Source organism: Pseudomonas sp. FW300-N2F2 (assembly GCF_017351655.1).
GTDB lineage: Bacteria > Pseudomonadota > Gammaproteobacteria > Pseudomonadales > Pseudomonadaceae > Aquipseudomonas > Aquipseudomonas fluorescens_AA.
Map to the genome: position 1 here is coordinate 511393 of NZ_JACNDQ010000001.1, position 55542 is coordinate 566934.

The following is a 55542-nucleotide window of genomic DNA, read 5'->3' on the forward strand; positions in this document are numbered from 1 at the left end:
CGCCTTGGCCAGGATCAAGCCGCCGCGGGGGCCGCGCAGGGTTTTGTGGGTGGTGGAGGTGATGAAGTCGGCGATGCCCACCGGCGAGGGGTACACGCCGGCAGCGATCAACCCGGCGTAGTGCGCCATGTCCACCATCAGGTAGGCGCCGACTTCATCGCAGATCTTGCGAAAGCGCTGGAAGTCGAGGGTCCGCGAATAGGCCGAGGCCCCGGCGATGATCATTTTCGGCCGGTGTTCCCGGGCCAGGGCTTCCATTTCTTCGTAGTCGAGGGTTTCGGTTTCCGTGTCCAGGCCATAGGAAAAGGCCCGGTAGAGCTTGCCGGAAAAATTGACCGAGGCGCCGTGGGTCAGGTGGCCGCCGTGGGCCAGGGACATGCCCAGGATCGTGTCGCCGGGTTCAAGTACTGCCAGGAAAACCGCCTGGTTGGCCTGGGAGCCGGAGTGCGGCTGCACATTGACGTATTCGCAGTTGAACAACTTGCGAGCGCGTTCGATGGCCAGGTTCTCGATTTCATCGACGACCTTGCAGCCGCCGTAGTAACGCTTGCCCGGATAGCCTTCGGCGTACTTGTTGGTGAGCACGGAGCCCTGGGCCTGGAGCACTTCTTCGCTGACGTAGTTTTCCGAAGCGATCAGCTCCAGGTGGGTTTCCTGGCGATTGCGCTCGCGGTCGATCAGGCGGGCAATGGCGGGATCGAAATTTTGCAGGCTCATGGTGTGGATTCCTTAGATAAGCGCTTCGGCCGGTGGCGCGGTCACGTGATGTGGCGACACCCGTGGCTGGCTTTTGGACGAATCGGATAGAAAAATGGAGGTGTCTTTCAAACCGCTGCCGGTGATCAGGATCACGGCGGTTTGCGGTGTGTCGGGGTGCGTTTCTGCGTACTTGAGCAGGCCGGCGAAGGCGCTGGCGGCGCCGGCTTCCGGAAACACACCGGTGCTGGCGGCCAATCGGGAGGCGGCGGCGACAATGCTCGGGTCGCTGACGCAAATGAACTCGCCGCCGCTGGCGGTCACCGCGCGCATGGCCTTGAGACGATCACGCGGCAGCGCCACGTTGATGCTGCTGGCCAGGCTGGTGGGCGGCAGGCGTTCGGTTTGCTGCATCGAGCGGTCGTAGCGCCAGGCGCGGTACATGAAATTGCTGTGCTCGGCCTGCACGCCGATCAGGCGTGGGATACGTTCGATCCAGCCCAATTGCAGCAAGTCGAAAAAGCCTTTGTAGACCGAGCCCAGGATGCAGCCGTTGCCGACGGGCACGAACACCAGGTCCGGCACCTGCCAGTTGAGTTGTTCGCACATCTCGAAGGCGACGGTCTTCTTGCCTTCGCTCATGTACGAGTTGATCCCGGTGGTGCGGTTGTACCAGCCATGTTTTTCGCAAGCGTTGAGGCATTGTTCGAAGGCTTCGTCGTATTGCCCGTCGACCAGCACGATCTCGGCGCCGTAGCCTTGCATCTGCGCGAGTTTTTCGCGGGGCGCGCTCTTGGGCAGGTAAATGACGTTGTGCAGGCCCAGGCTGGCGCTCATTCCGGCCAATGCCGAAGCGGCATTGCCGGTGCTGGCCACCGCCACGGTGCGTGCACCGGATTGCATGGCGTGGGCCACGGCCAGGGCGCTGGCGCGATCCTTCAATGACCCGGTCGGTTGCCGTGATTCGTCTTTTACGAAGACTTTGATCCGGGCACCTTTGCCGAGCAGTTCCGGGCGCGAGTACAGCGGCGTATTGCCCACCAGTAACGGTGGAATGAACTGCGTCGAGCTCAACGGCATCAAGCGGTCATAGCGCCACATGCCACGGGCGTGGTCATGGGCCAGGCTGTCCCGGGACCATTCGCGCTTGAGCGTCGGGTAATCGTAAAGCGCGTCCAGGGCACCATCGATGTTGCAATGAGGGCAGTAGTAGCTGACCTCATGGGGCTGGTAGCTTCGATCGCAAACCAGGCACTGCAATACATACTCTCTGTACGAATTTTTCATGGTCACCCTCTGAAAATACGCTGTGCTGGTGCTTTCCTTGCCAACGTCGATCCGGCTCACCGGACCGACGGGCACTCTGCTGACAGAAGGTGTTTCAGATCACCATGATGGCGTCGATGGCAACCAGGGTATTGCGTGCCAGCGCGCTGGCGCCGGCGGTGGTGCGGGCCGGATAGGGCTTGGTGAAGTACTCTTCCATGACGCGGTTGAGGGTCGGGAACTCACTCAAGTCAGTGATGAACGCCGTGACCTTGACCACGTTCGCCAGGGTGCCGCCCGCCGCTTCGGCCATTTGCACCAGGTTGTCGAGGGTCTGGCGCAGTTGGCCTTCGAAATCCTTGGCCAGTACTTCGTTGTTCAGCGCCGAGACCGGGGTCTGTGCCGACAGGTAGATGGTCTGCCCGTGGCTGACCTTGATGCCCTGGGAATAGGTGCCCAGTGGCAGTGGCGCCTTGTCGGTGAAAATGACGTTCTCTTCGCCCAGGAATGGTTTGGCGGCGGACTGGATTTGAGCGGTGGTTTGCATGGTGACGTTCCTTGTTAAGTGGATGGGTTAGTGCAAATCGGCAACCTGCTTGACGGCCAGGCTGGAAAATTCCTCGTCGCGGCAGCGGGCCGGGGAAAAGTGCTGGTAGTTGAGTTGCAGCGCCGCCAGGTCGGCCGGCATGGCGATGCCCAGCGCCGCGTGACTGCACAGGCGTGCAATGGCGGGCGCGGCCTGGATGCCGTAGCCACCAAGGGCGGCGAGCCAGATAAAACTCTCTTGTTGCGGGTCCTGGCCGAGCACTGGCGAGCGGTCGGCGACGAAGGTGCGCAGGCCCGCCCATTTATTGATGATCGAGCGGGGGCGCAGGCGCGTGGTGTTCTGCAGGCGATCCATGGTGATGGCCAGGTCAAGCTCTTCCGGCAATGCATCGCAGGGCAACGACGGGCTTTCATCGCAGGGGGAGACGATCAGTCGCCCGGCTTCAGGCTTGATGAAAATGTCCTCGTCCACCGTGCCCAGGTAGGGCGTGTGGTGCACGTCGCACTGTGGATCGACCGCCAGCACGGTGCGCCGCAACGGCCGGACACCGACCTTGGGCACGCCGCAGCGCTCAGCGATTTCATCGGCCCAGGCCCCCGCGGCGTTGACCACGATGGCGGCTTGCAGGGACTGGCCGTCCCGGGTGTGCAAGCGCCAGTGCCCATCACGATGTTCGCCACGCAGCACTTCGGTCTCGCGCTTGACCACGCCACCATGGGCACGCAGGCCACTCAGGTAAGCCCCATGAATGCCATGCACATCCAGGTCGAAGGCGCTGGGCTCGTAGATCCCTGCGCTCCAGGCGCCTTCGGCGAGGTAGGGGACCAGCTCTTGCACGTGCTTTTCGTCGAGCAGCTCGGCCGTGGGCACTTGCTCCAGCACGGCGTTGAAACGCGCTTTGAGCTTGTCCACCCGTGCCGCCTGGGCCACGATCAGTGCGCCCCGCGGCGCCCATAGCGGATGCTCGGCCAAACCCTCGGGCGGGTTCTCGAAAAAGCGTCGGGACGCACAGGTCAGCGAACGGATCTGCTGGTTGCCGTAGCTTTCCATCGAGATCGCGGCCGAACGCCCCGTGGTGTGATAAGCCAGTTGCTGTTCCTGTTCGAGCAGGCAGACGCTGCCATGGCCCGCCAGTTCATAAGCGGCTGAGACGCCGGCGATGCCGCCACCGACCACGATGAAGTCGTAACGAGCGATCATGGTCGGCTGCCCTCGGCGATAGCGGCGGCTTTGCTTTCCCGGGTGTAGGTCAGCACGAAGTGCGCCACGAGACCAAAGATCAGCCCCCAGAACGCGGCGGCCAGGCCGAGGAAGCTCATGCCCGAGGCCGTCACCAGGAAGGTGATCAGCGCAGCTTCCCGCTGCTTCTCATCGGCCATGGCCCCGGTCAGCCCGGCACTGATCGCGCCAAACAAGGCGAGGCCGGCGAGGGAGGCGATCAATTCCTTTGGCAGTGCGGAGAACACCGAGGCCAGGGTCGCGCCGAAGGTACCCATCAGGATGTAGAACACTGCGCAGGCAATCCCGGCGATGTAGCGTTTGTCGCGGTCCTCGTGGGCTTCTCGACCGGTGCAGATCGCTGCGGTAATGGCCGCCAGGTTAAGGCCGTGGGACCCGAACGGGGCCATCAGGGCCGAGCCGATCGCGGTGACCGAAATGATCGAGCGAGCTGGCGTGTTGTAGCCCGAGGTGCGCAATACGGCCATGCCGGGCACGTATTGGCCGGTCAAGGTCACCAGCGCCAGTGGCAGGCCGATGTTGATGATCGCGTGCCAGTTCCATTCCGGTGCGATGAAGACCGGATGGGCCACGGCGATGGTGATCGAGTTGCTGTTGAGTTCACCGAACGAGGCAGCCACCGCGCAGCCGATGATCAGCACCGACAGAATGGCGTAGCGTGGCGAAAAACGCTTGAAGACCAGGTAGGCCGCGATCATCGCCAGCACCATCGCCGGTTGCAGCTTGATCGACGTGAACAGCTCGGCACCGAAGCGGAACAGGATGCCGGCGAGCATGGCGGCGGCAATGGCCTTGGGCAGGCGGCTCATCAGTTTGTCGAATGCCCCGGACAAACCGACCACGGCGATGATCACCGACGCCACCACATAGGCACCGATGGCCTGGGGCAGGGTCACGGTGGGCAGCATCGATACCAGCAATGCCGCCCCCGGTGTCGACCACGCGGTGATGACGGGGACACGCAGGCGCCAGCTCAGGAGCAGGCCGGTAATTCCGCTGCCGATGGAAATGGCCCAGATCCAGGAAGACACCACGTCATCGGGCAGGTGGGCTTCCTTGGCTGCCTGGAACACGATGATGAGCGGGCCGGCGTAGGAAATGATCACGGCGATGAAACCCGCGATGATCGCTGACAGGGATAGATCCTTTCTGAATGTGTCCATGATGTCTCGACTTGGCGCGGCAGGAGCCCGCAGTGGATGATTGAGTCGATTGCTTCGATTCGAGATCAGTGTATTTGAATGAATTGAGTTGATTCAATAGGTGGCGGGATTGTTACGAGATATTTTTCTGTCATGGCGGGGGTTTTTTAGTGGTTTTTGTTGTTAATCATTTGATTTATATGAATATTATTTGCTGTAAAAATTTATTCATATCCCACTGATTAACGATTCAATAATCGTATCAATCGACTCAATTCGCCGGATGAGTCGAATTATTAGTTGCCTAACCTCCATGTGATATGCTCGGATATTCATCATTTCTACGATGGGCAGTGATCATTCATGTGGGTTCCCCAGCTAAGCGAGTTCAGCCAGCCGATGTATTTGTCGATTGCCGATGCGTTGGCGCGCGATATCAACAACGGCGTGCTGAACGAGGGTGATCGCTTGCCGACCTTGCGGGAGCTGGCGACCACCTTGAATGTCACGCCGGGCACCATCAGCCGGGCCTATAGCGAAGCCCATCGGCGTCGGCTGGTGCAGGGGGAAGTGGGGCGTGGCACTTATGTGCTCAACCAGAAGCAACTGGAACTGCCGGCCAGCAACAGCGCCGCCGCGCCGTTAAACCTGGGGCAATCCGAACTGCTTGATCTTTCGATCATCAAGCCCTACAGCGAGACCCTGGAGTACTGGTTGCGCGGCGCGCTGGTGGGCATGGCCAAAAGTACCGATTTCGCGCGCGCGCTGGATTACGCGCCGGACGGCGGTCACCCGGCGCATCGTGAGGCGGGGGCTCAATGGTTGCGTCATTCATTGCCCGACGCGCAATGGCAACAAGTAGTGATTACCGCCGGGGCCCAGCATGGCTTGATGGTTGCGATGAGCGCCCTGACCAACGCCGGTGACCTGGTGCTCTGCGAGGCGCTGTGCTATCCCGGCATCATTTCCCTGGCCCACGGCCTCGAACGTCGCCTGCGTGGCGTGCCGATGGATGACGAAGGCATCATCCCCGAAGCCTTGCGCGAACTGTGCCTGCGAGAGAAGCCGGCGATGCTGGTGTGCGTGGCGACCTGCCAGAACCCGACGGCGGCGATCATGTCGCAGAAACGTCGGGCCCAGATTGCCGCGCTGGCCGAGGAATTCGATTTCATCATCCTGGACGATGACATCTATGGCTTCCTGGCTACCGATCCGTCGATCAAGCCGTTGTCGGCCTTTGCGCCGGATCGTTCGGTGTACCTGACCAGCCTGTCGAAATCGGTCATGCCGGCGCTTCGCATCGGTTATATCTACAGCCCGCCGAAATTGCTGTCGCGCCTGACTTCGATGGTGCGCAGCAGTGTCTGGATGCCGTCGCCGTTGACGGCGCAGCTGGCCAGCAATGTGATTACCGAAGGCCTGGACAAGAAACTGATCCGCATCCAGCGCAACGAGGCGGCGGGGCGGCAAGCGATCGCCCGGGAAATCTTTGCCAATTTCGAACTCAAGACCCAGCCGTATTCCTATCACGTCTGGTTGACACTGCCCGAGCCATGGACCAGCGACGAGTTCACCATGCTTGCCCGGGCCAACGGTGTATTGGTGCTCAGCGGCACCCAGTTCCAGGCTGAGCGTTCAGGTACCACCCGGTGTGTGCGGTTGGTGTTGATGTCGCCCACCAGTCAGGACGAACTGCGCTTCGCCTTGACGAAGCTGGCGAGCCTGATCGATTCGGATCCGCGTCGTTATTACTAAAAAGATCGCAGCCTTCGGCAGCTCCTACACGGTTGTTCCATGTGGGAGCTGCCGAAGGCTGCGATCTTTTTTGGTTACTCGTCCGACGGGTTGAGCAGTTCGGACAAGGCGTCCGGCTGGCTCTTGAAAGCCTTGGCGAACACATCCCGATTCTTCGCCATGTAGATCCCGGCTTCTTCGACCTGTTGCTCGCTCAGCGATGGAACGGCTTTTTGCAACACTTCGGCCAGCAATTCGGCGAGCTCCAGCATTTTGTCATGACGGTCAGCTTCGGCTTTATCCATGAACAAGCGCTCCAGATCTCGGCTGCTGCGGTATACCACTTCGACGGCCATTCACCACCTCACATGCCTTCACATTGGTTTGTCTTTGCGACTACTGTATTTATATACAGGCAAAAGAATAAGCGAATCCTGTTGCTTTGGATAGTGGCTTTTTAATGTAGACCGATTTCGGCATGTGAGAGCGAAGCGTGTGGGAGCAAAGCTTGTGTGGGAGCAAAGCTCGCTCGTGACAAGGCCGAATGAAGCGCCCAAAAGTGCCGGATACCAGCCTATCGCCATCTCACCCTCAGTCGCTGGCCTTTTTTCTGCATGCAGAACAACCGTCACGTCCAACCCGCATCATCCGGTCGAACCGACCTAAGGAAACTACATCGTGAAAATAAACTGGGCCGAGAACCTGCGCCAGAACGTCCATCAACTGGCCGAGTCCCTGGGAAACCTGTTCGTCGAGACCTTCCACTACCTCGCGCTGTTCGCCATCGGTGCGGTCACCGCTTGGGCGGCGGTGATGGAGTTCTTGCAGATGCTCGAGGCGGGGCACATCAAGATCGACGACATCTTGCTGCTGTTCATCTACCTGGAATTGGGGGCGATGGTCGGGATCTACTTCAAGACCAACCATATGCCGGTACGGTTTCTGATCTACGTGGCGATCACCGCGCTGACGCGGTTGCTGATTTCCAACGTTTCCCACCACAGCCCGCCCGACGTGGGGATCATCTACCTGTGCGGCGGCATCCTGCTGCTGGCGTTTTCGATCCTGGTGGTGCGCTACGCTTCGTCGCAGTTCCCTTCGGTGAAGATCGAGCACCCGCACCGCAAGGTCGGCGCGGGTTCCAGCGAACATGCCGAAGTGGAGAAGGGTGAGATTTAAAGGCCAGCGGCAGAGGGGGCCGCACCCTGTGCATGCGGTGGTGGCAGCTTGATGTTGTCGCCGCCGGTCATGGCTTCGAGGATGGCCACGGCGCTGTGGCCCTGCTCGATGGCGATGCCGAACTGAATGCTTTGCACCAGGCGCTTGAGCCGCTCCGGGTCGTTGCGTTGCTGGGCGCTGATCATGCGTTTGGCGACGATGCGCCCGCTCTTGGACAGGGTCAGCATGATGCTGCCATCCAGGCCCTGGATACTCAGGTTGATTTGATAGTGCGGCGCAAAAGCGTCGGTAATGATCTGAAAAGGGTTGTCCATGATGCGTCACCGCCTGATTGAACGTGCAGTTGTTGACCGGCCGTGATCGGGATTAGTTCGCAACACTGGACCATCGGCCATTCCATGATCGTGTTCATCTCGAATTTTCCAGGGCTGGGCAGGCTTCAAACCGAAAGGTCGCAGTCTGCGGCAGCGCCTACAGAGAGTTAGCAAGTGGCATGCCGGAAAAACTGTCGGACAATGATCCCGGCGCCCAAGCGCCGAACGGTCTGGAATGCGGCTGCCCGTTTCGGGGCAATAACGTGCGGATGTTCGTTGACGGTGCAGGAAGGGAGGCGATTTGTGGCGGGTGGGCAGGGCGGGGCAACTCCCGACATTAACAGTGCCTTTGCCCGTTGTCCGGCTTTATTTGCAAATGGATATTTATATTTTTCCAGGGGTTGAATTGTTCTTCCGCCAGCCCGACTCTGTATTCAAGGGGCCGTTGCATTCACGTCGATGGCCCCCGGCGAGCTAGCTGAAATAAGGGATGAACTATGCAAATCCAAGTCAACAGCGATAACCATATTCAAAGCAGCATCCGACTGGAGGAGTGGGTACGTACTACCATCGAAAGCACGCTCGAACGTTATGAAGAAGACCTGACACGGGTCGAGGTTCATTTGCGGGACGAGAACGGCGACAAGCCCGGTCCCCATGACCTGCGTTGCCAGCTTGAAGCGCGGCCTAAAGGCCACCAGCCGATTTCCGTGACGCACAAGGCCGATACGCTGGAACTGGCGATCGAGGGGGCGGCCACCAAGCTTGAAAACGCCTTGGAGCACTTGTTCGGCAAACTGCGCGGCAAGCGCGCAACCATTGCGACACCGACCGAATCCGTTGCCTTGGCCGATGCGCTATTGGAAGAAGAATTCCTGGAGAACGAACGGGCCGCACTCAACGGCTGAGCCCGATCGCTTAAAGTCACCCACCGAACGGGCCTGCAATCGCAGGCCCGTCTTGTTTCAGCGGTTCACCGTAGCCCCGAATCAAAACGCCACGGACGTTTGCACATACAGCGTGCGCGGCTCCCCCACGTACTTGCCTCGGTTGTTGTCGTCGAACGAGCGGGTGAAATATTGGGTATTGAAGATGTTCTTCACACCCACCGCCACGTTCAGGTCCGACAGTTGCGGGCCGAAATCATAGGCAGCGCGGCTGCTGAACAGCATGTAGCCGGGGATATTGCCGGTACTGCCGTCGGCGCTTTCAGCCCGGGTGTTGGCGTTGTCGGCAAACTGCGCGCTCTGATAGGTGCTGTCCAGGTTCAGCTTCCACGGCCCGTCCGTATAACCCACGCCCAGTGTGCCTTTGTGCTTCGAAGAGAATGGCACGCGGTTGCCTTTGTTCGGTCCGTCTTCACGAATGGTGGCATCGACGAAGGCATACGTGGCGTACACGTCGAAACCGGCCAGTGCGGGGCTCAGGCCATCAAGGGCGTAATTGATGCTGGTTTCGATGCCTTGGTGGCGAGTCTCGCCGCGGGCGATTACTGAATCGTTGGTCTGGTTGCTTTCATACTGGTTGTCGAAGTTGATCAGGAATGCGCCGATCTCCGCCCGCAGGGTGCCATCGTCATAGCGGGTGCCCAGCTCCCAGGTGCGGGCCTTTTCCGGTTTCACTTCACCGCTGCTGACACGGTTGGGCATCTGGCTGTACTGCACACTGCCGAACGAGCCTTCGGTATTGGCATACAGATTCCACTCATCGGTCAGGTGATACAGCACGTTCAATGCCGGCAAGGCCGTGTTGTAGTCGCCCTTGTACTTCACATTCGTCAGGTTGTTGGTCTGCTGGGATTCGATCATTTCGTAGCGAACACCCGGCGTGATGGTCCATTTCCCGATGTCGATCCGGTCATCGATGAAAAACGCATTGGCCTCGGTGCCCCCACGCGTATCACGGTCGTTGCGACTGGAGGTGGTCGGCAATTCGTTGCTGGCGATGGGCGTGCGATAACGCAGCTCATGGCCCGCCTCGTTGATGTAGCGATAGCCGACGCCGACCTCATGGCTGGTGGGGCCGAGGTCGAAGCCTTGGGCGAAACGGGTTTCCAGGCCGCGGACCCAATATTCGCGAGGCGACAGGGACAGGAAGGTGCCCTGGTCCAGGTAGCCGCTGCGCAAGGTCTTGGTGAAGAACGTGCTGGCGGTGAATTCCCGGCGGTCCTGTTGGTAGCGGTAGCCGAAATTGACCAGGGTGCGACGGCCCCAGAAACGGTCGTTCGGACGTGTGGATTGATACGGGTTGGCATCGTAGTCGGCCACATTCAGGCCGCCGGGCATATCGGCCTCGCCTTCGTAATATTGGGCCATGGCATTGAAACTGTTGGCCTCGTCCAACTGGTAGTTACCCTTGAGGATCAGGTCATCGATTTGTGTGTCGCTGTGTTCGCGCCAGTCGCCGCCGCGGGTGCCGGAATACAGCAGGGCACCGCCCAAGCCGTTGTCGGCGGTGCCGCCCGCCAGCAGATTGGAGGACGTTTTGAAACCGTCGTGGCTGGAGGATGGGCTCGTCTCGGTCTGGAAGCCCCCCTTTACCGTGGGTGCATCGGGGATCGCCCGCGTCACGAAATTGACTACGCCGCCGACGTTTTGCGGGCCGTAGCGCACTGCGCCGCCGCCGCGCACGACATCCACCGCGTCCATGTTGCCCATGCTGACCGGCGCGAACGATAGCTGCGGTTGGCCGTAAGGTGCGAAAGGCACCGGGATACCGTCCATCAGCACCGTGGAGCGTGACGCCAGGCGTGGGTTGAGCCCGCGAATACCAAAGTTCAGCGCCATGTCATGGCTACCGGTGCCGTTGTTTTCCGGTGCATTGACGCCGGGAATGCGATTGAGCACATCCCGCGCCTGCGTCGCACCCTGGCGTTCGAACGCTTCACGGCGGATGACGTCACGGGCACCGGGGTGTTCGAAGACATTGGCTTGCGCGGCGTCGCCGAGCCAGTCGCCGACCACGGTGGTGGTGCCGATGTCCAGCGCGGTGGTGGTGGCCGGTTGCAGGCTGAAGGCGTTATCTCCCTCGGGCCGGGCTTGCAGGCCTGTGCCTTCGAGCAGCGCGCTCAGCCCTTGCTCCGGGCTGTAGCTGCCTTCCAGGCCGCGACTCTGCAGGCCAGCGGTTGTCTGTGAGCCAAAGGAAATCAACACCCCGGCCTCGCGTCCGAACTGATTGAGGGCGTTTTCCAGTGACGACGGCGCGATGTGATAGGCCTTGGCATCGGCAGCCTGTACGCAAGGCAGTGCGACGAAACTCAAGCTGGCCCCCAGGAGCCATTGACGCATGGTACGGGCGAGCGGGGTGAGACGGGTAGGTTGCTGCGGCATGGATGAGGATCCCGAGAAGGTTGTATCGAAGTGGCTTTCCTTCTCTGTCACCCGAGGCGGGGAAAACGGCTCACGGTTGCGTGTTTTTTTTCCAGCAGGACGGTCATGGTTCAAGCGCGAGCCTCGACCGAGACCCAATAGCGGGTAAAACGGCGTACTTTCACCGGCAGGCTGACCTCCAGCAGATCGAGGATTCGTTCGCTGTTGTCCAGCGGATAAGTTCCGGAGATCAGAAGGTTGGCGACCGCTTCGTCGCAATGCAATTGGCCGCGGCGGTACCGGCCGAGCTCGTCGAGAAAGTCCGCCAGGCGCATGTGCGCGGCTATCAGCATGCCTTCCGTCCAGGCGCCGCTGTTGGCATCCAGCGCCGTGGCGGGCCCGGCGCCGTTGATGCCAAGGCTCAGTTGCCGTGATGCGCCCAGTAACGAAGACGGGCCGTGTCGGCTGCGAATGTCCACCTCGCCTTCAAACACCGCCACCTGGGTGTGTTCCGGATATTCGCGTACGTTGAACCGGGCGTTGCGGCTTTCCAGCCGGCCATGGGCGGTCAGTACGTGCAGGGGCCTGGGGTCCCGGGCCGCCGTCAACAACAGTTCACCCTCCAGCAGGCGGATCAAGCGGCGTTGAGCGTCGAAGCGAACGTCGACCGCGCTGCCGCTGTTGAGCTGCAATTGGCTGCCGTCATCCAGCATCAGGCGACGCCGTTCGCCCACCGGGCTGCGGAAATCGGCCATCAAGGGAGGCAGCCACTGGCGTTCACGCAGGCCCCAGGCCAACGTTGAGCCGGCCCCCAGTACCAGCAACGTTTTGAGCGCCCGCCGCCGCATGGCGGACTTCGGTGCATTGAGGGTCGCATGGGCTAACGCAGGGGATACGCTGCGCAGCCGTTGATTGACCCGTTGGATATGTTCCCAGGCGCGGCGATGCTCGCTATGATCATCGAGCCATTGCTCCCAGGCTTGCTGTTGGCGGGTGTCGAGTGGGCCTTGCTGCATTTCCAGGAGCCAGTGCACGGCCTGCTCGGCGACTTGGGCGCTGACGTCAGGTGCGCCGTTGATCGACGGGGTCATAAGGCGAAGTAGCAGCGCATTGCTGCCTTGTTCAGATGGCGCTTGACCGTTGCCAGGGAAATCCCCAGTTCACGGGCGATTTCGTTGTAGGTCAGGCCATCGACCTGGGCCAGCAGAAACGCCTGCTTGACCGCTCGCGGCAAACCATCGAGCAGTTGGTCCAGTTCCGTCAGGGTTTGCAGGATGATTGCCCGTTCTTCCTCCGACGGCGCCACTTGCTCCGGCAGTTGGGCGAGGGTGTCGAGGTAGGCGCGCTCGAGGTCCTGGCGGCGGTAATGGTTGAACAGTACGCGCTTGGCAATGGTCGTAAGGAACGCGCGGGGTTCCAGGACAGGCTGCGGATCGCGCGTCGTCAGTACGCGCATGAACGTGTCCTGCGCCAGGTCGGCGGCACTGTCGGGGCACCCGAGTTTTCTTCGCAACCAGCTGTTGAGCCAACTGTGATGGGCGTTGTAGAGCACTTCGACGGTGTGTGCAGGCGGCAACGAGGAACATCCCGACAGCGCTGAGCTGTGCTAGAGAACAAGAATTGTTCGCATTGTAGAGGCGCGGCAGTGGCTACGGCAATCGGGATCAGTGCCGGGTTGTTTCATTTGGTCGGAGCGCGGTGGCGCCTAGCGCAAGAATGCCTGTCGATATTCCCCGGGGCTCGCCCCCAAGGTCTGGCGAAAACGGTTGGTGAAGTGGCTGGCGCTGGCGAATCCGCAGGCCAGTGCCACCTCGCCCAACGGTTGTGAGGTGGTACGCAGCAAGTGTTGCGCGCAAGCCAGGCGCCGGGCCAGTACATATTGATGGGGCGGCAGCCCGAAGCTTTCGCGGAACATCCGGGCGAAGTGGTATTCGGATAACGCGCACAACGTCGCCAATTGCCCGAGGCTGATGGGGTCGGCCAGGTGGCTGTCGACGTAATCCACCAGCAACCGCCGCTGGTGAGCCGCCAGGCCGCCCTTGAGGCGAAGCCCCTGGCGCTGGCCGACCTGGCTGAGCAGCAGGTGGTTGAGCAGGTCATGGGCCAGGCTGGTGGTCAACAGGCGTTCCCCGGGTTCGTCCCAGTTCAGCGCGATCAACTGGCGAAAGCGATGCGCCTGCTGCGGGTCGTCGAGGAATGTCTCCTCGTGCAATTGCACCTGCCGCGGTTCGCGGTCCAGTAGCGTGATGCACCCAAGGGCGAATTGTTCAGCGCTGAAATACAGATGGGCGAGGCGAATGTCGCCGTTGATGACCCAGGCCGATTCATGTCCGGCGGGCAGTACGCAGAGTTTGCCCGGCGCCCCTGTGGTATCGGGTCGTTCGCGGCGAAACGTACCGGTGCCACCGGCGATGTAGCAGGACAACGTATGGTGGGTCGGCGCCTCGTAGTCCTGGGCATCGTGATGGTTGCTCCACAAAGCGGCCGCCATGCCGTCTCCAAGCTCGGCGCTGTGCTCCAGGCGAGCATTGGGCGAGCTGTTGAGGGCTTGGAAGACTTGCAGGCTTTGCAGTGTGGGCATGATCGGTTCTCTCCAACGCCTTGCATCCTACTCCGTCGCCCCGTTCCTGCCAGCCCGCCAGCCGACAAAACCGCAAGTTTATGCAAGTGCCGCAGCGGCGGCGGCGTGACACTGAAGGTCATTGTCAGGAGCCGTCACCATGAACCTCTCGTTGTACCTGCTTACCGTGCTCATCTGGGGCACGACCTGGATCGCCCTGAAACTGCAGTTGGGCGTGGTCGCCATCCCCGTGTCGATTGTCTATCGCTTCGGTCTCGCGGCGCTGATCCTGTTTGCCATGCTCCTGCTCAGCCGACGCTTGCAGGTGATGAACCGGCGCGGCCATTTGATTTGCGTTGCCCAGGGCCTGTGCCTGTTCTGCATCAACTTCATGTGCTTCCTGACTGCCAGCCAGTGGATCCCCAGTGGCTTGGTCGCCGTGGTGTTTTCCACGGCCACCCTCTGGAACGCCCTCAATGCCCGGGTTTTCTTCGGTCAGCGGATTGCCCGTAACGTGCTGTTGGGGGGCGCCCTGGGGCTTTCGGGGCTGGCCTTGCTGTTCTGGCCGGAACTGGCCGGCCACAGCGCAAGCCCGCAAACGTTGCTCGGATTGGCACTGGCACTGCTGGGGACGTTGTGTTTCTCGGCGGGCAACATGCTCTCGAGCCTGCAACAGAAAGCCGGCCTCAAACCATTGACCACCAATGCCTGGGGCATGGCTTATGGCGCAGCGATGCTGGCGGTGTGGTGTGCGTTCAAAGGCATTCCGTTCGATATGGAATGGAACACGCGCTACATCGGCTCGTTGTTGTACCTGGTCATCCCGGGGTCGGTGATCGGCTTTACCGCCTACCTGACACTGGTCGGGCGCATGGGGCCGGAGCGGGCGGCCTATTGCACCGTGCTGTTCCCGGTGGTGGCGTTGAATGTCTCGGCGTTTGTCGAGGGTTACCAGTGGACAGTGCCGGCATTGGTGGGGTTGGTGCTGGTGATGCTGGGGAACGTGCTGGTGTTTCGTAAGCCACGGCCGGTGGCGACGAATGTCGCGCTGGGTGCACGCTGAGACAGAACGCCTGGCGATAATCCCGTGGCGAGGGAGCTTGCTCCCGCTGGGTTGCGAAGCAACCCCAAGGTCTATCTGCCACCGCAATGCGTCAGATAAACCGGCAGGGGGCTGCTGCGCAGCCCAACGGGGATAAATCCCCTCGCCACAGCAAGCTCCCTCGTCACGGTGTGTTCCCCCCGGGGGCTTTTGCGGAGGATTTATTTCCAGACTTGCGGGTTGACCAGGTTCTGCGGTCGCTCGCCCAACAAGGCACTGCGCAAGTTATCCACAGCCAGATTGGCCATGGCCTCACGGGTTTCGTGAGTCGCCGAGCCAATGTGGGGCAGGGTCACGGCGTTTTTCAGCTGGAACAGCGGCGATTCGGCCAATGGCTCTTTCTCGTAGACATCCAGCCCGGCACCGCGGATGCGGTTGTTCTGCAACGCTTCGATCAGTGCGGGTTCGTCTACCACAGGGCCACGGGAAATGTTGACCAGGATGGCACTCGGTTTCATCAGGCCCAGTTCACGCTGGCCGATCAGATGGCGGGTTTTCTCGCTCAACGGCACCACGAGGCAAACGAAATCGGCTTCGGCCAGCAGTTGGTCCAGTTCGCGAAATTGTGCGCCCAACTGGTTTTCCAGCTCGGTCTTGCGACTGTTGCCGCTGTAGATAATCGGCATGTTGAACCCCAGCCGGCCACGCCGGGCAATGGCTGCGCCGATGTTGCCCATGCCGACGATGCCCAGGGTCTTGCCATGTACGTCGCTGCCGAACAACTGCGGGCCGACCGTCGCTTGCCATTGCCCGGCCTTGGTCCAAGCGTCCAGTTCGGCCACGCGCCGGGCGCTGCTCATCAGCAGGGCGAAGGCCAGGTCGGCGGTGCTTTCGGTGAGCACGTCGGGGGTGTTGGTGAGCATGATCCCACGTTCATTGAAGTAGGCCAGGTCATAGTTGTCGTAGCCCACCGACACGCTGGAGACCACTTGCAGGTTCGTGGCGCTCTGCAGTTGCTCGCGGCCGAGCTTGCGACCGACACCGATCAGCCCATGGACGTGAGGCAAGGCTTCGTTGAACTGCGCGTTGATGTCGCCGTTCGACGGGTTGGGGACGATCACGTCGAAGTCCTGGCGCAGGCGTTCGATCATGGGGGGCGTGATACGGCTGAAGGCAAGTACGGTTTTTTTCATCGTGCAAGGCTCATCTGCAGGGAATACCAAGCACGCTAACATTCCTGGCGCGGGTTAGGCGAGAGGGGAGGGTGTAATCGCAGCGCCGCCAGTCCTCTGTGGGAGCGAGCTTGCTCGCGATAGCGGTCTGTCAGTCCATTGCGAGGGACTGGGCTGGCGCCATCGCGAGCAAGCTCGCTCCCACAGGGGATCTTTACAAACTCAGGCGGCTCGCAGGGAAATGAAGGCGTAGGTGACCGGTGCTTCAGTGACCACCCGCGCGCCGCTGGCCGAGACCTGGTTGGCCACGTCCTCGCCGGACAGGTGGAACTGCCATTCGCCAGCCGCTTGCTCCAACGGCTGCGAGCGGGCTTGATCGATAGCGGCGGCAAACGCAGCCATGTTCGGCAGGTAGGCCGTGAACCCATCGCCCTTCAACGCCGTCGTGTGGATGCCCAGCGACATGCAGATGCGTTCCTTGATCGCGATTTCCTCACGATCGGCCTGGCGTGAACGCTCGATCAAGCGGGCCAGTTCCTGGTCCACCAATTCACCGCCAAGTATCAACTGCGGCCCCGTTTCCCACGATTCCGGTGGGCAATCCTTGGCGGCGGGATTGAGCGGGATGTGTGGATTGATTTCCATGGGATAAATGCGGCATACCAAGGGTCTGCGCTCATAGATGCGGCACAGGTTTTCGTCGTCCAGATTATGGCAACGACCCACGTTATAAGCGGCGAACGTGATCGCCACCAGCGCGTCGCTCGTGCCGCTACGGACCACCGCCGAGCGTCGTTCGGCATGTTCACGTTGCGCCACCGGAAGGCCGAGGCCATTGGGCAGGAAGGCCTCGACCAGGACAATCACCTGGCCGCCGTCATTGGCCCACATCCTGGCTTCGTCGAGGGTCAGAGGAACGTGATGGCCGGTACAGCATTTACCGCACCCTACACAGGAAAACGTGGTGTTCATTGATCGACCGAAGGCAATAGGCTGAAAGCGGCGCCGGAAAAACGCCGCGATAAGCCCTGCGAAGCAAGTTATGCGCCATTCATCGAGGGGTGTCGGTCAGGCGGATCGAGTCCCATTCGGTGACGAAGGCGGTCCTGGTTTTCTTGCGGTAGAGGCACAACTCGGTGCCGGTTGCGCCTTTCATGTGTTTCTGTGGGTATTGGCCTTGCAGCAACACAGCGGTGTAGCCCACCCGGTCGTCGAATTGCGCGGCGGTGCCGACGGGTTCGGGGTCTTTAAGGCCGCTGGCCTTCAGGCAACTGGCGAGCACTTTTTTGTCGTAGGCGGCCCAGGCGTCGGGGCTGGAAGCCTGAGCCTCAAAGGCCATGGCGGCAGTGAGGCCGAGGAGCATCAGCGCAGGGGTTTTCATCAACAATGTCCTTGTTCAGGGGAACCAGGACAGGAGTATGCCTGAGGTCGGAGCTGCCTGAGGTTGGAGCAGTGTTCAGAGGCCGCGAGGATCGCAGCCTCCTGGCGTTCGGCCTGCCTTGCCGCGGGTGAGTGTCAGCGCCCTTGTTCGGTGACGGCCTTGGCCGCGGTGATCAGGCACTTGGTCAATTCAGGCGACGAGAACTTGGTGAGCACCCCGTTTGCGCCGGCCAGTCGGGCTTTCTCACTGTTCATGGCGCTGTCGAGCGAAGTGTGCAGCAACACGTAGAGGTGCGCGAAGTCCGGCGTTTCACGCAGGGTCCGGGTGAGGGCGTAGCCGTCCATTTCCGACATTTCGATATCGGAAACGATCAGGTTGATCTCCTGCGCAGTGCCCTGCAGTTCCAGCAGACAGTCGATGGCCTCCTTGGCGCTGCGGGCGGTGTGGCATTGCAGGCCCAGGTTGCGCAGGGTATGCACCGATTGCTGCAACGCCACCTGGCTGTCATCGACCACCAGGATCCGGGCGTTGCCCAGGACCTCGGCGTCTTCCATGCTCAGTTCGGTCGGCGCGGTTTCGATCTGCGCCGGTGCGATGCCGTGGATGACCTTTTCGATGTCCAGCACTTGCACCAGCGTGCCGTCCACCGAGGTCACGCCGGTGATGAACGCACGTACGCCGCCGGAGCCGTAGGGCGGCGGTTTGATGTCGGTGGTCAGGCAATGCACGATCTTGCTCACTGCCTGTACATGCAGGCCCTGTTTGGAGCGGCTCACGTCGGTGACGATCAGGCAACCGCCGTCCGGATCTTCCAGCGGCCGCTCGCCAATGGCGCGGCTCAGGTCGATCACCGACAACGACGTCCCGCGCAGGGTGGCGATGCCTTTGACGTGCGGATGGGACTCCGGCAGTTTGGTCAACGGTGGGCAGGGAATGATTTCACTGACTTTGAGCAGGTTGATCGCCATCAGCTTGCCGCTGCGCAAGGTAAACAGCAGAAGCGAAAGTGAATCTGCGCGGGCTTTGTTGGAAGACATAAAAACCTTCTGTGGAAAAAGGTGGGGCGAGCATAGCGATCGCCAGAACAGCTTGTGATATCGGGTTATCGACTTGTCGGGGGCAGGCTTTAGGACGAAAGCTGTCGACAACAGGGATCGTTGTAACAAGATCCCTGTGGTGGGGCGTTTTTGTGGCGAGGGAGCTTGCTCCCGCTCGAGCGCGCAGCGGTCGCCCGATCAACATCGCGCCGCAGCCGATAGGGAGTGCTTCGCACTCCAGCGGGAGCAAGCTCCCTCGCCACGGGAAGCGCACGGTCGATCACTTCAGCCCCAACCGCCGGGCCATCCGCCCCAGGTTCGCCCGATCCAGGCCCAGCTCCCGGGCGGCGCTGGCCCAGTTGTGCTGGTGCCGCTCCAGGCAGGCGGCGATCAGATTGCGTTGGAATTCGTCCACCGCTTCGCGCATGTCTCCCGTCACGCCCACCTGGGCCGGTGCCGGGCCGGTGGACAATGGGGCAGGGTTATCCACAGGGGCTTGGGGCAAATCCAGGTCCTGGGCGCTGAGGCTGAGGATTTTCGGGCGCGTCGGGCAGCGGCCCAAGGCCTTCAGGGCACTGCGGCCAATCAGGTGTTCCAGTTCGCGTACGTTGCCCGGCCAGTCGTAGGCCACCAGTGCGGCCTGGGCGTCGTTGGTCAGGCGCAGGCTGCCCAGGCCCATGCGTGAACGATTCTGTTCCAGGAAGAAGCCGCTGAGCAGCAGTACGTCCCGTCCGCGCTCACGCAGCGCCGGTACCTGCAATGGATACACACTCAAGCGGTGGTAGAAATCGGCCCGATAACGGCCGTTGCGCACTTCTTCGGCGAGGTCGCGATTGGTGGCCGCGATCAGGCGCACATCGACCCGGTGCTCCTTGTCCGAACCCAGGCGCTGCAGTTGGCCGCTTTGCAACACCCGCAGCAACTTGGCCTGGACAGTCAGGGACAACTCACCCACCTCATCGAGGAACAAGGTGCCGCCGTCGGCCAGTTCGAATTTGCCGCGCCGGTCGTTCGTCGCCCCGGTGAAGGCGCCCCGTACGTGGCCGAAGAGTTCACTTTCCACCAGCGTATCCGGCAGGGCGGCGCAGTTGAGGCTGATGAGCGGCTGCCCGGCGCGTTTCGACGCGGCATGGATGGCCTGGGCGACCAGTTCCTTGCCCACACCGGTTTCGCCCGTGATCAATACGGTCAGGTCGCTGCCGCCCACCAGCGCGATCTCTTCCACCAGGCGCTTGTGGGCCTTGCTCTGGCCGACCATGTCGCGATGTTGCTGGCCGCTGGCCTGGCGATAGACCTCGGCGCGGCGGTGCTCATCCTCGGCCTTCAAGGCCAGGCGCTCGATGCGTTCGGCGGCGCTGACCGTGGCGGCGGCGAGGCTGGCGAAGGCTTGCAGGGCGCTCAGGTCGATGGGTTCGAAGCGTTCCGGGTCCAGGGAATCCAGGGTGAGCAGGCCCCAGGGGCGCTCGTCGACGAACAGCGGACAACCCATGCAGTCATGAACTTCCAAGTGCTCGGCCAGCCCCTCGACCAGCCCGTCGTACGGATCGGGCAGGCCGCTGTCGGCGGCGAAGCGGGTGGGCTGCGGGTTCGCTAGCAGCGCTTCGAAGCGTGGGTGTTCGCTGACCCGGAAGCGTCGGCCCAGTGTATCGGTGCTCAAACCGTCCACCGCCAGGGGCACGAGGCAGTCTCCGTCCAGGCGTAGCAGCGCGGCTGCGTCACAGGGCAGCAGCGCGCGCAGGGCGCCCAGCAAGCGGCGATAGCGCTCGCCTTCAGGCAGTTCGCGGGACAGGTCTGCCACCAGGGGCAGCAAGGCTGTAAGTAGAGAGGTTGCAGTCATAAGGACTCCATGTAGTCCAAAAGACTCTAAATCGTTCTGTGTCTTTATGACTACTTTTTGTTTAACTGATTGAAAAATAAAGAAATAAATTATGGCACGGAAACTGATAGTAGAGCCGTAGTTGTTATTCAAGTCCTTGCATGGAGTCACCTTATGCTCAGCCAAGAAGAACGCGCCATCATTCGCTCCACCGTGCCATTGCTTGAAAGCGGTGGTGAAGCGCTGATCACTCACTTCTATCGCATGATGCTGTCCGAATACCCGCAAGTGCGCCCTCTGTTCAATCAGGCTCACCAGGCCAGTGGCGATCAACCCCGTGCGCTGGCCAACGGCGTGTTGATGTATGCGCGGCACATTGACCAGCTCGACCAGTTGGGCGACCTGGTGGCGAAAATCGTCAACAAGCACGTTGCCTTGCAGATCCTGCCGGAACATTACCCGGTTGTCGGTGCGTGCCTGCTGCGAGCCATTGCTGAGGTATTGGGCGCAGAGATCGCCACGCCCGAGGTGATTGCGGCGTGGGGCGCTGCCTATAACCAATTGGCCGATATCCTGATCGGTGCCGAAGCCGGCATGTACGACAAGAAGGCCGAGGCGCCGGGCGGCTGGCGTGGCGAGCGTGAGTTCATCCTGGCGGCCAAGGTCCAGGAAAGCTCGGAGATCACCTCGTTCTACTTCGAACCGGCGGACAAGGGCCCGATCCTGGTGGCCGAGCCGGGCCAGTACATCGGCATGAAGCTCATCCTCGATGGCGAGGAAGTGCGCCGTAACTATTCGCTGTCGGCCCTGGCGGACAATGGCCAGTATCGGATCAGCGTCAAGCGCGAGCCAGGTGGGCGAGTGTCCAACTACTTGCATCATCATTTCGACGTTGGCAGCCGTATCCAGTTGTTCCCGCCGTCCGGGGATTTCTACCTGACCGCCAGCGACAAGCCGCTGGTGCTGATCAGCGGCGGCGTCGGTATCACACCGACCCTGGCCATGTTGCAGGCGGTACTGCAAACCGAGCGGCCGGTGCATTTCATCCACTGTGCACGCAATGGCCGCGCCCATGCCTTCCGCGACTGGATCGACGACTTGGCCAGGCGGCATCCGCAACTCAAGCGCTTCTACTGCTACGACGAAGACGACGGCTTCAGTCCGGCGGCGGATAAGGTGGGGCTGCTGAGCCAGGAGCAATTGGCGCAATGGCTGCCGGAGCAGCGTGACCTGGACGCCTATTTCCTTGGGCCGAAGGGTTTCATGGGCGCCGTCAAGCGCCACCTCAAGGCCCTGGGCGTGCCGGACCGGCAGAGCCGCTACGAATTCTTCGGCCCGGCGGCGGCGCTGGAGTAAGGTCGCGGCGAACCGGGAGACCGGGTTGCCTTCATCGCGAGCAAGCTCGCTCCCACAAGGGATTAGCGGCGGACACAACGCCTGTGAGCACCGCAAAAAAACTGTGGGAGCGAGCTTGCTCGCGATGGCATTGGCACATTCAACATCAATGCAAGCTGACCCTCCGCTATCGCGAGCAAGCTCGCTCCCACAAGGGATTAGCGGCGGACACAACGCCTGTGAGCACCGCAAAAAAACTGTGGGAGCGAGCTTGCTCGCGATGGCATTGGCACATTCAACATCAATGCAAGCTGACCCTCCGCTATCGCGAGCAAGCTCGCTCCCACAAGGGATTAGCGGCGGACACAACGCCTGTGAGCACCGCAAAAAAACTGTGGGAGCGAGCTTGCTCGCGATGGCATTGGCACATTCAACATCAATGCAAGCTGACCCTCCGCTATCGCGAGCAAGCTCGCTCCCACAAGGGATTAGCGGCGGACACAACGCCTGTGAACACCGCAAAAAAACTGTGGGAGCGAGCTCGCTCGCGATGGCATTGGCACATTCAACAGCAATGCAAGCTGACCCTCCGCTATCGCGAGCAAGTTCGCTCCCACAAGGGATTAGCGCTGGACACAATTCCTGTGAACACCGCAAAAAACTGTGGGAGCGAGCCTGCTCGCGATGGCGGCAGCAGGCCCATCCCTGTCCAACTGCCAGAATTAATCCCCGCTTAACCTTCTTGCGGTCTATTCCCTCCAATGTCGACGCTCGCTGCTCGTTCACTGTCATGGTCAGCGTGTAGACTTCGATACATCCGATCGCGCGCCGGGTGTCGCGAGGCTGCGCGTCGATCCATGCAGACAAAGGGAAACGCAATGAGTGAGGAAATGATGCGGCTAGGCCGTGAGCGGCGCTATCTGGTGCTGCTGGGGCTGATCTGCCTGGCGCTGATCGGCGGTGCGCTGTACATGCAGGTGGCCCTCGGCGAGGCACCGTGCCCGCTGTGTATCTTGCAACGCTATGCGCTGTTGCTGATCGCGATCTTCGCTTTCATCGGCGCTGCCATGCGCACCCGCCGCAGCCTGACGATCTTCGAAGGCCTGGTGGTGCTCTGTGCCCTGGCCGGTGCCGGTGTGGCGGGGCATCACGTATATACCCAGTTCTTCCCCGCGGTCAGTTGCGGTATCGACGTATTGCAACCGATTGTCGATGACCTGCCGCTGGCGAAGATCTTCCCGCTGGGTTTCCAGGTCGATGGCTTTTGCTCCACCCCCTACCCGCCGATCCTGGGCCTGTCCCTGGCGCAATGGGCGCTGGTGGCCTTCGTGTTGACGGTGGTGCTGGTGCCGTTGCTGGTGTCGCGTAACCGCAAACCGCTTCGCTGAAACGCCTCGATGAAACGCCCCGGTTCTCTCCTGGAGAGCCGGGGCGTTTTACGTTTCACGCTCAAGACGGAGCGTCCTTGATCCGAGGCAAGAATGACCTGCGGCAATGTGCGACACGTTGTCACATATCTTGCGGCGCTCAGCCTTTGCGAGAGAGATAACGCACGCTTTCCTGTAACAAAAAAATGTCTGGTTTCGCAACTGGCGTATCGCCTGCAGCAGGCATTTTTAACAGCGACGCGTCAGGCGCCGTAGGCCCCAAAAACTGGGCGCTTGCCGGGCAAAAAACCTCTTGATGATCCTCTCGAGCTGTCTAAATCGGGCGTAGTAGACCTACGTTTTTTGGGGTTCTTGTTGAGAATGAATTTCGATAACATGCTGGCCCGTTGCAATATCGGCAAGAGATTGTTGCCGGATCGGATAAAAATTATTTCGGGATGAGACATGGTCTACAGCGCGTCACCTCACTACAATCGCCCGCACCGATTTTCCGACCCGGCTCAGGCTTGAGCACGAGAGTGGTCGAAGGGCGCCAGCGCCCCATGCGACCCCAGGTGTCGGTGCCTCCAACTACCCGCACCAAATGGAATTGGGCTTGAACTAGGCCTTTTGACCAACGAATAAGAACTCACTGCTGGCCCGGGATGTGTCGAACAGCCGCTGACGTTCGATGGGCAGCCCTTATTCAATCCAAGAAATGCCAACCCTTGGCAGGGTGAAGTGTTGGCGATCAAAACCCAACTGCATTGCGCAAGCTGCTTTAGAGGTCGTGAGATGAGTAAAAACAGGTACCCCCGATTACTAGGCTTGTTGCCGCTGCTCGGCACGTTGCTGCTGGGAGGCTGCAACATGACCTTGCTCGATCCCAAGGGCCAGGTCGGCCTGGATGAACGAAACCTGATCATCACCGCCACACTGCTGATGTTGCTGGTCGTCGTGCCGGTCATCGTCATGACCTTCCTGTTCGCCTGGAAGTACCGCGCAACCAACACCAAGGCCACGTACACGCCGAAATGGTCGCATTCGACCAAGATCGAAGTGGCGGTGTGGACGATTCCAGTGCTGATCATCATTGCCCTGGGTTACATCACCTACAAGTCGACCCACGCCCTGGACCCGTATCGTCCGCTGGATTCGGACGTCAAGCCGATCACCATTGAAGTGGTTTCGATGGACTGGAAATGGCTGTTCATCTATCCGGAACAAGGCATCGCCACCGTCAACAAGATCGTGTTCCCGGCCCACACGCCGATCAACTTCAAGGTCACCTCCGACACCGTGATGAACTCGTTCTTCATCCCGGGCCTGGGCGGCCAGATCTACGCGATGGCGGGCATGCAGACCAAGCTGCACCTGATCGCCAACCAGAACGCCGAACTCGACGGTATCTCCGCCAACTACAGCGGCGCGGGTTTCACCGGCATGAAGTTCAAAGCGACCGCCACCACCCAGGAAGAATTCGACGCCTGGGTCAACGAAGTGAAGAAGGCACCTAAACAGCTTGAAAAAGCTGAATACGAAGCCCTTTCCAAGCCGAGCCAGAACAACCCAGTCGAACTCTACTCGTCAGTCACGCCGAACCTGTTCCAGACCATCATCGACAAGTATGAAGGGATGAATCCGGGCAAGCCGATGCACCACGAGAAGAACGAGAAGGAAGTGGCTCACAACATGGAAGGGATGGACATGAGCTCGCATTCAGCTGCCGGGGCAGAGGAGTAAACGATGTTTGGTAAATTAAGTTGGGAAGCGATCCCGTTCCACGAGCCGATTGTCATGGTGACCCTCGCCATCATCGCGCTCGGTGGTCTGGCATTGTTTGCAGGCATCACTTACTTCAAGAAGTGGACCTACCTGTGGACCGAGTGGCTGACATCGGTCGACCACAAGAAAATCGGCGTGATGTACATCATCGTCGCCATGATCATGCTGCTGCGCGGTTTTGCCGACGCCATCATGATGCGTACCCAGTTGGCCATGGCCACCGAGGGTTCGCCTGGCTACCTGCCGCCTGAACACTATGACCAGATCTTCACCGCCCACGGTGTGATCATGATCATCTTCATGGCGATGCCGTTCTTCACCGGCCTGATGAACCTTGCAGTGCCGCTGCAGATCGGCGCCCGTGACGTGGCCTATCCGTTCCTGAACTCCCTGAGCTTCTGGCTGCTGGTGTCCGGCGTGGTGCTGATCAACCTGTCCCTGGGCGTTGGCGAATTCGCCAAGACCGGCTGGGTGGCCTATCCGCCGCTGTCGGGCTTGCAATACAGTCCGGGCGTGGGGATGGATTACTACATCTGGGCGCTACAGCTTTCCGGATTGGGGACAACGCTGACGGGGGTCAACTTCCTCGCCACCGTACTGAAGATGCGTACGCCAGGCATGAAGCTGATGGACATGCCGATCTTCACCTGGACCTGCACCTGGGCCAACGTCCTGATCGTCGCTTCCTTCCCGATCCTGACCGCTACCCTGGCTTTGCTGACGCTTGACCGCTACATGGATTTCCACATTTTCACCAATGAACTGGGTGGAAATCCGATGATGTACGTCAACCTGTTCTGGGCCTGGGGTCACCCCGAGGTGTACATCCTGATCCTGCCGGCGTTCGGGATTTTCTCCGAAGTCATCTCGACCTTCTCCGGCAAGAAGCTGTTTGGCCACCACTCGATGATCTACGCTTCCGGCGCGATCTCGGTACTGGGCTTCATGGTCTGGCTGCACCACTTCTTCACCATGGGTTCGGGTGCCAGCGTCAACGCCTTCTTCGGTCTGGCGACGATGCTGATCTCGATCCCGACGGGTGTGAAGCTGTTCAACTGGCTGTTCACCATCTACCAAGGCCGCCTGCGTTTCACCAGCCACGTGCTGTGGACACTGGGCTTCATGGTGACCTTCGCCATCGGCGGCATGACCGGTGTACTGCTGGCCATTCCGGGTGCTGACTTCGTCCTGCACAACAGCCTGTTCGTGATCGCGCATTTCCATAACGTGATCATCGGCGGCGCCGTGTTCGGCTACATCGCCGGCTTTGCGTTCTACTTCCCGAAAGCGTTCGGCTTCAAGCTGCACGAAGGTTGGGGCAAGGCTGCGTTCTGGTTCTGGATCTCCGGCTTCTTTGTCGCGTTCATGCCGCTCTATGCACTGGGCTTCATGGGTATGACCCGTCGCCTGAACGCCACCACCAACCCTGAGTGGGTGCCGTACCTGTACGTCGCCATGTTCGGTGCGGTGATGATTGCCGTCGGTATCGCCTGCCAACTGATCCAGTTGTATGTCAGCGTGCGCGATCGCAACAAGCCAGAGAACATGTGCGAACACGGTGATCCGTGGAATGCCCATACCCTGGAATGGTCGACTTCTTCGCCACCGCCGTTCTACAACTTTGCCGTGCTGCCGAAAGCCGACACCATCGACCCGTTCACCGAAGCCAAGGAAGCCGGCACCGCGTACCAGGCTCCGGCCAAGTACGAGCCGATCCACATGCCCAACAACACCGCCACTGGTGTGGTCATGGGCGCGCTGTTGACCGTGTTCGGTTTCGCGATGATCTGGCACATCTGGTGGCTGGCTATCGCCAGCCTGGTCGGCACCGTGGTGTATTTCGTGATCCATGCCGCCCGTGACGATCAGGGCTACATGGTGCCGGTGGATGTCATCGAACGCATCGAAGCCGAGCAGCACAAGCGCCTGGTAGCGGCCGGGAAAGTCCCCGCCACCGCCACCCGTGTTGAAACCTCGTTGGAACAGGCTTAAACCATGTCGAACTTAGTGACCAATGTTGGACACGCCCATGGTCATGACCATGGGCACGATGACCATCACCACGACTCGGGCGAGATGACCGTATTCGGTTTCTGGCTCTACCTGATGACCGACTGCATTCTGTTTGCGTCGATCTTCGCGGTATACGCGGTGCTGGTTAACAACGTCGCCGGTGGCCCGTCGGGCCACGACATCTTCGAACTGCCGTACGTACTGGGCGAAACCGCTCTGCTGCTGTTCAGCTCGATCACCTACGGCTTCGCCATGCTGGCGTTGTTCAAGGGCAAGAAAAACCAGGTCCTGGGCTGGCTGGCCATGACCTTCCTGTTCGGTGCCGGCTTTATTGCCATGGAGATCAACGAGTTCCACATCCTGATCGCCGAAGGCTACGGTCCTAGCCGCAGTGGCTTCCTGTCCGGGTTCTTCACCCTGGTCGGCACCCACGGTCTGCACGTGACCAGCGGCCTGATCTGGATGGCGATCATGATGTATCAGGTCCAGAAAAACGGCCTGACCGCCACCAACAAGACGCGCCTGAGCTGCCTGAGCCTGTTCTGGCACTTCCTGGACGTGGTGTGGATCTGCGTATTCACCGTTGTTTATCTGATGGGGACCCTGTAAATGGCTAACGCACATTCCCATGATGGCCATGACGCCGGCCACGGCAGCGTCAAGTCCTACGCCATCGGTTTCATCCTGTCGGTGATCCTGACCGTCATCCCGTTCGGCCTGGTGATGTACCCGACACTGCCCAAGAGCCTGACCCTGTGGATCATCCTGATCTTCGCCGTGGTCCAGGTATTGGTGCATCTGGTGTACTTCCTGCACCTGGACCGCTCCGCCGCCCAACGTAACAACGTGGTCGCGTTTGTCTTTGCCGCGATCGTGATTGTCCTGCTGGTTGGCCTGTCGTTGTGGATCATGTTCAGCATCCACACCAACATGATGGCGCACTGAGGAAAGTCCGGATGTCCCTGAAGCACTTTATCCAAATCACCAAGCCGGGGATCATTTTCGGTAACGTGCTTTCTGTGGCAGGCGGTTTTTTCCTGGCCTCGAAAGGGCATGTCGATCTGGCCATCTTCCTGGCGGCGATGATCGGCACTTCCCTGGTGGTGGCGTCCGGTTGCGTGTTCAACAACTGCATCGACCGCGACATCGACATCAAGATGGAACGCACCAAGAATCGCGCGCTGGTCCAAGGCCTGATTCCGGTGCAGCTGGCCCTGGCATTCGCCACGGTGCTGGGCGTGGCCGGCGTGGCGCTGTTGTACTGGGTCGCCAACCCGTTGGCGGCGCTGTTCGCGGTGATCGGTTTTGTCATCTACGTCGGCCTCTACAGCCTGTACCTCAAGCGCAAGTCGGTCCACGGCACGCTGGTGGGCAGCCTGTCGGGGGCGATGCCGCCGGTGATCGGTTACGTGGCGGTAAGCAACAGCTTCGACATGGCGGCGCTGACGCTGCTGGTGATGTTCAGCCTGTGGCAGATGCCGCACTCCTACGCCATCGCGATCTTCCGCTTCAACGACTACCTGGCGGCCTCGATTCCGGTGCTGCCGGTCAAGCGCGGCATCCGCGTGGCCAAGAAGCACATCCTGCTCTACATCCTGGCCTTCCTCGTGGCGACCTTGATGCTGACCTTCAGCGGCTACGCCGGCATGAGCTACCTCGCCGTCGCCGCCGCCATGGGCATGTACTGGCTGTACATGGCCTGGACCGGCTACAAGGCGGTGGATGACACGGTCTGGGCACGCAAGCTGTTCGTGTTCTCGATCTTCACCATCACCGCCCTGAGCGTCATGATGTCCCTGGACTTCAAAGTGCCGAGTGAGCTGTTGCTGACGTACGCGCCTTAAGCTTCAGATGCTGCAAAAAAAGCCCCGCCTTCGAGAGAAGCGCGGGGCTTTTTCATGGACGTTGCGGGCTGTCGATGTTCCTGTGGGAGCGAGCTTGCTCGCGATAGCGTGCCGGCTTCATCGCGAGCAAGCTCGCTCCCACAGCGGCCTCGGGTGAGGCTTATTGCTGGGCGATGCTGTAGCCGTCGAAGGCTTTCTGCTGTTGCAACGCAGTGACGATGCCTTTGCGGGTGGCCGGTTGTTCGGTGCCGTCATTGTCCAGGAAGGTTTCGCTTTCCAACTCGGCTTCGTCACCTTCGCCTACGAAGTTGAAGCCCAGGAACTCGAAGGCTTCGCGGTCGACGTTCGGCTTGGAGCGTGGTGTGCGCAGGGGCAGGGTGACGCTGATGCCGTCCTTGCTGATGACAAACACTTCGGCTTCCTTCTTGCGCGAGGCCTTGCCCTTGCTGCCGCTTGGATTGCTGATGGCCTGGTGGGTCTGGTTCAGTACTTTCAGGGCCAGGCCGTAGACCAGTTCCTGGAACGATGGGTCGTCCTTGTAGCTGGAGAGGATGCGGCTGATCGGGAAGCGGCTGCTCAGGTCTTCCAGGGCCGCGAAGTCGGCGGCTTCGGCGTCCTTGAGCTGTTTGAGCTGGCCCATCAGTTCGTAGGCCTTGTCGTCGTCGAAGGCATCGTGGGCCTGACGGATGGCGTTGCGCAGTTCGCGGATCTGGTCGCTTTCGCGGTTCGACTGGAACGCATCGAGGACCATTTCGCTGATGGTTTTGGCCTGGGGCAGATGCTGTGAAAGATTGATGGAGTTTTCGTATTCCGCTTTGGACGACAGGGTGACTACGGATTCAGCGGTGTTGGAATCGGACATTGAAATTTCACTACTTCTGTTAGCGGGATGAGGCGAGAAAGGCATTGAGCTTTTTTCCGGTCGCCTAATCTATTGGACCCGAGCGGTGTTGTCACGGTCGGACCGGCAGCAACTGACCATTTGTTGCCGGTGACGGCTTTGCGTCTTGCATCAGGCCCATCAAGCGCAACGCGTCGGCGGTCGCGGCGCCACTGGCGGTGTTGTCGAAGATGCACCAGGTCGGGGTACCGTTCATTCGCAAATCACATTCTTGCCCGCCATCTTGGAGCGATACAGCGCCTGGTCCGCCCGGTGCAGCAACGCCGAGTGCTGTTCATCCTCCAAGCGCTGCACTACGCCAAAACTCATGGTGATCTGGAAGTCGCCCACCGGCAGCAGGTCGGACAGGCCACGACGAATGCTTTCCGCCAGCAGGCGGGCGTCGGCCAGGGCGGTGTTGGGCAAGATCATGATGAATTCGTCGCCGCCCCAGCGCACCAGCAAGTCACTGCCGCGCTCGCAGCGCTTGACGCTCTGCACCACTTGCACCAGCGCTGCGTCACCGAAGGCGTGGCCGTAGCGATCGTTGATGTCCTTGAAGTCATCGACGTCCATGGCGATCAGCGACAACGGCTCGCGGAAACGCTGTGCGCGCTCACAGGCCAGCGGCAGTGCCTGGTCCAGGCGATAACGGTTGGCGACCCGCGTCAGGGCATCGGTTTCGGCAAGCCTGCGGTTCTCGTCGAGTTGGAGCTGCAACTGATGGTTGACCCTCGACAGCTCGCGGGTGCGTTCTTCGATGATGGCTTCCAAGGATTTGTTACGCCGTTCCAATTGTTCGAACAGGCGCTTCTTGTCGTCGATACTGCGATGGGCGCCGATCATGCGGGCCACCGTGCCGTCCGGGTTGCGGGCGATCACGTAGCCGCGATCCTCGATCCAGATGTAGGACCCATCGCACGTGCGGCAACGGTACTCGGCCTGGTAGCGGTGGGATCGTTGTTCCAGGTAGTCGTCGAACAACGCCATGACCCGTGGGTAATCCTCCGGGTGGATCACGCTTTCCCAGGTCAGCACGGTGTTATCCAGTGAATGAGGCAGGTAGCCAAGCATCGTGTACCAGCCGGGGTTGCGGTAGACGAAGCCGGTGTTGGCATTCCAGTCCCAGATGCCATCGCTGACCAGTTCCAGGATGGTGTGCAGTACGCCTTCGTCCAGATCGGACAGGTCGAACCGCAGCATGTCGATGTTCGAGGCGTCTCCCATCGTCGTTTCCTCGTCGGCCTTGATATCAAAATGCTCGTCCAAGGAGGAAGAGTAGCTGATGGGGCGCGGGGTCACTAGCGGGGGGCGATGTCCTGTAGGAGCTGCCGAAGGCTGCGATCTTTCGGGCTTTCGCTCGGGACTCAAGCGTCTGGGGAAAGATCGCAGCCTCGTTGCATTCGTCAGCTCCTGCGTCGTCATTCGGGTTGGGCTTGGGGTTTACCCCATTTCTCCAGCGCGAACTCGACAAAACTGCGCAGTTTCGGCAAGCGGTAGCGATCCTGCGCGTACATCAGGCTCATCGGCCGATGGGGCAATTGGTAGCCCTGCAGCAACGCCACCAAGTGCCCCTCCTTCAGGTCCTGGGCCACCAGGGCATCGGGCAGCATCACCACGCCCATCCCGGCCAGGGCGGCGCGATGCAGGCCCGAGGAGCTGTTGATCAGCATCGGTCCGTTCACCGGGACCTTGATCTCACCGTCCGGCCCGTTGATGGGCCAGTGATCCTGGGCGAAGCGCCATTCGTCTGCTGCCGAATAGGCAAACGACAGGCAGTCGTGTCGTTGCAGGTCCGCCGGTTGTTCCGGCGTGCCGCGCCGGGCCAGGTAAGCGGGGGAGGCACAGATGGTCAGGGTGTAGTCCAGCAACGGACGGGCAATCAGTTTCGGGTCGGGATGGCCGAGGCGGATGGCAACGTCGAAGCCATGGTCGAGCAGGTCCAGGCGCTGGTTGGTCAGCACCACGTCGAGCTTGACCTGGGCGAAGCGCTGGCTGAATTCGGCCAGCGCCGACGAAAGGCGTTCGGTACCGAAGGTCAGCGGTGCGGTGATGCGCAGGGTACCGGTGGGCTCGCCTTGGGTCTGTTCGGCCAGGCGTTCGGAGTCGGCCACCAGCCCCAGTACTTCCAGGCAGCGCTGGTAGTAGGCCGAGCCGAATTCTGTCAGGCGCTGGCGCCGCGTCGTACGGTTGATCAGGCGTACGCCGAGGCGTTGCTCCAAGGCACGAAGATGATTGCCCACCATGGTGGTGGACATTTCGCACGCCTGGGCCGCTGCCGTCAGGCTTCCGGTTTCTACCACCTTCACGTAAACGGTCATTGCCTGAAACAGGTCCATTATCAAGCTCAGCTTTTAAATGATTGAAGTAAAGCAGCGTTTATCCAGCCTTGGTGGCTAACCATACTGGAAAAAACCACCCGATGGAGCTTGATGCCATGACCGCTGCCTGCCTGATGACCACTTACCAACCCCTGGCGCTGAATTTCACCCATGGCTTGGGGACGCGCCTGTGGGACCAGGACGGTCGCGAATACCTCGATGCGGTGGCGGGCGTGGCGGTGACCAATGTCGGCCATTCCCACCCGCGGCTGGTGGCCGCCATCAGCGACCAGGCCGGCCTGCTGTTGCACACCTCCAATCTGTACAGCATCGATTGGCAGCAACGCCTGGCGCAAAAGCTCACCCAACTGTCGGGGATGGAGCGGGCGTTTTTCAATAACTCAGGCGCCGAGGCCAACGAAACCGCGCTGAAGCTGGCGCGCCTCTACGGCTGGCACAAGGGCATCGAGCAGCCCTTGGTGGTGGTCATGGACAACGCGTTCCATGGACGCACCTTGGGCACCATGTCAGCCAGTGATGGTCCGTCCGTACGGCTGGGCTACAACCGGTTGCCGGGGGACTTCCTCAAGGTACCGTTCGGCGATCTCGCGGCGCTGGAACAGATTCAACAGGCTCACGCCGAGCGCATCGTCGCGGTGCTGGTGGAGCCGATCCAGGGTGAGAGCGGTGTGCAACTCGCTCCACCGGGGTACCTCAAGGCCTTGCGGCAGTTGTGCAGTCGGCGCGCCTGGCTGTTGATGCTCGACGAGATCCAGACCGGCATCGGGCGCACCGGCCAATGGTTCGCGTTCCAGCACGAGGGCATCGTGCCGGATGTCATGACCCTGGCCAAAGGCCTGGGCAACGGTGTGCCCATCGGTGCCTGCCTGGCACGGGGCAAGGCTGCCGAGCTGTTTACCCCAGGCAGCCATGGCAGTACGTTCGGCGGCAATCCGCTGGCCTGCCGGGTCGGTTGCACGGTGTTGGACATCATCGAGGAACAAGCGCTGGTGGATAACGCCAGGCACCAGGGCGAACAATTGCTGAGTCGGCTGCGGACCGAGCTGGCGGACAACCCGAATGTCTTGGCGATTCGCGGCCAGGGCTTGATGATCGGCATCGAACTCAAGCAACCGGTCCGCGACCTGACCCTTCGCGCCGCCCGGGACCACGGCCTGCTGATCAATGTCACCCGGGGCCAGACCATCCGCCTGCTGCCGCCGCTGACGATCGATGGGCGGGAAGTGGAAATGATCGTCAGGGGCGTGAGCCGCTGCCTGGCGCAGGGCTGAGGCAACCGGCCCAGACGACGGTTTTTTCTGAAGCGGCCGGGCGAAGCGCAACGCAGCGGGACGGAATTTTTAACGATTGCCGCGTTCCAACGCCTGCCAGAGTCGATTGCCTACGCCCTGGCACTCAGACTGAAAAACCAGGAGCATTCCATGTTCACCTCGCGTCGCTTGATCGTTGTCGCTACTGCTGTGGCCTTGTTGTCCGGCTGTGCGTCGCCTAACCCCTATGACAACCAGGGCCAGGCCTCTACCGAATCGTCGGGCATGAGCAAAACCGCCAAGTACGGCGGCCTCGGTGCACTGGCGGGGGCGTTGGCCGGTGCGGCCATCGGTCACGATAACCGGGGCAAGGGTGCGTTGATCGGTGCGGCGGTGGTGGGGGCTTCCGCGGCCGGCTACGGTTACTACGCCGACCAGCAGGAAAAGAAACTGCGCGCCAGCATGGCCAATACCGGTGTTGAAGTGCAGCGCCAGGGCGACCAGATCAAGCTGATCATGCCGGGCAACATCACCTTCGCCACCGACTCGGCGAATATCGCGTCCAGCTTCTACCAGCCGCTGAACAACCTGGCCAACTCCCTCAAGGAGTTCAACCAGAACCAGATCGAGATCGTCGGTTACACCGACAGCACCGGCAGCCGCCAGCACAACATGGACCTGTCCCAGCGCCGTGCCCAGAGCGTGGCGACCTACCTGACGTCCCAGGGCGTGAGCGGTGCCAACCTCTCGGCCCGTGGCGCCGGCCCGGACAACCCGGTGGCCAGCAACGCCGACGTCAATGGCCGCGCGCAAAACCGTCGTGTCGAGGTCAACCTCAAGGCCATTCCTGGCCAGCAATATCAGGAGGCGCCGCAGCAGCAGGGGCAGACTTACCAACAGTACCCATGATCGCTGGGCGGTAAATGAAACGGGGGCTCTGGAAACAGGGCCCCCGTTTTTTTTGGCTGGCGCCACCCCTGTGGGAGCGAGCTTGCTCGCGATAGCGGTCTGCCTGAGCCGGTGATGTGGGATGTGCCGCCATCATCGCGAGCAAGCTCGCTCCCACAGGGGATTTTCCTGGACTAAAAAAAAGCCCGCCCGATCATGTGATCGGGCGGGCTTCTGGGTGTCGCTCGCAAATTACTTCTTCAAACCGTAATGCTCATCGAGCATGCCGGGCGAATTCGGGGCCTTGGGGGCGTAGTCCCGCGGCGGTTCCTGGATCCCTTTTGGTGGGGTCAGGCGTTCCCGTGGAGTCTGTGCCGCATCGGCTTGCAGGGCGGCCAGCAGGCGCTGGCGAGTCTGCTCGTCCAGGGCCAGGCGATTGGCACCCTCGGACAAATGATCCTGGACATCCTGGTAGCTCTGGGTGAGTTTTTTCACCAGAGAAGCGGTGCTGTTGAAGTGGGTGACCACTTCATTCTGATAACTGTCGAAACGTTCCTGAATGTCGTCCAGCTGACGTTGCGTGCTGTTGGGCACCGCATTGGGCAGCAGTCGGGCAAGCAGGAATCCAATGGCGACACCGGCAACCAGGGCAAGAGTCGGCAACAACCAAACTAAGAGCGAGTGTTCCACGAGTCCTTCCTCTATAAACGGCTTTGCTTTACGTTAACGGCTCGGACCTGCGCTGTATACCGCGAAGAACATCGCAATCATGCCAGGCACAGACTTTAGCTAGACGAGTCGACCCAATTCGAGGTCACGGAGTTCTTTCCCTTGCTTATGCGCGAAACCCCTGTCGTCATCGATGGCCCCGTGGGCCAACTGGAAGCCTTGTACCTGGACAGCGAGGCCCCCCGTGGCCTGGCGCTGATCTGCCACCCGAACCCGGTGCAGGGCGGGACCATGCTCAACAAAGTGGTCTCGACCCTGCAACGCACTGCCCGCGATGCTGGGCTCGTTACGTTGCGTTTCAATTATCGTGGCGTGGGTGCCAGTGCCGGCACCCATGACATGGGCACCGGCGAAGTGGATGACGCCCAGGCTGTCGCCCAATGGTTGCGTGAAAAATACCCGCAATTGCCCCTGACCCTGTTCGGTTTTTCCTTCGGCGGCTTTGTCGCCGCCAGCCTGGGCGGGCGCCTGGAAGCCCAGGGGCAACCGGTCAAGCACCTGTTCATGGTGGCCCCGGCGGTGATGCGCCTGGACGCGCGATCGCCCTTGCCGACCGGTGGCGAGTTGACCGTGATCCAGCCGGAAACCGACGAAGTGGTCGATCCGCAGCTGGTTTACGAATGGTCCGACACGCTCCAACGCCCCCATGAGCTGCTGAAAGTGGCAGAATGCGGACACTTTTTTCATGGCAAGCTGACCGATCTCAAGGATCTGATCCTGCCGCGCCTCTCGAATTGATAGCAGTCTGACAAGCGATAACCCATGACGACGCGTACCCGTATCCTGACCGGCATCACCACCACCGGCACCCCGCACCTGGGCAACTATGCCGGCGCCATCCGTCCGGCGATTCTCGCCAGCCGCGACAGCAACGCCGATTCGTTCTACTTCCTGGCCGACTACCACGCCCTGATCAAGTGCGATGACCCGCTGCGTATCCAGCGTTCGCGCCTGGAGATCGCCGCCACTTGGCTGGCCGGCGGCCTGGACGTGGACCGCGTGACGTTCTATCGCCAGTCCGATATTCCCGAGATCCCGGAACTGACCTGGCTGCTGACCTGCGTCGCGGCCAAGGGCCTGCTCAACCGTGCCCACGCCTACAAGGCTTCGGTGGACAAGAATGTCGAGGCCGGTGAAGACCCGGACGCCGGTGTCACCATGGGCCTCTACAGCTACCCGATCCTCATGGCCGCCGACATCCTGATGTTCAACGCCCACAAGGTCCCGGTCGGCCGTGACCAGATCCAGCACGTGGAAATGGCCCGTGACATCGGCCAGCGCTTCAATCACCTGTTCGGCCAGGGCAAGGAGTTCTTCACCATGCCCGAGGCGCTGATCGAAGAAAGCGTGGCCACGTTGCCGGGCCTCGATGGCCGCAAGATGTCCAAGAGCTACGACAACACCATCCCGTTGTTCAGCAGCGCCAAGGACATGAAGGACGCGATCTCGCGGATCGTCACCGACTCCCGTGCCCCGGGCGAAGCCAAGGATCCGGACAATTCGCACCTGTTCACCCTGTTCCAGGCCTTCGCCACTGCCGAACAGTCCGCCGAGTTCCGCAGCGAACTGCTGCAAGGCCTGGGTTGGGGCGAAGCCAAGAACCGCCTGTTCCAGTTGCTCGACCGCGAGCTGGGTGAAGCGCGCGAGCGCTATTACCAGTTCATCGAACGTCCATCGGACCTTGAAGACATCCTGCAACTGGGCGCGAGCAAGGCCCGGGCCGTGGCAACACCGTTCCTCAACGAACTGCGCGAGGCCGTTGGCCTGCGTTCGTTCGTCAGCCAGGTCCAGGTGGCAACCCAGGCCAAAAAGAAAGCGGCCAAGGCCGCACGTTTCGTCAGCTTCCGCGAGGATGACGGCAGTTTCCGTTTCCGCCTGCTTTCTGCCGATGGCGAGCAACTGTTGCTCTCGAACAATTTTGCCGACGGCAAGACCGCAGGGCAGGTGACCAAGCAATTGCAATCCGGCCAACCCTTGGACGTACGCAGCGACGACCTGGGTTTCAGTGTCTGGCTCGACGGTGAGTGCGTGGCGAACAGCCCGGCCTTCGCCGACAGCGCCGCCCGGGATACGGCCATCGATACGCTGCGCGTTGCCCTGACGCCTGCCCAGGACTGATTCAGGCGCGCTACCCGACCATCGGCCCGAATAAGGGCCGATTGCCATTCCTCTGGGCCATCGCTACAGTGACGGCCCGTTTTTGTTGCCTTGCTAACGAATATGACGCCCCTAGAACGATATCAAGCTGATCTGAAACGCCCGGAGTTCTTCCACGACGCAGCCCAGGAAACGGCGGTGCGGCATTTGCAGCGCCTGTACGACGACCTGGTCGCGGCCTCGAACAACAAGCCGGGCCTGTTGGGCAAACTGTTCGGCAAAAAAGACCAGGCGCCGGTCAAGGGCCTGTATTTCTGGGGCGGCGTTGGCCGTGGCAAGACCTACCTGGTGGACACCTTCTTCGAAGCGCTGCCGTTCAAGGAAAAGACACGCACGCACTTCCACCGCTTCATGAAGCGCGTGCACGAGGAAATGAAGACCCTGGGGGGTGAGAAGAACCCGCTGACCATCATCGCCAAGCGTTTTGCCGACGAGACCCGGGTGATCTGCTTCGATGAGTTCTTCGTTTCCGACATCACCGACGCCATGATCCTGGGCACCTTGATGGAAGAGCTGTTCAAGAATGGCGTGACCCTGGTCGCCACCTCGAACATCGTGCCGGACGGCCTGTACAAGGACGGTCTGCAGCGGGCGCGGTTCCTGCCGGCCATCGCGCTGATCAAGGAGCACACCGAAATCGTCAACGTCGACAGCGGCGTCGACTACCGCCTGCGTCACCTCGAGCAAGCGGAGTTGTTCCACTTTCCGCTGGATGCCGCTGCTGAAGAAAGCCTGCGCAAGAGCTTCCGCGCCCTGACGCCGGAATGCACCCAGGCGCTGGAAAACGATGTGCTGATCATCGAAAACCGCGAGATCCGCGCCATCCGCACCTGTGACGACGTGGCCTGGTTCGACTTCCGCGAACTGTGCGACGGCCCGCGCAGCCAGAACGACTACATCGAACTGGGCAAGATCTTCCACGCCGTGTTGCTCAGTGGCGTCGAGCAGATGAGCGTCACCACCGACGACATCGCCCGTCGCTTCATCAACATGGTCGACGAGTTCTACGACCGTAACGTGAAGCTGATCATTTCGGCCGAAGTCGAACTCAAGGACCTCTACACCGGCGGTCGCCTGACCTTCGAATTCCAGCGGACCTTGAGTCGTTTGCTTGAGATGCAATCCCACGAATTCCTGTCGCGAGCGCATAAGCCGTAGGGCGATTCGCAAAGCAAAAAAAGGCCTGCGATTGCAGGCCTTTTTTGTACGCTCGAAATCAGTCGTTCACTGCAAAACCCTGTGGGAGCGAGCTTGCTCGCGATGGCGTCCTGTCAGTCAACATCAGGCCTGCTGAACCACCGCCATCGCGAGCAAGCTCGCTCCCACAGTGGATCGTTGCCAAGCCCTCGGCCTACGCCGCCTGCTGAAACTGCTGCCGATACTGGTTCGGCGACAGGTCGGTATGTTGCCGGAACAACCGTGCGAAAAAGCTCGCGTCGTCGTAGCCGACTTCGTAGCTGATGGTCTTGATGCTCTTGCGGCTACCGGAAAGCAGGCCCTTGGCGGTTTCGATCCGCAGTCGTTGCAGGTAATGCAGCGGCTTGTCGCCCGTGGCGGTCTGGAAGCGGCGCATGAAATTGCGGATGCTCATGCCATGCTCCCGGGCAACATCTTCGAAGCGGAATTTATCGGCGAAGTGCTCTTCGAGCCACTGCTGGATCTGCAGGATGATCACGTCCTGATGCAGTTTCTGCCCGCCAAAGCCGATCCGTCCCGGCGAATAGCTGCGTTGCACTTCATACAGGATGTCCCGCGCCACGGCCTGGGCCACATTGGCGCCGCAGAAGCGTTCAATGAGGTAAATGTAGAGGTCGCAGGCTGAGGTCGTGCCGCCGGCGCAAAACAGGTTGTCGGCGTCGGTCAGGTGCTTGTCCTGGTTCAGGTGCACCTGGGGGAAGCGCTCCTTGAAGGCATTGAAGAAGCGCCAGTAGGTGGTCGCTTCCTTGCCATCGAGCAGACCGGCTTCGGCCAGCCAGAACACCCCGGTGGCTTCACCGCAGAGGACCGCGCCGCGAGCGTGTTGTTCGCGCAGCCAGGGCAGGACCTGGGGGTAGCGTTGGCAGAGGTTGGCGAAATCATCCCAGAAGGCCGGCAGGATGATGATGTCGGTGTTTTCCAAGCCACCGTCCACCGGCATGATCACATCGCTGAAACTGTTCACCGGTTTGCCATCGGGGCTGACCAGCCGGGTTTCAAACGCCGGCGTCAGACCGTGGCCCAGTTGTTTGCCATAGCGCAGGCTGGCCAGGTGGAAGAAATCCTTGGCCTGCATGAGGGTGAAGGCGAAGACCCGGTCGATTGCCAGGATGCTGACGCGCCGCAAGGGCGTGGAGGCGTGCATAGACATAATTCATCTTTATTTTTATAGGGGAAAGTGGTCACTAGACGGCTGGATCGTCTTATTTTTTGTCGGATGTGTCCAGTGTCCTGTCGTACACCGCAGGCTTAGTCTCAGTCGGATAACCACGTCCAACAATAACCAAAGGTGAGCCATGATCCCGAGAACACTGTTCAGTCCCGAGCACGAATTGTTTCGCGACAGCGTACGAACCTTCCTCGAAAAAGAAGCCGTGCCGTACCACAGCCAGTGGGAAAAACAGGGGCATGTCGATCGCCAGCTCTGGAACAAGGCGGGGGAGGCGGGCATGTTGTGCTCGCACCTTCCGGAGGCTTATGGCGGGCTGGACGCGGACTTCCTCTACAGCACGGTGGTGATCGAGGAGATCGGTCGCCTGGGGCTGACGGGGATCGGTTTCTCGCTGCATTCCGACATCGTCGCGCCGTACATCCTGCATTACGGCAGTGAGGCGCTGAAACACAAGTACCTGCCGAAACTGGTGTCCGGCGAAATGGTCACGGCCATCGCCATGACCGAGCCGGGCGCCGGTTCCGACCTGCAAGGGGTGAAGACCACGGCGGTGCTGGACGGTGACGAATATGTCATCAACGGCTCCAAGACGTTCATCACCAATGGTTTCCTGGCGGACCTGGTGATTGTGGTCGCCAAGACCGATCCCAAGGCTGGCGCCAAGGGCACCAGCCTGTTCCTGGTGGAGGCGGGCACGCCGGGCTTCGAAAAGGGCAAGCGCCTGGAAAAAGTCGGAATGAAGGCCCAGGACACGTCGGAATTGTTCTTCCAGGATGTCCGCGTGCCGAAGGAAAACCTGCTCGGGCAGGCCGGAATGGGCTTTGCCTACCTGATGCAAGAGCTCCCCCAGGAGCGCCTGACCGTCGCCATCGGCGGCCTGGCTTCGGCCGAAGCGGCGCTGCAATGGACCCTGGACTACACCCGCGAGCGCAAGGCGTTCGGCAAAGCCATCGCCGACTTCCAGAACACCCGTTTCAAGCTCGCGGAAATGGCTACCGAAATCCAGATTGGCCGGGTCTTCGTCGACCGCTGCCTGGAATTGCACCTGCAAGGCAAGCTGGACGTGCCGACGGCGGCGATGGCCAAGTACTGGGGCACCGACTTGCAATGCAAAGTGCTCGACGAGTGCGTGCAGTTGCATGGCGGCTACGGCTTCATGTGGGAATACCCGATTGCCCGGGCATGGGCGGATGCGCGGGTGCAGCGGATCTATGCCGGGACCAATGAAATCATGAAGGAGATCATTGCGCGGTCGCTTTGATGCGGTGGTGGGCTTGGGTCCGCTATCGCGAGCGCTCGCTCCCACATGGGGCTCCTGCATTGCCGCAGAAACCCTGTGGGAGCGAGCTTGCTCGCGATGGGGCCTATGAATCAATCAAGGCGCAGGGTTCGGCTGATCCTTGTGAATCGCCTCGATCCCCGCCAGCACTTCGTCCGACAGCTTCAGGTCGACGCTGGCGATGTTGCTGTCCAGTTGCTCCAGCGTGGTGGCGCCAATGATGTTGCTGGTCACGAACGGCTGTTGGGTGACGAACGCCAGGGCCATCTGCGCCGGGTCCAGGCCATGTTCGCGGGCCAGGGCCACATAACGGCTGCAGGCCGCTTCCGATTGCGGGTTGAAGTAACGCATGAAGCGGCTGTACAGGGTCAGGCGGCCCTTGGCGGGCCGTGCGCCGTTTTCGTATTTGCCCGACAGGAAGCCGAACGCCAGGGGTGAGTAGGCCAGCAGGCCGCACTGTTCGCGGATAGCGATTTCCGCCAGACCGACCTCGAAGCTGCGGTTGAGCAGGTTGTACGGGTTCTGGATCGACACCGCCCGCGGCCAGCCACGGGCCTCGGCCAGGGCCAGGAACTTCATGGTGCCCCACGGTGTTTCGTTGGACAGGCCAATGTGGCGGATCTTGCCGGCCCGGACCTGCTCGTCCAGGGCTTCGAGGGTGTCCTCCAGCGGTGTGAACGTTTCGTCGGCCTTGTGCTGGTAGCCCAGTTGACCGAAGAAGTTGGTGCTGCGCTCCGGCCAATGCAACTGATAGAGGTCGATGTAGTCGGTCTGCAGGCGCTTGAGGCTAGCGTCCACCGCTTCGACGATGTGCTGGCGGTTGTGCTTGAGGTTCTTGTCGCGGATGTAGTCGATGGTGTTGCCGGGACCGGCGATCTTGCTCGCCAGGATCCAGTCGGCACGGTCGCCGCGGCTTTTGAAATAATTGCCGATGTAGCGCTCGGTGGTGGCGTAGGTCTCGGCCTTGGGGGGCACCGGGTACATCTCGGCGGTGTCCATGAAATTGATGCCGGCACCCTTGGCGCGTTCGATCTGGGCGAAGGCCTCGGCCTCGCTGTTCTGCTCACCCCAGGTCATGGTGCCGAGGCACAGGGCACTCACGTTCAGATCGGTACGGCCTAGCTGGCGATAGTCCATCGGGAACTCCTTGGGCAAAACAATCATAAAAGCAGGTTGAAATATTTTTCGCAATCTGCATAATTGCGCACCTCTTTCTGCAGTGGAAGTGATGCGCCGCCGCCGAAGAATCTTGCCGTTGAACGGACGCGCCGACCCGAGCCCCCGAAAGCGTCTGTATCCGGCTGCCTTTGACTTGTCAAAGTACGCACTATTCAGTAAGATCCGCCGTCTAATTTACAGGGCGGCCCCTGAGGCTATAAAGAATGAAAACTTTTACTGCTAAACCGGAAACAGTAAAGCGCGACTGGTTTGTCGTCGACGCTGCTGGTCAGACCCTGGGTCGTCTGGCCACCGAAATCGCGAGCCGTCTGCGTGGCAAGCACAAGCCTGAGTACACCCCTCACGTTGACACCGGTGACTACATCGTCGTGATCAACGCTGAGCAAGTACGTGTTACTGGCGCTAAAACCACTGACAAAATGTACTACTCCCACTCCGGTTTTCCTGGTGGCATCAAGTCGATCAACTTTGAAAAGCTGATCGCCAAAGCCCCTGAGCGCGTGATCGAGACCGCGGTTAAAGGCATGCTGCCTAAGAACCCACTGGGTCGCGACATGTATCGTAAGCTGAAGGTTTATGCGGGCGCTGCTCACCCTCATACTGCTCAGCAGCCCCAAGAACTGAAGTTTTAACGGAATAGTTCATTATGTCGGCGACTCAAAATTACGGCACTGGCCGTCGCAAGACTGCAACCGCACGCGTTTTCCTGCGTCCGGGCACTGGTAACATCTCCATCAACAACCGCTCCCTGGATAACTTCTTCGGCCGCGAAACTGCCCGCATGGTAGTTCGTCAGCCGCTGGAACTGACCGAGACCGTCGAAAAATTCGACATCTACGTCACTGTTATCGGTGGTGGTGTAAGTGGTCAAGCTGGCGCAATCCGCCACGGCATCACTCGCGCCCTGATGGATTACGACGAGACTCTGCGTGGTGCTCTGCGCAAAGCCGGCTTCGTAACTCGCGATGCTCGCGAAGTTGAACGTAAGAAAGTCGGTCTGCGTAAAGCGCGTAAGCGTCCGCAGTACTCGAAGCGTTAATTTCGCTTCCGCTTTCAAAAGGCGCCCAGTTCCTCACGGAGCTGGGCGTTTTTTTATGGGCAAAAGAATTGCTCTGTGACAACTTGCCACATTCGTAGAGCCCCTATACTACAAGGCTTGGCGGTTTGGCCGCTTGGTAATTACCTTGTCAGAATTGGGGCTTTTCATTACCATTCGGCAAAATTTTTATAAGTTCAGATTTTTACTTAGTAGACGCCTGATCTAACAGGCCACAAAGCTGATGGGAGAGGACTGAATGAGCAATGACGGCGTGAATGCAGGCCGGCGTCGCTTCCTGGTAGCAGCCACATCCGTGGTGGGTGCTGCAGGAGCGGTGGGGGCTGCGGTCCCGTTCGTGGGGTCATGGTTTCCCAGCGCCAAGGCGAAAGCCGCAGGTGCACCGGTGAAAGTGAATGTCAGCAAGATCGAGCCAGGCCAGCAGATGATTGCTGAGTGGCGCGGCCAGCCGGTGTTCATCGTCCGCCGTACAGAGGAAATCCTGGGGAATCTGAAAAAGATCGAGGGTCAGTTGTCCGACCCGTCCTCCAAGAACTCTACGCAACCGACCTATGTCGACCCGCAGACGCGTTCGATCAAGCCAGAGGTCCTGCTGCTGATCGGGATCTGTACGCACCTGGGTTGCTCGCCAACGTTCCGTCCTGAAGTGGCGCCTGCCGACCTGGGCAAGGACTGGGTCGGTGGTTATTTCTGCCCTTGCCACGGCTCCCACTACGACCTGGCCGGTCGCGTCTACAAGTCGCAGCCTGCACCTCTGAACCTGCCAGTTCCCCCGCATTCCTATGAGACCGATGACATCATTGTCGTTGGCGTCGATACGGAGAAAGCGTGATGAGCAAACTAATGGATTGGGTTGATGCGCGCTTTCCCGCGACCAAAATGTGGGAAGACCATCTCAGCAAGTACTACGCTCCGAAGAACTTCAACTTCTTCTACTTCTTTGGCTCCCTGGCGCTGCTCGTTCTGGTCAACCAGATCGTCACCGGTGTCTGGCTGACCATGAGCTACACCCCGTCGGCGGAAGAAGCGTTTGCCTCCGTCGAATACATCATGCGCGACGTCGAGTACGGCTCGATCCTGCGTCTGCTGCACTCCACCGGCGCTTCGGCGTTCTTCATCGTGGTCTACCTGCACATGTTCCGTGGCTTGCTCTACGGTTCGTACCAGAAGCCGCGTGAACTGGTGTGGGTCTTCGGCATGCTGATCTACCTGGCGCTGATGGCCGAGGCCTTCATGGGCTACCTGCTGCCGTGGGGCCAGATGTCCTACTGGGGCGCCCAGGTGATCATCTCGCTGTTCGGTGCGATCCCGGTCATCGGTGACGACCTGACCCAGTGGATTCGTGGTGACTACCTGATCTCGGGCATCACCCTGAACCGCTTCTTCGCCCTGCACGTGGTCGCCCTGCCGATCGTGATCCTCGGCCTGGTGGTGCTGCACATCCTCGCGCTGCACGAAGTCGGCTCGAACAACCCGGACGGCGTGGACATCAAGAAACACAAGGACGAGAACGGCGTACCGCTGGATGGCATCGCCTTCCACCCGTACTACACCGTGAAAGACATCGTCGGCGTGGTGGTCTTCCTGTTCATCTTCTGCTCCATCGTGTTCTTCTTCCCGGAAATGGGCGGTTACTTCCTCGAGAAGCCGAACTTCGAGCAGGCGAACGCGTTCAAGACCCCTGAGCACATTGCCCCGGTCTGGTACTTCACGCCGTTCTACGCGATCCTGCGGGCGATCCCGGACAAGCTGCTGGGCGTTATCGCCATGGGCGCGGCCATCGCCGTGCTGTTCGTCCTGCCGTGGCTGGACCGCAGCCCCGTCAAGTCGATGCGCTACAAAGGCTGGCTGAGCAAGATCTGGCTCGTGGTGTTCTGCATTTCGTTCGTGATCCTGGGCGTGCTGGGCGTACTGGCACCGACACCGGGACGCACGCTGCTGTCGCAGGTTTGCACCTTCCTGTACTTCGCCTACTTCATTCTGATGCCGTTCTACACCAGGCTCGAGAAGACCAAACCGGTTCCGGAAAGGGTGACTGGCTGATGAAAAAGCTATTTGCTGTACTGATTCTTGCTGCTATGCCTGTACTGTCCTTCGCGGCTGAACACGGTGGTCCGGAGCTGGAAAAAGTCGACATCGACGTTTCCGACAAAGCGGCCATGCAGGACGGCGCACGTACGTTCGCCAACTACTGCATGGGTTGCCACAGTGCCAAGTTCCAGCGCTATGAGCGCGTTGCCGATGACCTGGGCATCCCCCATGAGCTGATGCTCGAGAAGCTTGTGTTCACCGGTGCCAAACTGGGCGATCACATGACCATCGGCATGCAGCCTGCGGACGCCAAGACCTGGTTCGGCGCCGCGCCGCCGGACCTGACCCTGGTGGCCCGCGTGCGTGGCACCGACTGGCTTTACGGTTACCTGCGTTCGTTCTACGAAGACCCTGCACGTCCTTGGGGCGTGAACAACAAGGTCTTCCCGAACGTCGGCATGCCTAACGTTCTGGTCGGCCTCCAGGGGCGCCAGGTGGTAGGCTGCAAACAGGTTCAGATCGTTGAAGACGGCAAAAAGCAATTCGATCCGCTGACTGGCTCCGCTTTGACCCATGAAGCCTGCGACCAGCTGACCGTATTGCCGAACACCGGCAGCCTGACCCCGGAGCAGTTCGATGAGAAGGTCAAGAACCTGGTGACCTTCCTGGCCTACTCGGCCAACCCGGTGAAGCTGGAGCATCAGCGCATCGGTACCTATGTATTGCTGTACCTGGCGTTCTTCTTCGTATTCGCTTACCTGCTCAAGCGTGAATACTGGAAAGACGTGCATTGATAAAGCTGTAAGCCATTGCTGTGAATCGTGCGCGCCCAAGGGCGTCTCTAGACATGTAACGAGCCTGGCCCGCCAGGTGTTACGGGAGACGCCCTCTGGGCGCGCTCGTTTTTCCGTTTTTCGATAATTTCAACAAGCGAGGAGGATCGCCATGGGCGTGACCAATCGGTTGGCCTGTTACTCCGACCCCGCCGACCACTATTCCCACCGGGTACGCATCGTACTGGCAGAGAAGGGTGTCAGCGCCGAGATCATTTACGTCGAAGCGGGTCGTCAGCCGCCGAAGCTGATCGAAGTGAACCCTTACGGCAGCCTGCCCACATTGGTCGATCGTGACCTGGCGTTGTGGGAGTCGACCGTGGTGATGGAATACCTGGATGAGCGTTATCCGCATCCACCCTTGCTGCCGGTTTATCCTGTCGCGCGTGCCAACAGCCGTTTGCTGATCCATCGCATCCAGCGTGACTGGTGCGGGTTGGTGGATCTGATCCTGGATTCCCGGACCAAGGAGCCGGCGCGGGTCGTGGCGCGCAAGGAATTGCGTGAAAGCCTGACGGGCGTATCGCCGCTGTTCGTCGACAAGCCGTTTTTCCTCAGTGAGGAACAAAGTCTGGTGGATTGCTGCCTATTGCCCATACTCTGGCGTTTGCCGATTCTGGGTATCGAACTGCCGCGGCCTGCCAAGCCGCTGCTTGATTATATGGAGCGCCAATTTGCGCGTGAGGCATTCCAGGCGAGTCTGTCTGGTGTCGAACGCGACATGCGCTAAGGCTTAGGGAGCCGCTATGAACTCCAGTCGACCTTATCTGGTCCGCGCGCTCTACGAGTGGATTGTGGACAATGATTGCACCCCGCACATGCTCGTCAATGCCGAGTTTCCATCGGTGCAGGTGCCGCAGGGTTTTGCCAATGATGGGCAGATTGTCCTGAACGTGTCGCCAGCCGCTGTGCGTCACCTGCACATGGATAATGATGCCGTCAGTTTTGAAGGGCGCTTCGGTGGTGTGCCACACACCCTGTACGTGCCTGTTGCTGCGATTCTGGGGATTTATGCCCGGGAGAATGGCCAGGGCATGGTGTTTGAGCTGGAAGCGCCGTTGGACGGTGAAGAAGAGTTCGAGCCGGATGATGACCTGCCACCGCCGGATGACGAGCCGCCGCGGCCTAGTGGTCGGCCTAGTCTTAAGGTGGTGAAGTAACGGATAGTTGATCTGCGTGTCGTTCGCTGTTCGCCGTCCACCAAGGAAATGCCCGTGTCGTGAGATGCGGGCATTTTTTTGGCTGTATTCACTGGGGGATTGGTGTGTATATCCGTTTCTGCGGTTACGGCCGCTGGCGGTTCCGCCCTTACGGCGGGTCACTTTTGAAGGGGAGCCAAAAGTAACCAAAAGCGCCTTGCCCCACCACTAGGCACCTCGCCTAGGCTCGGTGTTCCCTCACTCCGGCGTGGTTAATGGGGCGCCCAGATCAAAAGCAAAAGCAAAAGCAAAGCAAAAGCGAGGCGGCCTTATAGCCGACCTGTCTCCTCCGGCTGTACCCGATCCCATTGTGGGAGCGAGCTTGCTCGCGATGGCGTCAGGTCAGCAGCATCGATGTTGGCTGATACACCGCAATCGCGAGCAAGCTCGCTCCCACAGTTGATTGGGGGGCAGCCAGAGAGACGGGTCGGCTATAAGGCCGCCTCGCTTTTGCTTTTGATCTTGATCTGGGCGTTCCCGACCAAACAAAAAAAACGGCGCTCCCCCTGTATGGATGAGCGCCGTTTTTTCCAGCCACATGCAGCCTCAAGAGCCGCGAGTCACCTCAGTCAATATATTCAAACAACTTGACGATTTTCTGCACCCCGGAAACCCCCTGCACCAGGTTGGTCGCCTGGGCGGCTTCCTGCTTGGTCAGCAGGCCCAACAGATAGACGATGCCATTCTCGGTCACAACCTTGATACGCGAGCCAGGAATGCTGGCGTCGGTGAGCATCTGGGTCTTGATCTTGGTGGTCAGCCACGCATCGTTCTGGCGCGCCAGCAGCGAGGAGGGTTGCAGGACCTGCAGTTCGTTATGCACGGTCTTGACCCGCTGTACGGCGCTGGCTTCCTGCTCGGCCTTGGCCTTGAGGTCGGCACGTGGGGTCTGGCCGGCCAGCAGTACGACACCGTTGAAGCTGGTGACGACGATGTGCGAGTTGTTGTCCAGGTCCGGGTCTGCCTTGGCAATGTTCACGCCGACCTTGGTTTCAATCAGGGAGTCGTCGATCTTGCTGCCGAAGGTGCGGGTGCCACGGTCGTCTTCAATCGGCTTTTCCCGGCTGGCGTTAACCACCGATGTGCAGCCGCTGATGCCGAGGCACAGGGTCAAGGCCAGAAGGCCTAGGCGATTAGGGGTCATTCTTCACTCCCGAACAGTTGGCTGTCGATCAAGTCGCAGAGGCAGTGGATCGCCAGCAGGTGGACTTCCTGGATACGTGCGGTGACATTGGCCGGTACGCGGATCTCGACGTCTTCGGGCAATAGCAGTGATGCCATGCCACCGCCGTCACGACCGGTCAATGCTACGACAATCATTTCGCGATCATGTGCGGCCTGGATCGCTTGAATAATATTGGCCGAGTTGCCGCTGGTGGAAATCGCCAGCAGCACATCGCCGGGTTGGCCCAGGGCGCGGATCTGTTTGGAGAAGACTTCGTTGTAGCTGTAGTCGTTGGCGATCGAGGTGATCGTCGAGCTGTCGGTGGTCAGGGCGATCGCCGGCAGGCTCGGGCGTTCGCGCTCGAAGCGGTTGAGCAGCTCCGACGAGAAATGCTGGGCGTCGCCGGCCGAGCCGCCATTGCCGCACGAAAGCATTTTGCCCTCGTTGAGCAAGGCGTTGACCATCACTTGGCTGGCTTGCTCGATGTGCGGTGCAAGTACGTCCATCGCCTGTTGCTTGGTGTCGATACTGGCCTGAAAAAGCTGGCGAATTCGCGATTGCATGTCCATCTGTGTGACCTTAAGTAGCGCGGCTTATAGGCACAAACATGTGCGGCGCGCAAAGCAAAGAGCAAAAAAGTTAGGTGAAGGTGTCCGGCTCGGCATGGGCGCTCAACTGTCGAAGGCGTTCTGCAGCCAGTTCAACTGGGCGGCGTTGCTGTCGATGGCAACCACGTCGAAGCGGCAGGGGTAATCGGCCCAGCGAGATTCGCGTTGCAGGAAATACTGCGCGGCGAACACCAGCTTCTGGCGCTTGCGCTCGTCAATGCTGTCGAGCGCGCCACCCCATTGGGTATTTTTTCTGTAGCGGACTTCGACGAATACTACTGTATCGCCGTCAAGCATGACCAGATCAAGCTCGCCGCGTTTGCACAACCAGTTCTGCGCCACCAGCCGCAGGCCGTGTTGCTGGAGATGCGCGAGGGCCTGGCCCTCGGCATCCCGTCCGCTTTGCTGGCGTGATCGGTCAGGCATCAGCGCTGGGTGTCCGGCAGGCGCTGCACCTGGCCGTTGACGAACTCGGCCCATGGCAGTTGACGCTGTACGCGCTGGGTGGGCGACACGGCCAGGCTGCCCGACAAACCTTCGATGCGGCTGTCCGGCAGCGTCTTGAGTTGGCCCAGGCGCGGTGCCAGGCGATAGGCATCCGCGCCCATCGCGTACAACCGACCCAGGCTGCCGCCCGCCTGTGGCCACTGCGCGGTGACCTGCTTGCGCAGCGGGTCATTGGCGTCGAGCAGCCACGGGGTTTCGCAGAAGCGGATGCCGCTCATGTCGTTGTACTGGTTCTGGTCGCCGCTGGCGCTGAACACCGAAGACGTCGCGTAGACCGGCACGTCGCCGGCGTATTGGAAGTTCAGGGTTGGCTTGATCTGCTGGGCCTGCTGCGGTGTCGAGGCCAGGAAGATGAACTCGATGTCCTGGCGACGGGACGGCTGCGCCGCGACCGTGGTGCCAACGGTGCTTTGCAGGCTCTTGGCGCGACCTTCGCTCTGGCGCAACTGGAACATGTCGGCGATCTGCTGGGCCAGTTGGACCGGCTGGTCGACCCGTTCGATCGCGACGATGGTGCCGCCGTTGGCCTGCCAGTCCTGGCTGAAGGCTTTCAGTACGCGATCGCCCCATTCGCCCTTCGGTACCATGGCGGCGGCGCGGTGCAGGCCATCGGCGCGGGCGCGACGGGACACTTCGCGAGCTTCATCCTCGGGTGCCAGGCCGAACTGGAACAGTTGCGGTGGCCCTTGCTCGCCTTCGCTGTAGTTCAGCGCCAGGGTAGTGATTGGCAATTGCGGGCGGGTGCTGATCTGCTTGACCAGGGGTTTTTCCAGCGGGCCGATGACCAGTTGCACGCCGTCGGCCTGGGCCTTGCGATAGAACTCGTCCATGGAGGTCAGGCTGGCGCTGTCATAGAACTGGATGCTTGGCGGCGTTTGCCCGGCCTGCTGGGCCTGGTAGTGCGCGGCCATGAAACCCTCGCGCAAGGCCTTGGCAACCGCTGCCAGCTGGCCGCTTTGTGGCAGCAGCAGGGCGATCTTGCTCAGTGGCTGGCTGGCCAGTTCCTTGAGCTTGACCAGGGGCGTCGGCAGTTGCAGGGCGGCGGGGTGCTTCGGGTTCTGTTCGCGCCAGTGGTCGATGGCCGCCTGCTGCTGTTCCAGGGTGCCGGCGGTCTTGACGGCCTGGGCCAGGCTCAACCAGCCGCCGAGGTCGTCGTTGGAGGCGGGCTGCAACTGGTCGGTGGGCAGTGAGGCGATCAGCGACCAGATGGCTTCGTGGTTTTTCGCCGCGGCGTCGTCCTTCAGCAAGGGGGCGATGAAGATGCGCTCCTTGGCGGCGGCCAGGGTCTGGCCGTCGGCTTCGAGGGCGCGGGCGCGGACGGTACCGGTGCGGACCTGCTGCTCCACTGGCATTTCGCTCAGGTGTTGCAGGCTTGGGTGGTTCAGGGCGGTGAGCGCCGCCTTGGGCTGGTTGCGGGTCATCGCCAGTTCCGCCGACAGCGTGCTGGCGAAAATCTGCTGGCCGGGCTTGAGTTGTTCCATTGGCACTTGTTGCAGGATCTGTGCGGACTGGCCGGCATTGCCCTGGCGGTAGGCCAGGTCTGCGGCGCTCAGGCGTAGCAGGGCGGCTTTTTCCGGGGTTTTGCTTTGGGTGGCCTGTTCGAGCAACTGCTCGATACTGGCATCCGGGGTCCGTGGAAGTTCGCCAAGGCTGGACGAGGGCGAGCTGGCGCAGGCCGCCAGGAGGGCAGCGAGGCAGAGGGCGGAGAGCAGCCGCAGGCAAGCGATCATGTAAGTGTTCCTGATACGAGATCAAATTAGCGTCGAATTGTACCCAAGCACTGGCCGGGGCGCGATGTTACTGGCGTGAATCGATCAATTTAGGTATTTCAAAGAGTGCGGCGCGCCACAAAAGACAGGGTATTGCCTCTGTGGTGAACAGCTGAGATGGCCGTCACACGCTACAATGGCGGTTTTTACGATCATGAGGTGCGCGTTTTGACTGCTCCAGGTGCTTTGAATTCCGCTGCCGGCTCGCTTTATGTGGTGGCGACGCCCATCGGCAACCTGGACGATATCAGTGCCCGGGCGCTGAAAATCCTGCAGGAGGTCGCGCTGATCGCGGCTGAAGATACGCGTCACTCCCAGCGCCTGCTGCAACATTTCGGCATCTCCACACCGTTGGCGGCCTGTCATGAACACAATGAGCGGGACGAAGGCAGTCGTTTCATTACCCGGCTGCTGGCTGGCGATAACATCGCGCTGATTTCCGATGCGGGTACGCCGTTGATTTCCGACCCCGGCTATCATCTGGTGCGCCAGGCCCGGGCGGCGGGTATCAGTGTGGTACCGGTGCCGGGGGCTTGCGCGTTGATCGCGGCGCTGTCGGCGGCAGGCCTGCCGTCGGACCGTTTCATCTTCGAAGGTTTCCTGCCGGCCAAGGCGGTGGGGCGGCGGGCGCGCCTGGAAGCTATAAAGGAAGAGCCGCGCACGCTGATCTTCTATGAGGCGCCGCACCGCATTCTGGAGTGCCTGCAGGACATGGAGCTGGTGTTCGGTGCCGAACGCCAGGCACTGCTGGCCCGGGAGTTGACCAAGACCTTTGAAACCCTCAAGGGGCTGCCGTTGACCGAGTTGCGCGCCTTTGTGGAAAACGACAGCAACCAGCAACGCGGCGAGTGCGTCGTGCTGGTGTCGGGCTGGACGCCGCCGCAAAGCGAGGATGCCGTCAGCGGCGAGGCGATGCGCGTCCTGAACCTGCTGCTCGAGGAAATGCCCCTCAAGCGCGCCGCGGCCCTTGCGGCGCAGATCACTGGCGAGCGCAAGAATGTGCTGTATCAGGTCGCACTGGAAAAACAGAAAGACCAGTGAAACCGGGACAAGGTGCTGGCCCGGGGCTTTTAGCGCTTGTTCTTCAAGCGCTCTACCGTTAACCTTCGCGGCGGAGAGTCGATCGGACAGTCGCTGCCCTCTATGAGAATTAGGGGGGGGAGGAAAGTCCGGGCTCCATAGGGCGAAGTGCCAGGTAATGCCTGGGAGGCGTGAGCCTACGGAAAGTGCCACAGAAAATAACCGCCTAAGCGTTTCGGCGCCGGTAAGGGTGAAAAGGTGCGGTAAGAGCGCACCGCACGGCTGGCAACAGTTCGTGGCTAGGTAAACCCCACTTGGAGCAAGACCAAATAGGGTCCCAAGGCGTGGCCCGCGCTGGGACCGGGTAGGTTGCTAAAGATGTCCAGTGATGGCCATCGTAGACGAATGACTGTTCAAGACAGAACCCGGCTTACAGATCGACTCTCCACCTTTTCCCTTCCTGCCGGAATCACTGGCAGACGCAGTTCCTAAGACCAAAAAAATCTTACTCTTAACAAATCACTTTAACTTGTGCGCGCAGTCCCCTGTGCTGCTTCAGGTTGGGGCGAATTTTCCTACGTCAGATTCTTGTTACCCCTCCTGAAACGCTCCTAAATCTCCGATCTATAAGGCTTTTCCTTCATTACGCGCCTTGACGGTGCGGTGGGCGCATTCCTATAGTGTGCGCAAGTGGCGGAAAGTGGCATGAAGTGGGTTTTTTTGAAGGTAAAACGCCAAAAAGTGGAGAAACGCTGACGTGTTTCGCGGAGCTAACGCTATCAGTCTCGATGCAAAAGGCCGGCTTGCCATGCCCAGCCGGTATCGTGACGAGCTCGTTTCGCGAAGTTCGGGGCAATTAATCGTCACGATCGATGCCGTTGACCCATGTTTGTGTGTTTACCCTCTGGATGAGTGGGAAATCATCGAAACCAAACTGCGCGCACTGCCTTCGCTGCGTGAAGAAAACCGCCGTCTGCAACGCTTGCTGATCGGTAATGCCGTCGACCTCGAGCTCGATGGCAGTGGTCGTTTCCTGGTGCCACCGCGCCTGCGCGAGTACGCCAAGCTGGATAAGCGCGCGATGCTGGTGGGCCAACTGAACAAGTTCCAACTGTGGGACGAAGATGCCTGGAATGCGGTTTCTGCCGCTGACCTCGCTGCTATTCAACAACCGGGCGCCATGCCTGACGAACTGCGTGATTTGATCCTGTGACTATTGATAGCGGCTTTAACCACATCACCGTACTGCTTGACGAAGCCGTCGAGGCGCTCGCCGTACGTGCTGATGGCTGCTATCTGGATGGCACGTTCGGGCGTGGCGGACACAGCCGGTTGATTCTCAGCCAGCTCGGTCCGGACGGCCGGTTGCTGGGGTTCGACAAGGATCCTCAAGCGATTGCCACCGGGCAAACGCTGGCGGCCGAAGACGGCCGCTTTGTCGTTGTGCAGCGCAGCTTTGCCGAGCTGGGCGCGGAAGTCGCCGAGCGTGGCCTGGCCGGCAAGGTCAGTGGCGTGCTGCTCGACCTGGGCGTGTCGTCGCCACAATTGGACGACCCGGAGCGCGGCTTCAGTTTCCTCAATGACGGCCCGCTGGACATGCGCATGGATCCGTCCCGCGGGATCAGCGCCGCCGAATTCGTCAACACCGCCCCGGTGGAAGAAATCGCCCGTGTCTTCAAGGAGTACGGTGAAGAGCGTTTCTCCGGCCGCATGGCCCGCGCCGTGGTCGAGCGCCGCGACATCAAGCCTTTCGAGCGCACCGGCGACCTGGCCGAGGTGTTGAAAGTGGCCAACCCGGCCTGGGAAAAGGGCAAGAACCCGGCGACCCGGGCTTTCCAGGGCTTGCGCATCCACGTCAATAACGAACTGGGCGATCTGCAAGTGGGTCTCGAAGCGGCACTTGAGGCGCTGGAGATCGGCGGTCGTCTGGTGGTAATCAGCTTCCATTCCCTGGAAGACCGCATCGTCAAGCTGTTCATGCGCAAGCTCACCAAGGGTGAAGCCGATAACCTGCCGCGCAACCTGCCGGTGCGTTTCGAAGCCTTCGTGCCGAAAATCAAGATCCATGGCAAAGCGCAGTTCGCTTCCGAAGCCGAACTCAAGGCCAACCCACGCGCCCGTAGCGCCGTCATGCGCGTCGCGGAGAAGTTGCGGTGAGCAAGCTCTTCGCCAAGCCCCTGCCCGGCGGCAGCTTTTTCATGCTGCTGCTGTTCATCGGCGTGCTCGTGTCGGCCATCGCCGTGTCCTATAGCGCGCACTGGAACCGGCAGTTGCTCAATACCCTTTATAACGAACTCAGCGTGCGCGACAAGGCGCAGGCCGAGTGGGGGCGGTTGATCCTGGAACAGAGTACCTGGACCGCCCACAGCCGTATCGAAGTCCTGGCCACCGAACAGTTGAAAATGCGCATTCCCGGCGCCGCCGAAGTGCAGATGGTGGCGCCATGATGAAACTCGAAGGGGCGCTGTTCCCGTGGCGGTTTCGTCTGGTCCTGGGCTTGCTCGGGATCATGGTGGCGGCGATTTCGTGGCGCATCATCGACCTGCAGGTCGTCGACCGTGACTTCCTCAAGGGGCAGGGCGATGCCCGCAGTGTGCGGCATATTCCGATCCCGGCTCACCGTGGCCTGATCACCGACCGCAATGGCGAACCCCTGGCCGTGAGTACCCCGGTGACCACCTTGTGGGCCAACGCCAAGGAAATGCAGTTGGCCAAGGAAAAATGGCCGGCCTTGGCCGCCGCTCTCGGGCAGGACCCCAAGGCCCTGGCCGAGCGCCTCGAAGCCCAGGCCAACAAGGAATTCATTTATCTGGTGCGCGGCTTGACGCCCGAGCAGGGCCAGAGCGTGCTCGACTTGAAAGTACCCGGTGTCTACGGCATCGAAGAGTTCCGGCGTTTCTACCCGGCCGGTGAGGTCACGGCCCACATGGTCGGGTTTACCGACATCGATGACCGAGGGCGGGAAGGTGTCGAACTGGCCTATGACGAATGGCTCGCCGGGGTCGCCGGCAAGCGACAGGTCATCAAGGACCGGCGCGGCCGGCTGATCAAGGATGTCCAAGTCACCAAAAACGCCAAGGCCGGCAAGCCCTTGGCGTTGTCCATTGACCTGCGCCTGCAATACCTGGCCAACCGCGAGCTGCGCAATGCCATCGTCGAGAACGGTGCCAAGGCTGGCAGCTTGGTGATCATGGACGTGAAGACCGGCGAGATCCTGGCGATGGTCAACCAGCCGACCTACAACCCGAATAACCGTCGCAACCTGCAGCCGGCGATGATGCGCAACCGCGCGATGATCGACGTGTTCGAGCCGGGTTCGACCATGAAGGCCGTGTCCATGGCCGCCGCCCTGGAAACCGGGCGCTGGAAGCCGAGCGACACCGTCGAGGTGTACCCGGGCACCCTGCAGATCGGCAAGTACACCATCCGCGACGTGTCCAAGACCGAAGGTCCGGTGCTCGACCTGACCGGCATCCTGATCAACTCCAGTAACGTCGGCATGAG

At 60.7% G+C, this 55542-nt stretch carries 56 protein-coding genes and 1 other RNA gene (2 of these 57 cut by a window edge); 30 read left to right on the forward strand and 27 right to left on the reverse strand.

The window, feature by feature from the left end; genetic code table 11:
- The 5 genes from glyA to J4E63_RS02425 form a co-directional block, all read right to left on the reverse strand.
- Nucleotides 1-717: the 5' portion of a serine hydroxymethyltransferase gene (gene glyA / locus J4E63_RS02405; RefSeq protein ID WP_207280980.1), read on the reverse strand. 522 nt of this gene lie to the left of the window's left edge; 717 of the gene's 1239 nt are visible here — the first part of the coding sequence; it begins with the start codon at nucleotides 715-717; the stop codon falls past the left edge of the window.
- 12 nt (nucleotides 718-729) lie between these two features.
- Nucleotides 730-1983, reverse strand: a complete 1254-nt coding sequence (gene thrC / locus J4E63_RS02410; RefSeq protein ID WP_207280982.1) for a threonine synthase — start codon at nucleotides 1981-1983, stop codon at nucleotides 730-732.
- 94 nt (nucleotides 1984-2077) lie between these two features.
- Complete coding sequence (locus J4E63_RS02415; RefSeq protein WP_207280984.1) at nucleotides 2078-2509, reverse strand: Rid family detoxifying hydrolase; 432 nt, start codon at nucleotides 2507-2509, stop codon at nucleotides 2078-2080.
- A 27-nt stretch (nucleotides 2510-2536) separates the two neighbouring features.
- On the reverse strand, nucleotides 2537-3709 hold the full coding sequence (locus J4E63_RS02420) for an FAD-binding oxidoreductase (protein WP_207280985.1): 1173 nt from the start codon (nucleotides 3707-3709) through the stop codon (nucleotides 2537-2539).
- Nucleotides 3706-4911, reverse strand: a complete 1206-nt coding sequence (locus J4E63_RS02425; RefSeq protein WP_207280987.1) for a benzoate/H(+) symporter BenE family transporter — start codon at nucleotides 4909-4911, stop codon at nucleotides 3706-3708. The genes J4E63_RS02420 and J4E63_RS02425 overlap by 4 nt, the downstream gene beginning before the upstream one ends.
- A gap of 342 nt (nucleotides 4912-5253) precedes the next feature.
- Here J4E63_RS02425 and J4E63_RS02430 point away from each other — a divergent pair, with 342 nt between their 5' ends.
- Nucleotides 5254-6645, forward strand: coding sequence for a PLP-dependent aminotransferase family protein (locus tag J4E63_RS02430; RefSeq protein ID WP_060740717.1), 1392 nt, complete (start codon nucleotides 5254-5256; stop codon nucleotides 6643-6645).
- Nucleotides 6646-6719: 74 nt separating this feature from the next.
- Here J4E63_RS02430 and J4E63_RS02435 read toward each other — a convergent pair whose 3' ends face one another.
- Nucleotides 6720-6980: a YebG family protein gene (locus J4E63_RS02435; protein ID WP_003205410.1), complete on the reverse strand. Its 261-nt coding sequence runs from the start codon at nucleotides 6978-6980 to the stop codon at nucleotides 6720-6722.
- Nucleotides 6981-7302: 322 nt separating this feature from the next.
- On the opposite strand from J4E63_RS02435, the gene J4E63_RS02440 reads away from it, so the two are divergent.
- The gene (locus tag J4E63_RS02440; RefSeq protein ID WP_207280993.1) at nucleotides 7303-7803 is read left to right on the forward strand and encodes a phosphate-starvation-inducible protein PsiE; all 501 of its coding nucleotides are present in this window, start codon (nucleotides 7303-7305) and stop codon (nucleotides 7801-7803) included.
- Here J4E63_RS02440 and J4E63_RS02445 read toward each other — a convergent pair.
- A complete protein-coding gene (locus tag J4E63_RS02445; protein ID WP_060740718.1) occupies nucleotides 7800-8117 on the reverse strand; it encodes a DUF3509 domain-containing protein in 318 nt (105 codons plus the stop codon). The two genes, J4E63_RS02440 and J4E63_RS02445, sit on opposite strands and share 4 nt — an antisense overlap.
- Before the next feature lie 497 nt (nucleotides 8118-8614).
- Between J4E63_RS02445 and J4E63_RS02450 the strand changes: the two genes are divergently transcribed.
- Nucleotides 8615-9025, forward strand: a complete 411-nt coding sequence (locus tag J4E63_RS02450) for an HPF/RaiA family ribosome-associated protein (RefSeq protein ID WP_103308316.1) — start codon at nucleotides 8615-8617, stop codon at nucleotides 9023-9025.
- 81 nt (nucleotides 9026-9106) lie between these two features.
- Here the strand turns inward: J4E63_RS02450 and fecA are convergent, their stop codons facing one another.
- The 4 genes from fecA to J4E63_RS02470 all read right to left on the reverse strand — a co-directional run bounded on the left by fecA (nucleotide 9107) and on the right by J4E63_RS02470 (nucleotide 14006).
- Nucleotides 9107-11446 (reverse strand): TonB-dependent Fe(3+) dicitrate receptor FecA, encoded by a 2340-nt coding sequence (gene fecA / locus J4E63_RS02455; protein WP_207281002.1) that lies wholly within the window; start codon nucleotides 11444-11446, stop codon nucleotides 9107-9109.
- Nucleotides 11447-11556: 110 nt separating this feature from the next.
- On the reverse strand, nucleotides 11557-12516 hold the full coding sequence (locus J4E63_RS02460; RefSeq protein ID WP_207281004.1) for a FecR domain-containing protein: 960 nt from the start codon (nucleotides 12514-12516) through the stop codon (nucleotides 11557-11559).
- A complete protein-coding gene (locus J4E63_RS02465; RefSeq protein WP_092166147.1) occupies nucleotides 12513-13001 on the reverse strand; it encodes a sigma-70 family RNA polymerase sigma factor in 489 nt (162 codons plus the stop codon). Before J4E63_RS02465 ends, J4E63_RS02460 begins: the two co-directional genes overlap by 4 nt.
- Nucleotides 13002-13130: 129 nt before the next feature.
- Complete coding sequence (locus tag J4E63_RS02470; protein ID WP_060740723.1) at nucleotides 13131-14006, reverse strand: helix-turn-helix domain-containing protein; 876 nt, start codon at nucleotides 14004-14006, stop codon at nucleotides 13131-13133.
- Between the two features lie 139 nt (nucleotides 14007-14145).
- Between J4E63_RS02470 and J4E63_RS02475 the strand changes: the two genes are divergently transcribed.
- On the forward strand, nucleotides 14146-15048 hold the full coding sequence (locus J4E63_RS02475) for a DMT family transporter (RefSeq protein WP_207281006.1): 903 nt from the start codon (nucleotides 14146-14148) through the stop codon (nucleotides 15046-15048).
- A 200-nt stretch (nucleotides 15049-15248) separates the two neighbouring features.
- On the opposite strand, the gene J4E63_RS02480 is transcribed toward J4E63_RS02475, so the two are convergent.
- The 5 genes from J4E63_RS02480 to norR all read right to left on the reverse strand — a co-directional run bounded on the left by J4E63_RS02480 (nucleotide 15249) and on the right by norR (nucleotide 20454).
- Nucleotides 15249-16220 (reverse strand): D-glycerate dehydrogenase, encoded by a 972-nt coding sequence (locus tag J4E63_RS02480; protein ID WP_192262158.1) that lies wholly within the window; start codon nucleotides 16218-16220, stop codon nucleotides 15249-15251.
- Nucleotides 16221-16421: 201 nt separating this feature from the next.
- Nucleotides 16422-17171, reverse strand: a complete 750-nt coding sequence (locus J4E63_RS02485; RefSeq protein ID WP_207281007.1) for a YkgJ family cysteine cluster protein — start codon at nucleotides 17169-17171, stop codon at nucleotides 16422-16424.
- A gap of 79 nt (nucleotides 17172-17250) precedes the next feature.
- A complete protein-coding gene (locus J4E63_RS02490) occupies nucleotides 17251-17580 on the reverse strand; it encodes a hypothetical protein (protein WP_207281008.1) in 330 nt (109 codons plus the stop codon).
- 134 nt (nucleotides 17581-17714) lie between these two features.
- On the reverse strand, nucleotides 17715-18617 hold the full coding sequence (locus tag J4E63_RS02495; protein WP_103308311.1) for a chemotaxis protein CheV: 903 nt from the start codon (nucleotides 18615-18617) through the stop codon (nucleotides 17715-17717).
- A 280-nt stretch (nucleotides 18618-18897) separates the two neighbouring features.
- The gene (gene norR, locus J4E63_RS02500; RefSeq protein WP_207281010.1) at nucleotides 18898-20454 is read right to left on the reverse strand and encodes a nitric oxide reductase transcriptional regulator NorR; all 1557 of its coding nucleotides are present in this window, start codon (nucleotides 20452-20454) and stop codon (nucleotides 18898-18900) included.
- Between the two features lie 153 nt (nucleotides 20455-20607).
- On the opposite strand from norR, the gene hmpA reads away from it, so the two are divergent.
- The 7 genes from hmpA to cyoE all read left to right on the forward strand — a co-directional run bounded on the left by hmpA (nucleotide 20608) and on the right by cyoE (nucleotide 28777).
- Nucleotides 20608-21789, forward strand: coding sequence for an NO-inducible flavohemoprotein (gene hmpA / locus J4E63_RS02505; protein ID WP_207281011.1), 1182 nt, complete (start codon nucleotides 20608-20610; stop codon nucleotides 21787-21789).
- 857 nt (nucleotides 21790-22646) lie between these two features.
- Complete coding sequence (locus J4E63_RS02510) at nucleotides 22647-23156, forward strand: disulfide bond formation protein B (protein WP_060740730.1); 510 nt, start codon at nucleotides 22647-22649, stop codon at nucleotides 23154-23156.
- 774 nt (nucleotides 23157-23930) lie between these two features.
- Complete coding sequence (cyoA, locus tag J4E63_RS02515; protein ID WP_207281012.1) at nucleotides 23931-24878, forward strand: ubiquinol oxidase subunit II; 948 nt, start codon at nucleotides 23931-23933, stop codon at nucleotides 24876-24878.
- 3 nt (nucleotides 24879-24881) lie between these two features.
- Nucleotides 24882-26912: a cytochrome o ubiquinol oxidase subunit I gene (cyoB, locus tag J4E63_RS02520; RefSeq protein ID WP_192262164.1), complete on the forward strand. Its 2031-nt coding sequence runs from the start codon at nucleotides 24882-24884 to the stop codon at nucleotides 26910-26912.
- A 3-nt stretch (nucleotides 26913-26915) separates the two neighbouring features.
- The gene (locus tag J4E63_RS02525; protein WP_103308305.1) at nucleotides 26916-27542 is read left to right on the forward strand and encodes a cytochrome o ubiquinol oxidase subunit III; all 627 of its coding nucleotides are present in this window, start codon (nucleotides 26916-26918) and stop codon (nucleotides 27540-27542) included.
- Nucleotides 27543-27878: a cytochrome o ubiquinol oxidase subunit IV gene (gene cyoD / locus J4E63_RS02530; RefSeq protein ID WP_025211927.1), complete on the forward strand. Its 336-nt coding sequence runs from the start codon at nucleotides 27543-27545 to the stop codon at nucleotides 27876-27878.
- Nucleotides 27879-27889: 11 nt separating this feature from the next.
- On the forward strand, nucleotides 27890-28777 hold the full coding sequence (cyoE, locus tag J4E63_RS02535) for a heme o synthase (protein WP_003178131.1): 888 nt from the start codon (nucleotides 27890-27892) through the stop codon (nucleotides 28775-28777).
- Between the two features lie 160 nt (nucleotides 28778-28937).
- On the opposite strand, the gene J4E63_RS02540 is transcribed toward cyoE, so the two are convergent.
- The 4 genes from J4E63_RS02540 to J4E63_RS02555 all read right to left on the reverse strand — a co-directional run bounded on the left by J4E63_RS02540 (nucleotide 28938) and on the right by J4E63_RS02555 (nucleotide 31996).
- Nucleotides 28938-29639, reverse strand: a complete 702-nt coding sequence (locus J4E63_RS02540; RefSeq protein WP_060740735.1) for a hypothetical protein — start codon at nucleotides 29637-29639, stop codon at nucleotides 28938-28940.
- Between the two features lie 91 nt (nucleotides 29640-29730).
- Complete coding sequence (locus J4E63_RS02545; protein WP_146042603.1) at nucleotides 29731-29874, reverse strand: DUF72 domain-containing protein; 144 nt, start codon at nucleotides 29872-29874, stop codon at nucleotides 29731-29733.
- Nucleotides 29871-30884 (reverse strand): sensor domain-containing diguanylate cyclase, encoded by a 1014-nt coding sequence (locus tag J4E63_RS02550; RefSeq protein ID WP_207281013.1) that lies wholly within the window; start codon nucleotides 30882-30884, stop codon nucleotides 29871-29873. Before J4E63_RS02550 ends, J4E63_RS02545 begins: the two co-directional genes overlap by 4 nt.
- Nucleotides 30885-31078: 194 nt before the next feature.
- On the reverse strand, nucleotides 31079-31996 hold the full coding sequence (locus J4E63_RS02555; protein ID WP_207281014.1) for a LysR family transcriptional regulator: 918 nt from the start codon (nucleotides 31994-31996) through the stop codon (nucleotides 31079-31081).
- A 98-nt stretch (nucleotides 31997-32094) separates the two neighbouring features.
- Between J4E63_RS02555 and J4E63_RS02560 the strand changes: the two genes are divergently transcribed.
- Together J4E63_RS02560 and J4E63_RS02565 are read left to right on the forward strand one after the other, a co-directional pair.
- Nucleotides 32095-33270, forward strand: a complete 1176-nt coding sequence (locus J4E63_RS02560) for an aspartate aminotransferase family protein (RefSeq protein ID WP_207281015.1) — start codon at nucleotides 32095-32097, stop codon at nucleotides 33268-33270.
- A 150-nt stretch (nucleotides 33271-33420) separates the two neighbouring features.
- Complete coding sequence (locus J4E63_RS02565; protein ID WP_063324469.1) at nucleotides 33421-34158, forward strand: OmpA family protein; 738 nt, start codon at nucleotides 33421-33423, stop codon at nucleotides 34156-34158.
- A 231-nt stretch (nucleotides 34159-34389) separates the two neighbouring features.
- Here the strand turns inward: J4E63_RS02565 and J4E63_RS02570 are convergent, their stop codons facing one another.
- Entirely contained in the window at nucleotides 34390-34827 is a 438-nt protein-coding gene (locus J4E63_RS02570; RefSeq protein WP_003205372.1) for a YhcB family protein, read from the reverse strand.
- Nucleotides 34828-34974: 147 nt separating this feature from the next.
- Between J4E63_RS02570 and J4E63_RS02575 the strand changes: the two genes are divergently transcribed.
- The 3 genes from J4E63_RS02575 to zapE all read left to right on the forward strand — a co-directional run bounded on the left by J4E63_RS02575 (nucleotide 34975) and on the right by zapE (nucleotide 38181).
- The gene (locus tag J4E63_RS02575) at nucleotides 34975-35604 is read left to right on the forward strand and encodes an alpha/beta hydrolase (protein ID WP_207282439.1); all 630 of its coding nucleotides are present in this window, start codon (nucleotides 34975-34977) and stop codon (nucleotides 35602-35604) included.
- Nucleotides 35605-35628: 24 nt separating this feature from the next.
- Nucleotides 35629-36984: a tryptophan--tRNA ligase gene (locus J4E63_RS02580; protein ID WP_207281016.1), complete on the forward strand. Its 1356-nt coding sequence runs from the start codon at nucleotides 35629-35631 to the stop codon at nucleotides 36982-36984.
- A 102-nt stretch (nucleotides 36985-37086) separates the two neighbouring features.
- Nucleotides 37087-38181 carry a cell division protein ZapE gene (gene zapE, locus J4E63_RS02585; protein ID WP_207281017.1) on the forward strand — a complete coding sequence of 365 codons (1095 nt, stop codon included), beginning with the start codon at nucleotides 37087-37089 and terminating at the stop codon, nucleotides 38179-38181.
- 193 nt (nucleotides 38182-38374) lie between these two features.
- Here the strand turns inward: zapE and J4E63_RS02590 are convergent, their stop codons facing one another.
- A complete protein-coding gene (locus J4E63_RS02590) occupies nucleotides 38375-39271 on the reverse strand; it encodes a GlxA family transcriptional regulator (RefSeq protein WP_207282440.1) in 897 nt (298 codons plus the stop codon).
- A gap of 244 nt (nucleotides 39272-39515) precedes the next feature.
- Between J4E63_RS02590 and J4E63_RS02595 the strand changes: the two genes are divergently transcribed.
- Nucleotides 39516-40652, forward strand: a complete 1137-nt coding sequence (locus J4E63_RS02595; protein ID WP_207281020.1) for an acyl-CoA dehydrogenase family protein — start codon at nucleotides 39516-39518, stop codon at nucleotides 40650-40652.
- 114 nt (nucleotides 40653-40766) lie between these two features.
- Here the strand turns inward: J4E63_RS02595 and J4E63_RS02600 are convergent, their stop codons facing one another.
- Nucleotides 40767-41807, reverse strand: coding sequence for an NADP(H)-dependent aldo-keto reductase (locus tag J4E63_RS02600; RefSeq protein ID WP_207281025.1), 1041 nt, complete (start codon nucleotides 41805-41807; stop codon nucleotides 40767-40769).
- Nucleotides 41808-42052: 245 nt separating this feature from the next.
- On the opposite strand from J4E63_RS02600, the gene rplM reads away from it, so the two are divergent.
- From rplM to J4E63_RS02635, 7 genes are all read left to right on the forward strand, one after another.
- Entirely contained in the window at nucleotides 42053-42481 is a 429-nt protein-coding gene (gene rplM / locus J4E63_RS02605) for a 50S ribosomal protein L13 (protein WP_003205365.1), read from the forward strand.
- A 14-nt stretch (nucleotides 42482-42495) separates the two neighbouring features.
- Nucleotides 42496-42888, forward strand: a complete 393-nt coding sequence (gene rpsI, locus J4E63_RS02610) for a 30S ribosomal protein S9 (protein WP_003205364.1) — start codon at nucleotides 42496-42498, stop codon at nucleotides 42886-42888.
- A gap of 256 nt (nucleotides 42889-43144) precedes the next feature.
- Complete coding sequence (petA, locus tag J4E63_RS02615; protein WP_060740746.1) at nucleotides 43145-43738, forward strand: ubiquinol-cytochrome c reductase iron-sulfur subunit; 594 nt, start codon at nucleotides 43145-43147, stop codon at nucleotides 43736-43738.
- On the forward strand, nucleotides 43738-44949 hold the full coding sequence (locus tag J4E63_RS02620) for a cytochrome bc complex cytochrome b subunit (protein WP_030138561.1): 1212 nt from the start codon (nucleotides 43738-43740) through the stop codon (nucleotides 44947-44949). Before petA ends, J4E63_RS02620 begins: the two co-directional genes overlap by 1 nt.
- A complete protein-coding gene (locus J4E63_RS02625; RefSeq protein ID WP_060740747.1) occupies nucleotides 44949-45731 on the forward strand; it encodes a cytochrome c1 in 783 nt (260 codons plus the stop codon). Before J4E63_RS02620 ends, J4E63_RS02625 begins: the two co-directional genes overlap by 1 nt.
- 151 nt (nucleotides 45732-45882) lie before the next feature.
- The gene (locus J4E63_RS02630) at nucleotides 45883-46500 is read left to right on the forward strand and encodes a glutathione S-transferase N-terminal domain-containing protein (RefSeq protein ID WP_003178195.1); all 618 of its coding nucleotides are present in this window, start codon (nucleotides 45883-45885) and stop codon (nucleotides 46498-46500) included.
- 16 nt (nucleotides 46501-46516) lie between these two features.
- Complete coding sequence (locus tag J4E63_RS02635) at nucleotides 46517-46930, forward strand: ClpXP protease specificity-enhancing factor (RefSeq protein WP_053124982.1); 414 nt, start codon at nucleotides 46517-46519, stop codon at nucleotides 46928-46930.
- Nucleotides 46931-47534: 604 nt separating this feature from the next.
- Here the strand turns inward: J4E63_RS02635 and J4E63_RS02640 are convergent.
- The 4 genes from J4E63_RS02640 to J4E63_RS02655 all read right to left on the reverse strand — a co-directional run bounded on the left by J4E63_RS02640 (nucleotide 47535) and on the right by J4E63_RS02655 (nucleotide 50979).
- The gene (locus tag J4E63_RS02640; RefSeq protein WP_030139689.1) at nucleotides 47535-48113 is read right to left on the reverse strand and encodes a BON domain-containing protein; all 579 of its coding nucleotides are present in this window, start codon (nucleotides 48111-48113) and stop codon (nucleotides 47535-47537) included.
- Nucleotides 48110-48703, reverse strand: coding sequence for a phosphoheptose isomerase (locus tag J4E63_RS02645; protein ID WP_007928463.1), 594 nt, complete (start codon nucleotides 48701-48703; stop codon nucleotides 48110-48112). The genes J4E63_RS02640 and J4E63_RS02645 overlap by 4 nt, the downstream gene beginning before the upstream one ends.
- A gap of 102 nt (nucleotides 48704-48805) precedes the next feature.
- Nucleotides 48806-49168, reverse strand: coding sequence for a YraN family protein (locus J4E63_RS02650; protein WP_060740748.1), 363 nt, complete (start codon nucleotides 49166-49168; stop codon nucleotides 48806-48808).
- Complete coding sequence (locus tag J4E63_RS02655; protein WP_207281032.1) at nucleotides 49168-50979, reverse strand: penicillin-binding protein activator; 1812 nt, start codon at nucleotides 50977-50979, stop codon at nucleotides 49168-49170. The genes J4E63_RS02650 and J4E63_RS02655 overlap by 1 nt, the downstream gene beginning before the upstream one ends.
- Before the next feature lie 207 nt (nucleotides 50980-51186).
- Between J4E63_RS02655 and rsmI the strand changes: the two genes are divergently transcribed.
- The 6 genes from rsmI to J4E63_RS02685 all read left to right on the forward strand — a co-directional run.
- A complete protein-coding gene (gene rsmI, locus J4E63_RS02660) occupies nucleotides 51187-52059 on the forward strand; it encodes a 16S rRNA (cytidine(1402)-2'-O)-methyltransferase (protein ID WP_207281033.1) in 873 nt (290 codons plus the stop codon).
- Nucleotides 52060-52133: 74 nt separating this feature from the next.
- Nucleotides 52134-52487: RNase P RNA component class A (gene rnpB / locus J4E63_RS02665), an RNA gene on the forward strand.
- A gap of 308 nt (nucleotides 52488-52795) precedes the next feature.
- Nucleotides 52796-53251 (forward strand): division/cell wall cluster transcriptional repressor MraZ, encoded by a 456-nt coding sequence (gene mraZ / locus J4E63_RS02670; RefSeq protein ID WP_003205355.1) that lies wholly within the window; start codon nucleotides 52796-52798, stop codon nucleotides 53249-53251.
- Nucleotides 53248-54195 carry a 16S rRNA (cytosine(1402)-N(4))-methyltransferase RsmH gene (gene rsmH, locus J4E63_RS02675; protein ID WP_404943322.1) on the forward strand — a complete coding sequence of 316 codons (948 nt, stop codon included), beginning with the start codon at nucleotides 53248-53250 and terminating at the stop codon, nucleotides 54193-54195. Before mraZ ends, rsmH begins: the two co-directional genes overlap by 4 nt.
- Nucleotides 54192-54485 carry a cell division protein FtsL gene (gene ftsL / locus J4E63_RS02680; RefSeq protein ID WP_003178214.1) on the forward strand — a complete coding sequence of 98 codons (294 nt, stop codon included), beginning with the start codon at nucleotides 54192-54194 and terminating at the stop codon, nucleotides 54483-54485. The genes rsmH and ftsL overlap by 4 nt, the downstream gene beginning before the upstream one ends.
- On the forward strand, nucleotides 54485-55542 hold the 5' portion of the coding sequence (locus J4E63_RS02685; RefSeq protein WP_170842280.1) for a penicillin-binding protein 2. 682 nt of this gene lie beyond the right edge of the window; 1058 of the gene's 1740 nt are visible here — the first part of the coding sequence; the start codon lies at nucleotides 54485-54487; its stop codon lies beyond the right edge, outside the window. The genes ftsL and J4E63_RS02685 overlap by 1 nt, the downstream gene beginning before the upstream one ends.

Excerpts from the sequence above, each read along its gene's own strand:
- rplM (WP_003205365.1), top strand. The coding sequence starts at position 42,053 with ATGAAAACTTTTACTGCTAAACCGGAAACAGTAAAGCGCGACTGGTTT.
- J4E63_RS02600 (WP_207281025.1), bottom strand. The coding sequence starts at position 41,807 with ATGGACTATCGCCAGCTAGGCCGTACCGATCTGAACGTGAGTGCCCTG.
- J4E63_RS02550 (WP_207281013.1), bottom strand. The coding sequence starts at position 30,884 with ATGGGAGACGCCTCGAACATCGACATGCTGCGGTTCGACCTGTCCGAT.
- J4E63_RS02655 (WP_207281032.1), bottom strand. The coding sequence starts at position 50,979 with ATGATCGCTTGCCTGCGGCTGCTCTCCGCCCTCTGCCTCGCTGCCCTC.
- J4E63_RS02560 (WP_207281015.1), top strand. The coding sequence starts at position 32,095 with ATGACCGCTGCCTGCCTGATGACCACTTACCAACCCCTGGCGCTGAAT.
- J4E63_RS02415 (WP_207280984.1), bottom strand. The coding sequence starts at position 2,509 with ATGCAAACCACCGCTCAAATCCAGTCCGCCGCCAAACCATTCCTGGGC.
- J4E63_RS02475 (WP_207281006.1), top strand. The coding sequence starts at position 14,146 with ATGAACCTCTCGTTGTACCTGCTTACCGTGCTCATCTGGGGCACGACC.
- J4E63_RS02450 (WP_103308316.1), top strand. The coding sequence starts at position 8,615 with ATGCAAATCCAAGTCAACAGCGATAACCATATTCAAAGCAGCATCCGA.
- J4E63_RS02640 (WP_030139689.1), bottom strand. The coding sequence starts at position 48,113 with ATGACCCCTAATCGCCTAGGCCTTCTGGCCTTGACCCTGTGCCTCGGC.
- J4E63_RS02650 (WP_060740748.1), bottom strand. The coding sequence starts at position 49,168 with ATGCCTGACCGATCACGCCAGCAAAGCGGACGGGATGCCGAGGGCCAG.
- J4E63_RS02565 (WP_063324469.1), top strand. The coding sequence starts at position 33,421 with ATGTTCACCTCGCGTCGCTTGATCGTTGTCGCTACTGCTGTGGCCTTG.
- J4E63_RS02545 (WP_146042603.1), bottom strand. The coding sequence starts at position 29,874 with ATGAACGGTACCCCGACCTGGTGCATCTTCGACAACACCGCCAGTGGC.
- J4E63_RS02580 (WP_207281016.1), top strand. The coding sequence starts at position 35,629 with ATGACGACGCGTACCCGTATCCTGACCGGCATCACCACCACCGGCACC.
- J4E63_RS02495 (WP_103308311.1), bottom strand. The coding sequence starts at position 18,617 with ATGTCTTCCAACAAAGCCCGCGCAGATTCACTTTCGCTTCTGCTGTTT.
- J4E63_RS02625 (WP_060740747.1), top strand. The coding sequence starts at position 44,949 with ATGAAAAAGCTATTTGCTGTACTGATTCTTGCTGCTATGCCTGTACTG.
- J4E63_RS02480 (WP_192262158.1), bottom strand. The coding sequence starts at position 16,220 with ATGAAAAAAACCGTACTTGCCTTCAGCCGTATCACGCCCCCCATGATC.
- J4E63_RS02540 (WP_060740735.1), bottom strand. The coding sequence starts at position 29,639 with ATGTCCGATTCCAACACCGCTGAATCCGTAGTCACCCTGTCGTCCAAA.
- cyoD (WP_025211927.1), top strand. The coding sequence starts at position 27,543 with ATGGCTAACGCACATTCCCATGATGGCCATGACGCCGGCCACGGCAGC.
- thrC (WP_207280982.1), bottom strand. The coding sequence starts at position 1,983 with ATGAAAAATTCGTACAGAGAGTATGTATTGCAGTGCCTGGTTTGCGAT.
- fecA (WP_207281002.1), bottom strand. The coding sequence starts at position 11,446 with ATGCCGCAGCAACCTACCCGTCTCACCCCGCTCGCCCGTACCATGCGT.
- J4E63_RS02460 (WP_207281004.1), bottom strand. The coding sequence starts at position 12,516 with ATGACCCCGTCGATCAACGGCGCACCTGACGTCAGCGCCCAAGTCGCC.
- norR (WP_207281010.1), bottom strand. The coding sequence starts at position 20,454 with ATGACTGCAACCTCTCTACTTACAGCCTTGCTGCCCCTGGTGGCAGAC.
- J4E63_RS02645 (WP_007928463.1), bottom strand. The coding sequence starts at position 48,703 with ATGGACATGCAATCGCGAATTCGCCAGCTTTTTCAGGCCAGTATCGAC.
- J4E63_RS02470 (WP_060740723.1), bottom strand. The coding sequence starts at position 14,006 with ATGCCCACACTGCAAAGCCTGCAAGTCTTCCAAGCCCTCAACAGCTCG.
- J4E63_RS02430 (WP_060740717.1), top strand. The coding sequence starts at position 5,254 with ATGTGGGTTCCCCAGCTAAGCGAGTTCAGCCAGCCGATGTATTTGTCG.
- rpsI (WP_003205364.1), top strand. The coding sequence starts at position 42,496 with ATGTCGGCGACTCAAAATTACGGCACTGGCCGTCGCAAGACTGCAACC.
- cyoE (WP_003178131.1), top strand. The coding sequence starts at position 27,890 with ATGTCCCTGAAGCACTTTATCCAAATCACCAAGCCGGGGATCATTTTC.
- J4E63_RS02630 (WP_003178195.1), top strand. The coding sequence starts at position 45,883 with ATGGGCGTGACCAATCGGTTGGCCTGTTACTCCGACCCCGCCGACCAC.
- J4E63_RS02555 (WP_207281014.1), bottom strand. The coding sequence starts at position 31,996 with ATGGACCTGTTTCAGGCAATGACCGTTTACGTGAAGGTGGTAGAAACC.
- zapE (WP_207281017.1), top strand. The coding sequence starts at position 37,087 with ATGACGCCCCTAGAACGATATCAAGCTGATCTGAAACGCCCGGAGTTC.
- J4E63_RS02510 (WP_060740730.1), top strand. The coding sequence starts at position 22,647 with ATGAGTGAGGAAATGATGCGGCTAGGCCGTGAGCGGCGCTATCTGGTG.
- J4E63_RS02525 (WP_103308305.1), top strand. The coding sequence starts at position 26,916 with ATGTCGAACTTAGTGACCAATGTTGGACACGCCCATGGTCATGACCAT.
- cyoA (WP_207281012.1), top strand. The coding sequence starts at position 23,931 with ATGAGTAAAAACAGGTACCCCCGATTACTAGGCTTGTTGCCGCTGCTC.
- J4E63_RS02575 (WP_207282439.1), top strand. The coding sequence starts at position 34,975 with ATGCGCGAAACCCCTGTCGTCATCGATGGCCCCGTGGGCCAACTGGAA.
- J4E63_RS02485 (WP_207281007.1), bottom strand. The coding sequence starts at position 17,171 with ATGAACACCACGTTTTCCTGTGTAGGGTGCGGTAAATGCTGTACCGGC.
- J4E63_RS02435 (WP_003205410.1), bottom strand. The coding sequence starts at position 6,980 with ATGGCCGTCGAAGTGGTATACCGCAGCAGCCGAGATCTGGAGCGCTTG.
- J4E63_RS02445 (WP_060740718.1), bottom strand. The coding sequence starts at position 8,117 with ATGGACAACCCTTTTCAGATCATTACCGACGCTTTTGCGCCGCACTAT.
- hmpA (WP_207281011.1), top strand. The coding sequence starts at position 20,608 with ATGCTCAGCCAAGAAGAACGCGCCATCATTCGCTCCACCGTGCCATTG.
- J4E63_RS02425 (WP_207280987.1), bottom strand. The coding sequence starts at position 4,911 with ATGGACACATTCAGAAAGGATCTATCCCTGTCAGCGATCATCGCGGGT.
- J4E63_RS02420 (WP_207280985.1), bottom strand. The coding sequence starts at position 3,709 with ATGATCGCTCGTTACGACTTCATCGTGGTCGGTGGCGGCATCGCCGGC.
- J4E63_RS02635 (WP_053124982.1), top strand. The coding sequence starts at position 46,517 with ATGAACTCCAGTCGACCTTATCTGGTCCGCGCGCTCTACGAGTGGATT.
- J4E63_RS02595 (WP_207281020.1), top strand. The coding sequence starts at position 39,516 with ATGATCCCGAGAACACTGTTCAGTCCCGAGCACGAATTGTTTCGCGAC.
- J4E63_RS02490 (WP_207281008.1), bottom strand. The coding sequence starts at position 17,580 with ATGAAAACCCCTGCGCTGATGCTCCTCGGCCTCACTGCCGCCATGGCC.
- cyoB (WP_192262164.1), top strand. The coding sequence starts at position 24,882 with ATGTTTGGTAAATTAAGTTGGGAAGCGATCCCGTTCCACGAGCCGATT.
- J4E63_RS02620 (WP_030138561.1), top strand. The coding sequence starts at position 43,738 with ATGAGCAAACTAATGGATTGGGTTGATGCGCGCTTTCCCGCGACCAAA.
- petA (WP_060740746.1), top strand. The coding sequence starts at position 43,145 with ATGAGCAATGACGGCGTGAATGCAGGCCGGCGTCGCTTCCTGGTAGCA.